Raw genomic sequence first — 55,808 nt, forward strand, 5'->3', positions numbered from 1 at the left:
GGATGCCCGCAAGGGCGTCGACGATGAGGTCGAGGCCGTGCTGTCGCGCCTCGACGCGGTGAAGCGGGACAAGCTGCTGATCCTCAACAAGATCGACCTGATCGCCCGCGAGCGGCTGCTCGATCTCGCGGCCAAGCTGAATGCCGCCGCGCCCTTCGCCGAGACCTTCATGATCTCGGCGCTGAATGGGAGCGGCGTGCAGGATCTCCGGCGGGCGCTCGCCGCCCGGATGCCGGCCGGTCCCTGGCTCTACCCGGAGGATCAGGTCTCGGACGCACCCCTGCGCATGCTCGCGGCCGAGATCACCCGGGAAAAGATCTACGACAGGTTGCACGAGGAGCTGCCCTATCGCTCCACGGTCGAGACCGATCAGTGGCAGGTCCGGCCCGACGGGTCGGTGCGGATCGAGCAGACGATCTTCGTCGAGCGCGACAGCCAGCGCTCGATCGTGCTCGGCAAGGGCGGCCAGACCATCAAGGCGATCGGGCAGGCGGCCCGCATCGGGATCGCCGAGGCGGCCGACGCCAAGGTGCACCTGTTCCTGCACGTGAAGGTGCGGGAGAACTGGGCCGACGACCCCGCCCGTTACCGCGAGATGGGCCTCGAATTCCCCCGCGGATGATCGCCGTTCCCGGCCGCGTCGATTGCGGAGGCTGGGCTTCCGGCGCCAGTGCGGTATAAGCCGGGGCGTTCCCCCGGATGATCCGAGTCGGGCGCGGGTCCTGCCCGCACCGCCGCGGAGTCGCGTTCCGTAGCCGACTCTCCAACTCCTGAACCCTTCATGCGACATGCCGTATACGGCTTGCCGCCGATGGATCTTGCCGAGATCCCCGGCGATGCCGTCCAGGTTTCCCCGTTGATTCCCGGTGCCGCGCGGCTCGAGGACCTGTCCGAGAACAGCCTCGAAGCCGCCACCGTCCTCGCTCCGCCCGGAACGGTAGAGCGGCGCTACGTGCTCGCGCAGGTGCTGCGGGCGCTGGGCCCGGGCGGGCGGATGATCGCCCTGGCGCCGAAGGACCGGGGCGGTGCCCGTCTGGCCAAGGAACTCGGAACCTTCGGCTGCGCCGCCGCCGACCAGCCGCGCCGCCATCACAGGATCTGCATGGCGGCGCGTCCGTCGGAGCCGGCGGGGATCGCCGAGGCGATCGACGAGGGCGGGCCGCGTCACGTCGACAACCTCGCCCTGTGCACGCAGCCCGGCATCTTCTCCTGGGACCGGCTCGATCCCGGCACGGCCCTGCTCCTGGGCAACCTGCCGGTTCTGAAGGGTCGCGGCGCCGATCTCGGCTGCGGCCTCGGGATCCTGGCCCGGGCGGTCCTCGCCTCGGAGGCGGTCACCGCGATGACGCTAGTGGAGATCGACCGCCGCGCCGTCGAGATGGCCCGCCGCAACGTCCCCGACCCGCGGGCGACGATCCTCTGGGCCGATATCCGGACGCCCGGGCAGGTGCCGGGCAACCTCGACTTCATCGTCACGAATCCACCCTTCCACGAGGGCGGATCGGAGGATCAGGCGCTCGGCCGGGCCTTCATCGCCCGGGCCGCCGACGCGCTGCGGCCCGGCGGCACCCTGTGGCTCGTGGCGAACACGCATCTGCCCTACGAGGTGCCGTTGCGCGCGGCATTCCGCTCCGTGTCGGTGGCGGTTCAGGAGGGCGGCTACCGGGTCTACGAGGCGCGCCGGTGAGCGCGAAGGCCGTGCGGCTGGACAAGCTGCTCGCCAATCTCGGCTACGGCTCGCGCCGGGAGATCCAGGGGCTCGCCCGGGCCGGCGCGATCCGCCTCGACGGGGCGGAACTCGACGATGCCGGCGCGCGGATCGCCCTCGAGCCGGATCTCCCCGCGCGCCTGACGATCGACGGCGAAGCCCTCGATCCGCTGCCGGGCCTGTGCCTGATGCTGCACAAGCCCCGCGGGGTGACCTGCTCGCACAAGGAAGCGGGTCCGCTGGTCTATGGGCTCCTGCCGGAGCGCTGGCGCCGCCGCGATCCGCCGCTCTCCACCGTGGGCCGCCTCGACAAGGAGACCTCCGGCCTGCTGCTGCTGACCGACGACGGGGCGCTGCTGCACCGGATCATCAGCCCGAAGGCCGAGGTGGCGAAGCGCTACCGCGTGACCCTCGACCGGCCGCTGACGGGGGGCGAAGCGGCGGTATTCGCGTCGGGCACGCTGCTGCTGGAGGGCGAGGAGCGGCCGCTGCTGCCGGTGGACCTCATCGCCGAGGATGCCACCCATTGCGCCGTGACGCTGACCGAAGGGCGCTACCATCAGGTCCGCCGGATGTTCGCCGCTCTGGGCAACCATGTCACGGCGCTGCATCGGGATCGGGTCGGAGGGCTGGACCTTCCGGCGGATCTCCCCGCGGGGGCTTATCGCGTGATGACGGCAGAGGATGTGGCGGCGGTGTTCGCCGGCGGGTGATCCGGCCTGCGCGCTTCTCAATGCAGAGCACGCGCGAGTGCTATGACGGCGCCGATGACAGCCAGCGTTAGGAACCCGATCAAGCCCGCCACCCAGCGTACGATCTCGGATCGTGTATCCGCCAACGCGGCGCGCAAGTCGGCTTTCGTGACAAGATCACCCTGCAACGCTTCCGCCATGGCATCGGTCAAGCCTTCCGCCTGTTCAGGAGAGAGCTTGGCCTTGTCCCGGAGGGTTCGGGCGAACTTCAGGGTGTCGAACGCGACCGCCGCCATAGCCTGATTATCAGGAGCCGAGCCCACGTGTTGCAAGCGGTTTGAACACGGGCATTGATTGAGGTTTGGTGCCGCTTCGCGGCCGAGTCTTATGCTGGGTCCCGGATCAGGTTCCGCTGTCGCTACACCTGTCCGGGAAAGGGTGGCGGTTCCTTTTGAGGCGCGACCCTTTCCCGGGCGCCTGGAGCGCCAGCGGAAGGCGGCCCGGGATCCAGCACAAGACTCGGCCGCGAAGCGGCTCGACATACCCTTCGACCCGCCAGCGCCGCTCCGCAAAGCCTTGCTTCCAACCCCACCCTCTGCTAAGCGCCCGCCCATCCCACACGCGGAGCCGGCCTCATGCCTGAATGAGGCGTTTCCGGTGGTCGTCCGAAATTTCGGGCGGCTGCATCCCTCCGCGGCGGATCCAACCGGAGAGCACAAAGATATGGCCGTCGATTTCTCTATGCGTCAGCTCCTCGAAGCGGGCGCCCATTTCGGTCACCAGTCGCACCGCTGGAACCCGAAGATGCAGCCGTACATCTTCGGAACGCGCAACAACATCCACATCATCGATCTCGCCCAGACCGTGCCGGCGCTGCACCAAGCGCTGCAGGCGGTGAGCGACACCGTCGCCAAGGGCGGCCGCGTGCTGTTCGTCGGCACCAAGCGCCAGGCGGCCGACACGATTGCCGACGCCGCTAAGCGCTCGGCCCAGTACTACGTCAACTCCCGCTGGCTGGGCGGCATGCTCACCAACTGGAAGACGATCTCGGGCTCGATCTCGCGCCTGCGCAAGGTCACCGAGACGCTGGAGACCGGCGGCCCGGGCCTGACCAAGAAGGAGCGCCTGATGCTCTCCCGCGAGAAGGAGAAGCTCGAGAAGGCGCTCGGCGGCATCAAGGACATGGGCGGCGTGCCCGACCTGCTGTTCGTGATCGACACCAACAAGGAGCAGCTGGCGATCAAGGAGGCGAACCGCCTCGGGATCCCGGTGGCCGCCATCGTCGACACCAACTGCAACCCGGACGGCATCAGCTACATCGTCCCGGCCAACGACGATGCCGGCCGCGCCATCGCGCTCTACTGCGACCTGATCGCCAAGGCCGCCATCGACGGCATCTCGCGGGCGCAGGGCTCGTCGGGCATGGATCTCGGCGCTTCCGAGGAGCCGATGGCCGAGGAGCTGCCGGCGAACGACGATCAGGCCGTCTCGGTCGAGTCCGATGCCCTCGACCCGGCCGACGTGGCGATGCTCGCCGAGACGACCGAACATTTCGAGCTGCTCGCCGCCCCGCGCGGTGCGCCGGACGACCTGACCAAGCTGAACGGCGCCGGCCCGCAGATCGTGCAGAAGCTCAACGACGCCGGCATCTACCACTACTGGCAGATCGCCGCGATGACCCCCGCGGACGTCGCCAAGATCGATGCCGACCTGAAGCTCAACGGCCGCATCGACCGCGATTCGTGGGTCTCGCAGGCCCGCGGCTTCGTCGAGGCTGCCGCGGCGGCGTGATCCATCGGGGCTTCGCGGCGGCACCGTCATCGGGCCGTCGCGGTTCCAGGCATACCGGGCCCGGCCGCTCACCCGCGCGCCGGGCCTCTCTCATCCAGACCGTACGAAAGGGACCGCCATGGCCAACATCACCGCCGCGATGGTGAAGGAGCTCCGGGAGAAGACCGGTGCCGGCATGATGGACTGCAAGGGCGCGCTCAACGAGACGCAGGGCGACATCGAGGCCGCGGTCGACTGGCTGCGCAAGAAGGGTCTGGCCAAGGCCGCCAAGAAGGCTGGCCGCGTCGCCGCCGAGGGTCTGGTCGCCGTCGAGTCCGCCGGCCACCACGCTGCGGTGGTCGAGGTGAACTCCGAGACCGACTTCGTCGCCCGCAACGACGCCTTCCAGGCCTTCGCCCGCGAGGCCGCCAAGATCGCGCTCAACACCGACGGCACGCTGGAGGGCCTCCAGGCCGCTCATTTCCCGGGCGCCACCGAGACCGTCTCGGAGAAGCTGCAGGCCCTGATCGCCACCATCGGCGAGAATATGAACCTGCGCCGCGTCGCCAAGCTCGAGGTCAAGAAGGGCGTCATCGCTTCCTATGTGCATAGCCAGGTCTCCGAGGGCCTCGGCAAGATCGGCGTGCTCGTCGCGCTCGAGTCCGAGGGCGACGTCGAGGCGCTGTCCACGCTCGGCCGCCAGATCGCCATGCACGTCGCGGCGACCAACCCGGTGGCGCTCGATGCCTCGGGCATCGATGCCGCCACGGTGGAGCGCGAGTCGAACATCCTGCGCGAGAAGAACGCCGGCAAGCCGGACCACGTGCTCGCCAAGATCATCGAGAGCGGCCTGAAGAGCTACTACAAGGAGGTCACCCTCCTGGATCAGCCCTTCGTGCATGATGGCTCGAAGACGGTGAGCCAAGTGCTCAAGGAGGCCGCCTCCAAGGTCGGCGGTCCGGTCACCCTGACGGCCTTCGTGCGCTACGCGCTGGGCGAGGGCATCGAGAAGGAAGACGGGCCGGACTTCGCCACCGAGGTCGCCCAGCAGGCCGGCCGGGCCTGACTTTTTTCGAACCGGTAGGTTCAAGGATGCAGAAATGCCCCGTCCGGCGCGAGCCGGGCGGGGTTTTTCCTTTGGATCGGGCCGTCTGCGAACGGCACGCGGTGGACGGCCGATCGCCCCTTGACCTCGGCACAACACTCGTCATCTTATAGGCAAGTTGCGTATAGGGTAAACGCAGGGTGGCGTGTGCGGTCACGATCGTCGTCGATGACGCCAATAGCGACGACCCGATCTTCTCGGTCGCAGTGCTGACGCCTTGGGGTTCGCTCGACGTGATGGCCGAGGTGACGCTCTCGGGGCGCTCCCTCGCGCTGGTTGGCATGCAGATCGGCGGCGATCCGATGAGGTCATGGGGGGCGGCCGTCCTTCGGGAAATCGCCCCGGGGGTTATGGAGGCGCTGGATGTCGACGAGATCCGCATTGTTGGCAGCGTTCGGACAACGGGTGCAAATCCGGGACGAGACCCCCGTCCGAGAAGGCTCCGCAGAGCGTCTCAGCCTCACGCGGCTCGCGGGGTCGGACCTCGACACGGTAGCGGCGGCCCGCGTCTTGGTCCGTAAGCATCTCCCGATGAAGGCCGCCTACGCCGTCCTGACGGAGCTCTTCGATACCGGAGAGGCTTACGTCGCGGTGCCCAAGGTCGAGAGCCTCGACCGGCTGATCGCCGAACTGAAGGACCTGGGCATCGAGGCCCGCAGGCACGGCCCGGGCGCGATCGCGGTGGCGCGTGTACGGGAGGCTCTGCACCTCTCGCAGGCCCAGTTTGCCCTGCGGTTCGGTTTGGAAGAAGCGACGGTCAAGAATTGGGAGCAGGGCAAGTCCAAGCCGAACGCGACCGCTATGGCTTTGATCTGGACCATCCATCGCCACCCGGAGGCCGTCGTCGACGCCCTTTCCACCCGGGGGTCTGCGCCTGAGGAGAGTGTGGCGCCCGCCGTTGTGACGTCGGCCCATGGGCGGCAAGGCTGAAGCGCAGAGCTGACCACTCGGGAAGGCTGCGATGGCGTGCCTCGTGTTGCGGCGCACACCGCATCTCGCGGATGCGCACTATCTTCGGTGCATGCCTTTGAAACCCATCTCCTACCTGATGATCGGCGCCTTCGCGTCCGGTCTTGTGATGACCGTCGTCGGCGCCGTCGGCGTCCTGGCGGGCAGCTGAGAACAGGCGCCGGCCGGCGGGTCCCCGTCAGGCCGGCGCCGCATCGATCCAGGCTCCGCCGTCCCAGATCCGGACCGCGACGGTGGCGCAGCCGTCTTCGACCGTGATGCGGTTATAGGCGTTGGGCTCGTTCCCGCGCAGGCGCGTCGAGGTCGCCGAGCCGGCCTGGACGGCCAGCAGCCGCCCCCGGCACCCGCGCATCACACCCTGATCGACCGTCTCGTCCCCGGGATCGTCGTCCTGGGCGGAGCGCGCGTAATGTCGGTGCAGATGTCCGGCGAGCGTCAGGCCGACGCCACAGCGGCGGAACGCCGCCAGCGCCAAGTCGGCGCGCCCGACGAGCCGGGCTTCCGCGTCCCAGGGCGGCGGCCGGAACGGGTGATGGCCCACGACGATCTTGAACAGGCGCTCGGGCATGGCTTCGAGGCGGGCCGCGGTCCGGGCGATCTGGCTGCGCCGGATCACGCCCTGCGACCAGTCCCGCTCCGGCGCCCAGCGCCGCACCGTGTTCAGGCAGACCACGCCGATCTCCGAATCCGCGAAGCACGGCTCGGTCTCCTGCGCGATGGCGTGCCGGTAGCGCGCGAAGGGCCGCGCGAAGCGCTGCACCAGATCGTAGGGCGAGATGTCGTGGTTGCCCGGAACGCCGATCCAGGGCGGCGACAGGCGGTTCAGGAAGGTGCGGGCCTGCGCGAATTCGGACGGGCGCGCCGCCATGGTGAAGTCGCCCGACGCGACGATCAGATCCGGCGCGTCCCGGTTCAACTCGTCCACCAGCGCCTCGACGACGGCCGGGTCGGTGCGGCCGAAATGGAGGTCGGAGATGTGGCTGATCCGCCTCATGCCTCCGGCGCCCCTTCCGCGAAGCGCTGGCCCGTCTCGGAGCGCGGCACGATCACGGTCAGCGCGTGCCGACGGATCCGGTAGTGCAGGGGCGTGGGGATCAGGAGAACCTCGCCGTCGTTCATCACCAGGAGCGCCCGCCGCCGCGACGCGATGCTGAGGTCGCCGACCGGCAGCCGCTCCACGTCGGGGAGCCGGCGCCAGTCGCCGAGGGCGAACCCGACAGCGAGGCGCAGGCTGCTCCACACCGAGAGGTTGGCCAGCACGTAGAGCGTGAGCTGGCCGGCATCGACCGGCGCCCGTATCAGCACCTGCCCCGGCTGCTCGATGTAATCGCCCACGACCACCGCCATCAGCTGCCCGCGCAGGCGCCGCGCCGTCCCGTCGATCAGGCCGGTCACCGTGAGCCGGGGATAGCGGCCGAGATGGCGCAGCAGGCCGAGCGCCCAGCGCAGCAGGGTGCGCACGGCCCGGCGGGCGCGGTGCGCCTCCCGGTGGCGGGCGACCCGGGCGGCCATCCCGAGCACCGAATTGATCACGAAGATCCGGCCGTTCACGTCGCCGACATCGATCCGGCGCGGCACGCCCTGCGCGAGGTTGGCGATGGCGCCGTCCAGGTCGAGGGGCAGGCCGAGATCCTTCGCCAGCAGGTTCATGGTTCCGAGGGGCAGGATGCCGAGCGGCGTCCCGTGCCCAACCAGGGCCGCGGCCGCGCAGGCGACCGTACCGTCGCCGCCGGCCACCACCACCGCGTCGATCCCCGGCTCGGCTACCGCGGCCGCGATGCGCGCGGGCAGGGAGGCCGCCCGGTCGGCCTCGCCCAGGGCCTCGATCCCCGCGGCAGCGATCCGCACGCGGATCATCTCCGGCGTCGCGCCGCCGACGCTGCCGGATTCGGTGTTGATCACCAGGGCGACGCGCATGGATGTCCCGAGCCAGGGCGGGTGTCCGGCATGGCTTTGCCAGGGCTGCACGTCGTTCGCGTGTCGGTCCTGTTTCGCCCGATGATCCCCGCCCGATCGTGCCGCGCCCCTCGACGCCACTCACACGGTTGACGTAGAAGCCTCCCGGCTCGCGCGAAGCGGGTCGGACGGGGATCGAGATGCCGGAGACGACGCCGTTTCGCCGTATCCTCGTGAAGCTTTCGGGTGAGGCGCTCGCCGCACCGGACGGCTACTGGCTGCACCCGCCGACGCTGGCGGCGCTCGCCGATGACATCGCCCGCACCATCGAGGCCGGGGCCGAGGTCGCCATCGTGGTGGGCGGCGGCAACATGATCCGCGGGGCCCGCATCTCCGCGGCCGGCTGGATCGACCGGGCCACCGGGGATTCGCTCGGCATGATGGCGACCGTGATGAACTCGCTCGCCATCGAGACGGCGCTGAACGCGGCCGGCGTCCAGGCGCGGACCATGTCGGCCGTGTCGATGCCGACGATCTGCGAGACCTATGCCCGTCAGCCGGCTTTGCACCACCTCGACAAGGGCCAGGTGGTGGTCCTCGCCGGCGGCACCGGCAACCCGTACTTCACGACCGACACCGCGGCGGTGCTGCGCGCCGCCGAGTTGCGCTGCGACGCCGTGCTGAAGGCGACGCAGGTCGACGGCGTCTATTCGGCCGATCCGAAGACGGATCCCACCGCCACCCGCTACGACCGCATCACCCACGACGAGGCGATCGCCCGCGACCTCAAGGTGATGGACACCGCCGCCTTCGCGCTCGCCCGGGAGAGCCGGCTCTCGATCATCGTCGGCTCGCTGCATGCGCCGAGCTCGATCGCCGCGATCCTGTCGGGCGAGGCGCCCTCGACGCTGGTGGCGCCGTAGCAGGCGCGCTGTCCCTCGTCGTCTCGCGCCCCGGATGGGCGTCCGCTGCGAACGGGCGTGCGGCGTTCACATGCGACGGATGCTTGCCGTCATGTGACGTGGGGCGATTGTCTGGGGTCGCCCGGAGACGGTTCTGCGGCACTTCCTTTCCCGGGCGCATGCAGCGCCAGCGGAATGCGACCCGGGACCCAGCGCAGGACTCCGCGAAGCTTCCGACTGAATCAATCTGTGCCGCTGGCGCGGCGCTTTTTGTGCTGGGTCCCGGATCAGGTTCCGCTTCGCTCCACCCGTCCGGGAAAGGGCCGCGCGTCACGAGACGCGGAGACGCTCAGCCCGGACCGCGCGATCGGATGATGGTTTGCGGCCCTGAAAAAATTCGTCCATTGAGGCCGCGACCGCCCGCGCCGGGCAGCAAGACCACGTCAGACGTCTCGGGACGACCCTCATGGCCACACCGGAATTCGACCTCACCGATATCAAGCGCCGGATGCAGGGCGCCGTCGCCTCGCTCTCGAAGGACCTCGGGTCCCTGCGCACCGGGCGCGCCACGCCGTCGCTCCTCGACCCGATCCAGGTCGACGCCTACGGCTCGATGATGCCCATGGCCCAGGTCGCCACCGTGAGCGTGCCGGAGCCGCGGCTGCTGTCGATCTCGGTCTGGGACCGCAGCATGGTGACCGCCGTCGAGAAGGCGATCCGCGAATCCGATCTCGGCCTCAACCCGCAGACCGAAGGCCAGACCATCCGGCTCCGGATTCCCGAGATGAACGAGCAGCGCCGCAAGGAGATGGTCAAGGTCGCCCACAAGTACACCGAGGAGGCGCGCGTCGCCGTGCGCCACGTCCGCCGGGACGGCCTCGACCATCTCAAGAAGCTCCTGAAGGACAGCGCCATCTCGGAGGACGACGAGAAGCGCCAGGCCGCCGACGTGCAGAAGGCGACCGATCAGACCATCGCCGAGATCGACGGCGTGCTGGCCTCCAAGGAGAAGGAGATCATGCAGGTTTGAGGCAGGGCACGGTCCGCGCGTGACCGCCGCCGCCGCACCGGCCGCGTCGTCCAAAACCCCTTCGAAGGGGCGGCGCGAGCTGTGGCTGCGCGTCGTCTCCGGCCTCGTGCTCGGGGCCGGCGTGGTGGCCGCGCTGGTCTATGGCGGCTGGCCGTTTGCCGGCGTCTGGCTCGCGGCCGGCATCATCGGCTTCGCCGAGTGGATGGTGATGAGCCGCACCGAGCCCCGCGAGGTGCTGATCGCGCTCGGCGCGGCAACGCTCGGCGCCCTGCTGCTCTGCCAGCGCGGCGGCGCCCCGGCGCCCGCCTGCCTCGCCGTCCTGATCCTCGGCGCCGCCGCCTGCGCCACGGTGGCGCGGACCGGCTGGGGCCGGATGCGCGCCTTCGTCGGCGTGCTCGGGGCCGGCGCCGTCGCGGCGGTGCCCGTGGCGCTGCGCGACGATCCCGCGATCGGGCTCGTCGGGCCGGCTTGGATGTTCGCGGTGGTCTGGTCCACCGACATCGCCGCCTATTTCGCCGGCCGGAAGATCGGCGGCCCGAAGCTGATGCCCCGGGTCTCGCCCAACAAGACGTGGTCCGGCGCGATCGGCGGCCTGATCGGCGCCGTCGCGGCCGGGACGCTCGTGCCGGTCATCGCCGATCTCGCCGGCATGACCTTGCCGAGTGCCGCCTCCCTGCCGGTGGTGGCGGGCGTGAGCGCGCTCGCCTCGGTCCTCAGCCAGGCGGGCGACCTGATCGAATCCGGCCTCAAGCGCCGCTACGGCGTGAAGGATTCGGGAAAGATCATCCCGGGCCATGGCGGCGTCATGGACCGGCTCGACGGTTTTTTTGCAGTGGCCGTGCTGGCGGCCGTCTATCTGGCCCTGCGCGGGGCTGGACTGACCGCGTGACGATGAGGGAGTTGAACCCGTGACCCAGATCGTCACCGTCTTCGGGGCCACCGGCTCGATCGGCCGCTCCACCGCCGACCTGCTGGCCCAGCATGCCGACCGCTTCCGCGTCGGCGCCCTCGTCGGCGGCAAGGATCCCGTCGCCCTGGCCCGGACGGCGCGCGAACTCGGCGCGTCCTTCGCGGCCCTTGCCGACGAAACCGCCGGCCCGGCGCTGGCCGAGGCCCTGTCGGGCTCCGGCATCCCCAACGGGGCGGGGGAGGGGGCCGTCATGGAGGCGGTCGCCCGGGACGCCGATATCGTGGTGGCGGCGGTGAGCGGGGCGGCGGGGCTCAAGTCGACCCACGCGGCTTTGCGCCTGGGCCGGACGGTGGCGCTCGCCAACAAGGAGAGCCTCGTCTGCGCCGGCGATGCCTTCATGCGTGATGCCCAGCGCTACGGCGCCACGATCCTGCCGATGGATTCCGAGCACGACGCGCTGAGCCAGGCGCTGGCCGGCCGGCCGCTGGCCGACGTGCGCACGATGATGATCACGGCCTCCGGCGGCCCGTTCCGCACCTGGACCCGCGAGCGGATCGCCGCCGCCTCCGCCACCGAGGCCGCCGCCCACCCGACCTGGTCGATGGGCATGAAGATCAACATCGATTCGGCGAGCCTGATGAACAAGGGCCTCGAACTGATCGAGGCGCACCACCTGTTCGGCATCGAGCCCGAGCGGCTGGACGTCGTGGTGCATCCGCAATCGGTGATCCACGGGATGGTCTACTGGCTCGACGGTGCGGTGACCGCGGAGCTGGCGCTGCCCGACATGCGCGTGCCGATCTCGCACTGCCTCGGCCTCGGCGACCGCCTGACCATCGAACGCGGGCGGCCTTTGGATCTCGTGAAGCTCGGTGCGCTCACCTTCGAGGCCGCGGATGAGGAGCGCTTCCCGTGCCTGCGGATCGCCCGGGCGGCGCTGGCCGCGGGCGGCGCGGCGCCGACCGTGATGAACGCCGCCAACGAGATCGCGGTGGCGGCCTTCATCGCCGGCCGGATCGGCTTCTACGGGATCAGCGATCTGGTCGAGCGGGCCTGCACGCACTTCGCCGGCCCATACCGGACCGCGCCGGCCGATGTCGACGAGGCGCTGGCCATCGACGCGCATGTCCGGGTCTGGAGCGCCGAGGCGCTGCCGGAGCTTCGGGCGGCCGGGTAGCACGTCCATTCAGGCGGCGCGTCAGCGCTCTGGACCATAGCCAGCCAAAAACACCCGCACGGCCTCGGCGGTCTGGAACTGCATCCGGGCTTCGTCCTTCTCGCCGCCCGCGGCGAACAGCATGCGCGTGAGAAGTCCGGCGAGACAGAGATGTAAAAAGTGCTGCGCCGCCAGGGTGGTGTCGGCGATGCGCAGCCGGCCGGCCTGCACCTGCACGTCGAGATAGGCTGCGAGTCGTGCCACGCCGCGCGCGGGTCCGGCGTCGTAATAGACCTGCCCGAACTGCGGGAACTTCTCGCAGACGCCGATCACCATGCGGTGCACCGAGATGTGCCGTGGCTGGGACATCTCGGCGAGGAAGCTCAGTCCCAGGCGCGTCAGGACGGCCGGGATGTCGGTATCGTTCGGGTCGAAGGTGAAGAGGGTCTCGGCGAGGCTGGCCTTTTCCTCGAGGATCAGAGCCTCGAACAACGCCTCCTTGCTTTCGAAGTAGACGTAGAGCGTCCCCTTCGAGACGCCGGACGCCCGGGCGATCTCGCCCATGCTGGCACCGTCGTAGCCGGCCGAGAGAAAGACCGTGCGAGCGCCGTCGAGGATCTGCCGCCGCTTGTCACCCTCGTGCGAAGCCTGTCCCCGCTCGAGTACTGCTCCCTGCGCCATCATCCCGCTCCACGTCCGCGACGCCGCTCCGCTTGACCGAACCGTTCGGTCAACGTAACTTGGGCCTAGTTCCGGCGCGCGTCAAGACGTGCCCGGCCCTGTTCTGACCGAACGGTTCGGTCATTGATCTTGAGGCGTTGGAATGTCTCTTCGCGATGATCTGGATCGGTCCAATACCGATCATGAGAGCGCGCTCGAGCACGCCCATGACGGGCGTGCGGAGCGTTCAGCGCCACATCCACACGTCGCCGCTTCAGCCGTCCCGGCAGAACCCGCATCCCCCGCGGTGGAGGCGACGCGCAAGCGTCCGCTCCGCCGAGCCGTCCTGCTCGCTGTCCTGGCCGTCGCGCTCGGCGGCGGAGGTTATGCCGGCTGGCAGTGGTGGACGGTCGGGCGGTTCTTCGTCTCGACCGACGACGCCTACGTCCAGGCCGATATCTCGGTGCTCGCCGCGAAGGTTCCGGGTTACCTCGAAGCGGTCCCGGTGGTGAACGGCGTCTCGGTGAAGAAGGGCGACGTGATCGCCAAGCTCGACGACGGCGATTACCGCCTCGCGCTCCAGGCCGCGCAGGACAAGCTCGCCACGCAGGAGAGCACCATCGCGCGGATCGCCCGGCAGGCCGAGGCCGCGCAGGCGCAGGTCGCCCAGGCCGCGGCGCAGCTCGACGCGACCCGCGCCGACGCGGTCCGCGCCCAGGCGGATTTCACCCGGTCGATGCAGATGCAGGCGGATTACGTCGCCAAGTCGCGCATCGACCAGACCCGGGCCGACCGCGACCGGACCGAGGCTTCGGTGAAGGCCATGGAGGCGGGCCTCGTGGCGGCCCGCGCCAATGTCGACGTCCTCAAGGCGCAGAAGCGCGAGGCGGAGAGCCTCGCGGCCGAGCTGCGCACCGCCGTCGACCGGGCCCGCCGGGACCTCGACTTCGCGGTGATCCGCGCCCCCTTCGACGGGGTGGTGGGCAACAAGGCCGTGGAGGCCGGCGCCTACGTGGCGCCCGGCACCCGGATCGCCGCGCTGGTGCCGCTCCAGAGCGTGCGGATCGACGCGAACTTCAAGGAGACCCAGGTCCAGCGCATGCGCCCCGGCCAGCCGGTGACGGTGACAGTGGACGCCTACCCGGATCGCGAGATCCAGGGCGTGGTGGAATCGTTCTCGCCGGCCTCCGGCTCGGTGTTCAGCCTGCTGCCCCCCGACAACGCCACGGGCAACTTCACCAAGATCGTCCAGCGCCTGCCCGTCCGCGTGCGGGTTCCCGAAGAGGTCGCCCGCGAGGGGCTGCTGCGGCCGGGCCTGTCGGCGGTGGTGCGGGTCGATACCCGTGGTGGCGCGGACCGTTCCGTGCTCGACCGGGCCGCGCGCGAGCGGCCGGTCAGCACCGCGAGCCGGTAAGACCCGCGATGGCCGCCACCGCCGCCCTCGCGCCCGGCGCACTGGCGCGCGCCGCCGAGCCGCCGCTCGATCGCCGCCGGATGGTGGCGTTCGTCTGCATGGTGTTCGGGATGTTCATGGCGATCCTGGACATCCAGATCGTCTCGGCCTCCCTCAATGAGATCCAGGCCGGCCTCTCGGCATCCGGTGACGAGATTCCCTGGGTCCAGACCAGCTACCTGATCGCCGAGGTCATCTCGATCCCGCTCTCCGGCACCCTGTCGCGGGTGCTCTCGACGCGGTGGATGTTCGCCATCTCGGCGGGCGGCTTCACCCTGATGAGCGTGATGTGCGCGACCTCCTCGTCGATCGGCGAGATGATCGTCTGGCGCGCCGCGCAGGGCTTCATCGGCGGCGGCATGATCCCGACCGTGTTCGCGGCGGCCTTCACGATCTTCCCGCCCTCGAAGCGGACCATCGTGTCGCCGATGATCGGCCTCGTGGCGACGCTGGCGCCGACCATCGGCCCGACGGTCGGCGGCTACCTCACCGACCTGCTGTCCTGGCACTGGCTGTTCCTGATCAACGTCGTGCCGGGCATTTTCGTGACGGTCTCGACCTGGATCCTGGTCGACTTCGACAAGCCGGACTACCGTCTTCTGCAATCCTTCGACTGGGCGGGCCTCGCCTTCATGGCGGGCTTCCTCGGCTGCCTCGAATACGTTCTGGAGGAGGGGCCGAACCACGATTGGCTGCAGGATGAGGCGGTGTTCGCCTGCGCTCTGATCTGCGGGGTCTCGGGGCTGCTGTTCTTCTGGCGGGTCTTCACGGCCAGGCAGCCGATCGTCGATCTGCGCGCCTTCGCGGACCGCAATTTCGCCAGCGGCTGCGTGGCGAGCTTCGTGCTCGGGATCGGGCTCTACGGGCTGACCTACATCTACCCGGTCTACCTCGCGCGCGTCCGCGGCTACTCGGCGCTGATGATCGGCGAGACGATGTTCGTCTCCGGACTGTTCATGTTCATCACTGCGCCGATCGCCGGCCGCCTGTCCGGCAAGGTCGATCCGCGCATCATGATGGGGATCGGCTTCGCGGGCTTCGCCTGCGGCACGTGGATCGTCACCGGCCTCACCAAGGATTGGGATTTTTCGGAGCTGCTGGTGCCGCAGATCCTGCGCGGCTGCTCGCTGATGCTGTGCATGATCCCGATCAACAACATCGCGCTCGGCACCCTGCCGCCGGCCCGGATGAAGAACGCCTCCGGCCTGTTCAACCTCACCCGCAACCTCGGCGGCGCGGTGGGGCTCGCGCTGATCAACACGGTGCTCAACGACCGGTGGGACCTGCACCTCGCCCGGCTGCACGAGCGGTTCAGCTGGACCAGCACCGCCGCCCTGGAGCGCCTCGACACGCTTCAGCGCGGCTTCGACTCCTTCGGCAGTGCGGCCCCCGACATGGCGCTCAGGGCCATGACCAACACGGTGCGGATCCAGGGGCTCGTCATGGCCTTCGAGGACGTGTTCCTCGCCCTGACGATCCTGTTCCTGGCGATGGCCTGCGCCGTGCCGCTGGTCCGGCGTCCGCGCGCGGCGGCCGGCGGCGGGGGCGGCCACTGACGGGGCGGTCCGTGCCCGCCGCGACGAGGCGCGATCCCGCACAGGAATGCGTTGGCGGTGCGCCCCACCGATCTGCTAGGATGTCGGGATGCGCCGGTCCCGGGGGGCCCGCGCGACGACGGCCAGGGATCGGCTTATGGACTTCCTCAACGCGATGGGCGGCACCGCGGGCGGCTTCTTCGGCGCCCTGATCCCGTTCCTGTTCGTGCTCACCGTGGTGGTGTTCGTGCACGAGATGGGCCACTTCCTGGTCGGGCGCTGGTGCGGCGTCGGCGTTCACGCCTTCTCCCTCGGCTTCGGGCCGGAACTCGTCGGCTTCAACGACCGCCGCGGCACCCGCTGGAAGCTCTGCGCCATCCCGCTCGGCGGCTACGTCAAGTTCCACGGCGACGTGAACGGGGCGAGCATGCCGGACCCCGAGGCCGTCGCCCGCATGAGCCCGCAGGAGCGGGCGATCAGCTTCCCGACCCAGCCCGTCGCCAAGCGCGCCGCGATCGTCGCCGCCGGCCCGGTGGCGAACTTCATCCTGGCGATCCTGCTGTTCGCCGGGGCGATCTGGCTCGGCGGCCGCTACGAATTGCCGGCCCGGGTCTCCTCGGTGGAGCCGAACAGCGTCGCCGCCCAGGCCGGCTTCCAGCCGGGCGACGTGATCACCGCCATCGACGGCGAGAAGATCGGCGATTTCAACGCGATGTACCGCACGGTGACGGGCAGCGCCGGCACGCCGCTGACCTTCACGGTCGAGCGCGACGACAAGCCGATCACCATCCAGGCGACGCCGGCTACCTTCGAGGAGAAGACCCCGTTCGGCCGCCACCGGATCGGCCGTCTGGGCATCCGCTCCCCCGCGGGGTCCGAGGCGCGGCTCGTGCGCTACGGGGCGCTCGATTCCCTGAACCTCGGCGTGAAGGAGACCTACTTCGTCGTCGAGCGCACCTTCTCGTATCTCGGCAAGCTCGCCACGGGACGGGAATCGGCCGACCAGCTCTCGGGCCCGATCGGCATCGCCCGCGTCTCCGGCGAGGTCGCCAAGACCGGCGGCGTCGGCGGCCTTGTCGGCCTGATCGCGCTGCTCTCGGTCTCGATCGGCCTCCTGAACCTGTTCCCGGTGCCGCTGCTCGATGGCGGCCATCTCCTGTTCTACGCCTTCGAGGTCGTCCGTGGCCGGCCGCTCAGCGAGCGCGCCCAGGAGATCGGGTTCCGGATCGGCCTCGCGCTGGTCCTGATGCTGATGCTGTTCGCCGCCTGGAACGATATCCTCAACCTCGGCGCGTCCTGGCGAAACACCTGATCCGGAGGAGTTGCGGTTCCTCCCCGGACGCCTTGAGCATCCTGTCCGCTCTCCACCGGAAAGGATGCCCGATTCCCGCCGCGATCCGGCCCCGAAGCCGCCCGATCGGCGCCCCGCAGACGGATCAGAATAGGGTTAACGCCGCGTTGAAAGTCGCGGCGCCACGGCGGAAAAAACGCGCGGCCACAGGCGTTTATGCGTCGTTCACTACATTTGGCGGTTTGCCCGCTTCGTGGCCGGATCGTTAAGTGGCGCGAAGGCCACGACCCCCCAAAATCCCCTGACGATGGCCGCCCGCGCGTTTGCTTGGCAGGGGAATCCCGCTAAGAGCTACGCTTGGACCGAAGCCACGCTTGGACCAGGTGACGGGACGGCCGATCAACGGTCGCCTGTGACGGGCTAACCCCCGCGACCAGAACAGAAACGGGCGATTGCATGATGTCGTTGACGGGGAAGCCCCGACGTAAGTCGGTGCGGAGAACCATCGTCCTAGTCACTGCCGGTCTGAGCCTCGTCCTGAGCGGGGCCGCTCAGGCGCAGCAGATCGTCGTCCAGGGCAACCAGCGCGTCGATGCCGACACGGTCCGGTCCTACGTGACCGGGACGGCGTCCGGATCCGCCGAGGAGGCCCGCCGCAACCTGCTGGCGAGCGGCATGTTCTCGGACGTGAAGGTCACCCAGGCGGGCGGGCGCACGGTGGTCACCGTCCGCGAGAACAACCTGATCAACCGGGTGGTGTTCGAGGGCAACAAGAAGATCGAGAAGGCGACCCTGGAAGGGGTGGTCGAGGCGAAGGCCCGCGGGCCCTACAGCGAGGCGATCGTCAACGCCGATCTCGCCCGCATCCGCGACGTCTACAAGCGGTTCGGCCGCGGCACCGCCAAGGTGACCTACCGCACCGTCGACCTGCCGAACGGCCGGGTCGACGTGATCTACCAGATCGACGAGGGCGACAAGACCGGCATCATCTCGATCAACTTCGTCGGCAACAACGCCTATTCGGACCGGACGTTGAAGGGGCTGATGAGCTCCTCGGAGATGAACTTCCTGTCGTTCATCAAGACCTCCGACGTCTACGATCCCGACCGCATCACCAACGACCTCGATCAGGTGCGCCGCTACTACCTGAAGAACGGCTACGCCGACTTCCAGGTGGTGAGCGCCGACGCCCGCTACGTCGAGGGCGAGACCTCGGGCTACGTCATCACCGTCACGGTGAACGAGGGCGAGCAGTACAAGGTCGGCGCGGTGCAGGTGGATTCCCGCCTGCCGGGCCTCAACACGACCCAGCTGACCGACGGCGTCGCCACCGCCGTGGGTGACGTCTACAATGCCGACGACGTCGAGAAGACGCTGAACAACGTCACCCGCGAGGTGAACCGCGCAGGCTACCCGTTCGCGCAGGTGCGTCCGACCGGCCAGCGCGATCCGGCGAGCCATCAGGTCTCCCTGGGCTTCGTGGTCGAGGACGGCCCACACGTCTACGTCGAGCGCATCAACATCCGCGGCAACACCCGCACCCGCGACTACGTCATCCGCCGCGAACTCGATATCGCCGAGGGCGACGCCTACAACCGCGTGCTGACCGACCGCGCCGAGCGGCGCCTGAACGGCCTGGGCTTCTTCAAGAAGGTCCGCTTCTCCAATGAGCCGGGCTCGGCGCCCGACCGCGTGGTCATCAACATCGACGTCGAGGATCAGCCCACGGGTTCGTTCTCGGTGGCGGGCGGCTACTCCACCCAGGACGGCATCATCGGCGAGGTCTCGGTCTCCGAGTCGAACTTCCTCGGGCGCGGCCAGTATGTCCGCCTCGCCGGCACTGGCGGCCAGTACTCGCGCGGAGTCGACTTCTCGTTCACCGAGCCGTACTTCCTCGGCTACCGGCTCGCCGCCGGCTTCGACGCCTTCTACAAGTACTCGGACCTGACCCGGTACTCGCGCTACGAGACCACGGTCTACGGCGGCCAGCTCCGCCTCGGCCTGCCGATCACCGAGGAGTTCGGCATCACGCTGCGCTACTCGCTGTACAACACCGAGCTGAAGGTGCCGAACACTCTCAAGCGGCCGTACAACGACTGCTCGATCCCGATCCCGGGCTACACCGCCACCTATGCGCCCGGCACGATCGACCCGAACACGGGCCGGAACATCGGCGGGCAGGCGCTCTACCCGAACTGCGCCTATGACGGCGAGGCCTCGATCGCCATCAAGGGCTCGCAGGGCAACACGCTGACCTCGCTGGCCGGCCTGACGCTCGCCTACTCGACGCTCGATGTGATCGGCGCGCCGCACAACGGCCTCTACGCCGAATTGAAGCCCGACGTGGCGGGTCTGGGCGGCGACTCGAAGTTCTTCCGCGTCACCGCCGATGCGCGCTACTACAAGGAGATCTTCGAGGACGTGATCGGCTTCGTCCGGTTCCAGGGCGGCCACATCGAGTCCATCGACGGCAAGCCGCTGCGGGTGACCGACGAGTTCTTCCTCGGTCCGTCGCTGGTCCGCGGCTTCGCGCCGAACGGCATCGGTCCGCGCGACGTCGGCATCGCCGACGCCCGCTCGAACGCGATCGGCGGCTCGACCTATGTCGGCGGCACCCTCGAGGTGCAGTTCCCGCTGCCCGGCGTCCCGCGCGATCTCGGCCTGAAGGGCGCGCTCTTCGCCGATGCCGGCACGCTGTTCGGCTACAACAGCCGGCGGACCTTCGACGTGAACGGCGACGGGTTCATCAACGGCACGTCGCCGCAGACCGGAAAGTGCAACTTCAACGCCTTCACGATCGGCGTCGAGCCGGAATGCGTGAACGTCCGGGACAGCGCCGCGATCCGCTCCTCGGTCGGCGCCTCCATCCTGTGGAACTCGCCGCTCGGCCCGATCCGCTTCGACTACGCCTACGCCCTGACGAAGGATGAAGGTGTCGCGGTCTACGTGCCGATCCTCGGCAAGTACGGCCATATCGGCAAGGACCAGACCCAGGCGTTCCGCTTCTCCGGCGGCTCGCGCTTCTGATCACGATCTCTGGCGCGGCGGCCATCGTCCCGGCCGCCGCGTTATCGGGCATGTCAGATCCCATCTTCTTCGCCGCCGCGGCGGACCTTACCCTCGCGGAGATCGCGGCGGTCGCCGGCGTGAGCCTTCCCGAGGGGGCCGACCCGCAGGCCAAGCTCGCCGGCGCGGCGTCCCTGGAAGGTGCCGGACCGCAGCACCTCGCCTACATGGACAACGCCCGCTACGGCGATGCCTTCGCGGCGACGCGGGCAGGGGCCTGCCTGGTCTCGCCGCGCTTCGCGGCGCGCTGCCCGTCCGGCACCATCGCCCTGGTCATCCGGGATCCGTACCGCGCCTACGCGACCCTGCTCGGACGCCTGCATCCGGACGCCCTGCGCCCCGGCTCGCAGTTCGGCGCCCGCGGTATCGCCCCCGGGGCCCATGTTCATTCGGACGCGCGGCTCGAGGCGGGCGTCGTCGTCGATCCGGGCGCGGTGATCGGCCCCGGCGCGGAGATCGGAAGCGGCACGGTGATCGGGCCGAACGCGGTGGTCGGTCCGGGCGTACGCATCGGGCGCGACTGCGCCATCGGGGCTGGCACGACGCTCAGCCACGCGCTCCTGGGAAACCGCGTCATCCTGCACCCCGGCGCGCGGCTCGGGCAGGACGGGTTCGGCTTCGCCATGGGCGCCACCCATCTCAAGGTCCCGCAGATCGGCCGCGTGATCGTCCAGGACGACGTGGAGATCGGCGCCAACACCACGATCGACCGGGGCGCCTCGCGCGACACGGTGATCGGGGAGGGGACCAAGATCGATAACCTCGTGCAGATCGCCCACAACGTCGTGATCGGGCGCCACTGCGTGATCGTGTCGGGCGTCGGCATCTCGGGTTCGACCACCCTGGAGGATTACGTGGTCCTCGGCGGGCAGGTCGGCGTCGTCGGGCATCTGCGGATCGGCCGCGGCGCGCAGATCGCCGGCTCGTCCAACGTCAACCGCGACGTCCCGCCGGGCAGCCGCTGGGGCGGGACGCCCGCCAAGCCGGTGCGCACCTGGTTCCGCGAACTCACCACCCTGGCCCGCCTCGCCGAGCGCTCGGGCAAGGCTGCGGCGGACGACGAGGGTTGAAGGCGGGGCGCTGGCGCGGGCTTCCCGGTGCCCGGATCGATCCGCGCCTCCGGAAGGTCTTGCGCTTCCGGCGATTTCTGCCGAAGAGGGCGCTCCCTTCGCCATCGGCGTCGGGATGTCAGGCCGCCGCCGGCGGCACGTCGAGGTGCGGGATCCGATGAGTGAGGCGGCGCGCGAGACAGGCGGCGAGCTGGGCATAGCCGATATCCAGACGCTGCTGGAGTTGCTGCCACACCGCTATCCGTTCCTCATGGTGGACCGGATCGTCGAGATCGACCGCGACGAATCCTGCATCGGCATCAAGAACGTCACGGCCAACGAGCCGCAATTCATGGGGCATTTTCCCGGCCTGCCGGTCTTCCCGGGCGTGTTGCTGATCGAGGGGATGGCCCAGACGGCTGGCGCGATCTGCTGCCGTCACATCCGCACAGACGAGCTGCGCACCAAGCAGGTGTTCTTCATGACCATCGACAAGTGCAAGTTCCGCAAGCCGGTCACGCCCGGCGATCAGGTGCGCTTCCACATGACGAAGATCAACCAGCGCCGGACCATGTGGTGGTTCCGCGGTGAGGCCCGGGTCGACGGTGCGCTGGTGGCCGAAGCCGAGATCGGCGCCATGCTGGTGACGGAGTGAGTGCGCCGGACATCCATGCGAGCGCCGTGATCGAGCCCGGCGCGGAGATCGGCGACGGGGCGCGGATCGGTCCCTTCTGTCATATCGGGCCCGAAATCGTGCTCGGGGCCGGGTGCGAACTCGTCAGCCACGTCGTCCTCGCGGGCCGAACCACGATCGGACCGCGCACGCGGATCTTCCCCTTCGCGTCGATCGGCCACCAGCCGCAGGACCTGAAGTACCGGGGCGAGGCTTCGACGCTCACGGTCGGGGCCGATTGCCTGATCCGCGAGGGCGTCACCATGAACCCGGGCACCAGCGGCGGCGGGCTGGAGACCGTGGTCGGTGATCACTGCACCTTCCTGGCGAACTCCCATGTCGGCCACGATTGCCGGGTGGGGGCGCACGTGATCTTCTCCAACAACGTCATGCTGGCCGGGCATTGCGCGGTCGGCGACTACGCGATCCTCGGGGGCGGGGCGGCCGTGATCCAGTTCGCGCGGGTCGGGGCGCACGCCTTCGTGGGCGGCCTCTCGGGACTGGAGAACGATTGCATCCCCTACGGCATGGTGCTGGGCAACCGGGCCACGCTGTCGGGGCTCAACATCATCGGCCTGCAGCGCCGCGGCTTCGCCCGGGAGGACATCCACGCCCTGCGGCGCGCCTATCGTCTGCTCTTCGCCCCCGAGGGCACGCTGATGGAGCGGGTCGAGGACGTGGCCGCGACCTTCGAGTCCCATGCCGCGGTGCGCGAGATCCTCGACTTCATCCGCGTCGGCGGCAAGCGCTCGATCTGCACGCCGCGCGAAGTCCCGACCCCGATCAGCGCCGCCTGACCGGCGCCCGTCATGGCCAAGGCCGACCCCCCGCCCGAGGGTACCCTCGTGCTGATCGCAGGGGCCGGGCGCCTGCCGGAACTCGTCGCCGACTCCCTGCGCCGGGCGCGCCGGCCGTTCCGCGTGATCGCGCTGCGCGGCTTCACGGGACAGACCCTGCGCGCCAGCGCCGACGCCACGGTCGACCTCCTCGACCTCGCCGCCACCCTGAAGCTGCTGCGCCAGTGGGGTCCGGCCATCGTGGTGCCGGCCGGGGGCGTGTCCCGACCGAGCCCGGCCGCGATCCTCAATGCCGGCGCGGCCCTGCGCAACCGCGAGGCGCTGCGCGCCATCGCGGGCGGGGGCGACGACCGCCTCCTGCGCGCCGCCCTGACGCTCGTCGAGGAGGAGGGGCACCGGATCCTCGGCGTCCACGAAGCCGCGCCGGACCTGCTCTGTCCGGAGGGGGTGATCGGGCGCCGTCAGCCGGATCCGAGTGCCGCCGCCTCGATCGCCGCCGGGCGCCGCGTGCTGGACGCGCTCTCGCCCTTCGACCTCGGACAGGCCGTGGTACTCGCCGGCGACCGGGTGCTCGCCGTCGAGGGACCGGAGGGGACCGACCGGATGCTCGCCCGGACGCGCGCCCTCGGGCGCCGGCCCTTCGGCTGGGGGCGGGCGCTGCCCGCGACCGTGCTGGTGAAGGCGCCGAAGATCGGACAGGATCGGCGCATCGACCTGCCGGCGATCGGTCCGCGCACGGTGCGCAATGCCGGCCGGGCCGGCTGCATCGGCATCGCCCTCGAAGCCGCGGGAACGCTGGTGATCGACCGGGCCGCCACCGCCGCGGAGGCCGACCGCCTCGGCCTGTTCGTGGTCGGCTACGCGAGCGCCCCGCGATGACCCGACCCCGCACCGTCTGGCTCGTGGCCGGCGAGGATTCCGGCGACCAGCTCGGCGCCAAGCTGATGCGGGCGCTGCGCGAGATGGCGCCGGACGCGACCTTCGGCGGCGTCGGCGGCGAGGCCATGACGGAGGCGGGGGCGGAGGCGGGGTTCGCCTCCCTGTTCCCCCTCGATGACGTGGCGGTGATGGGCTACCTGCCGGTGCTCGCCCGCGCCCGCACGCTGCTGCGGCGCATCCGCGAGACCGCTGGGGCCGCGGTGCGCGCCCGGCCGGACGTGCTGGTGATCATCGACAGCCCCGGCTTCACCCACGCGGTGGCGAAGCGCGTGCGCAAGGCCGCCCCCGGCATCCCGATCATCGACTACGTCTCGCCGAGCGTCTGGGCCTGGCGCCCGTGGCGCGCGAAGGGCATGCGCACCTTCATCGATCACGTCCTGGCGCTGCTGCCCTTCGAGCCCGATGCCCATCGGCGGCTCGGCGGGCCACCCTGCACCTATGTCGGGCATCCGCTGATCGAGCGCTTGGCCGAGCTGCGCCCGTCCGGTGCGGAGACTCACCGCCGGGAGACGGCGCCCCACAGCCTCGTCATCCTGCCGGGATCGCGCCGCTCCGAGATCGAGCGGCTCATGCCGGTCTTCGGGCAGGCGTTGGAGCAGGTCTTTTGCGCGCATCCGGTCGAGGCGGTGCTGCCGGCGGTGACGCGCCACCGGGCCCTGATCGAGCGCCTCGCGACGGCTTGGCCGGTGCCGGTCCGGATCGTCACCGGCGAGGCGCCGAAATACGCCGCCTTCCGCGGTGCCCGCGCGGCGCTCGCGGCCTCAGGCACGGTCACGCTTGAGCTGGCGCTGGCGGGCGTTCCCATGGTGGTGGCCTACAAGGTCTCGCGGGCCGAGGAGGTCATCGCCCGCCGGCTGATCCAGGTGCCGACCATCGTGCTGCCGAACCTCATCCTGGCCGAGAACGTCATGCCGGAATTCATCCAGGCGGCGTGCACGCCCGGGCGTCTCGCCGAGGCCCTGGCGCCCCTGCTGGCGGGGGGCGTGGCCCGCGAAGCCCAGTGCGCGGCGCTGGCGCGGATCGATGACCGGATGCGCCTGCCGGATGCGGATACGCCGAGCCGGGCCGCCGCGCGGATCGTCCTGCGGGCGGCGGAGCGACCGTCCGGATAGGCCGTGGTTCCAGCCCTTTCGAAATGTAGGGCCGTGATCCCCACGCATTCACGTCGTGCCGGTTGCGCACCGACCCTTTCCCGGGCGCCTGAAGCGCCAGCGGAATGCGACCCGGGATCCAGCACGAAACGTCGCGAAGCGTCGATCTGGATAAACCCGTGCCCGCTGTCGCGGCGCTTTTCGTGCTGGGTCCCGGAACAGGTTCCGCTGACGCTTCACCTGTCCGGGAAAGAGGGTGCGTGTCATGAGCCCAAAAGCGCCGAAGCCCAAGAGCGCCGAATCCCAAGAGTGCCGAATCCCAAGAGCGCCGAATCCCAAGAGCGCCGATCTTGGACTCCGCGCTTGACCAGACACCGGGAAAGGCCCGGCCGTGGACCCTACCCAGCGCGCCGGCTGCAGCGGGTGTACGTCACGGTCCCCCGGTTGCTCGACCAGGTCAGGCGATCGTCATCCACCGTCAGCCGGACCTGCGACGACCAGTGACGCCCGCGGTCGGTGCACTCGGCCGCGGTCACCCAGGAACCGCCGGACCGGCGCGTGTCGTGGAAGGTGCAGAGCGTGCGGCCGGCGCGCGCCTGATCCTGCGTGATCGTCGCGGGGATATAGCCCCGCCGCCGCGAGCGGTGCCCGCAGGCCGAAGGCGTCGGCCCCCAGACGCCGACATACAAGGCGCTCACGGGTGCCGGAGCGGTCCGGGAGAGGGGAGCCGGCGCCGATGGCTGAGCGGCCTGGACCTCCCGAGGCTGCACCGGGGGCGCGGCGACAGGTGAATCGAGGCCCACGACCCGGCTCGCCAGCGCTCGCTGCCCGGCGGCGGGCTCCGCGGGCGCGGCCGCCTCGGGTCGCTGGGGCCGGAACGGCATGTCTTCCGTCAGGTAGGCGGCGCTGTAGGCGAACAGCCCGATCCAGCCGGCGATCAGCAGGGCCGGCAGGACGTAGCGACGCCTGCGCTCGGAACGTGTTCCGCCGCCCGGATCCGCCAGCACCACTGCCCCCATCATAGTCCCTCCGTCGTTCGGTCAGCGACCGAAGATGCCCTTCAGGAACTGGGCCGTGCGGTTGCGCTTGCGCTTGCGCTCCAGCTCGGACGCGTCCTTGAGCCACGCGACCTGGACGACCCGCCGCTCGCCCTCGAACGGCTCGTGGCCGTGCCAGGAATTGTCGGCGCGCAGGAATGCGAACATCGTGCCCATGGTGGGCGGCACCTCGACCGCGAATGGTTCGTAGTTCTTCCCGTCGTAGAGCACCCGCAGGCGCCCGGCGGCCGGGGCCTCCCAGGCGTCGTTCATGTAGACGAGGAGCGTCAACACCTTCGACGGCCCGTCGGTGTGGATCGAGCCGTATTTCGGCTGGCTCTTGCGCATGATGGTGGTGAGCCGCGGGCAAGAGACGAGGTCGATCCCGAATTTTTCGCCCAGGATCCTCGAGAATTCGTCGCTCTCGAGTTCGTCGATCAGCGCCTTGAAGCGTCCCTTGAGGGCAACTTCGTCGACTGTGAGATAGCCGGGCTTGGCGATATCCGGGAAGTCGCGGCGGATCGCGTCAATGGCTTCGGGATTCAGGACGTTGCTGCCCAGCGTGTAGGCGTAGGGCTCCCGCGAGAGGGGCGCGGCGCGGACCGCCGAGATGTCGAGGATCGAAAGGGCGGACATCGTTGGATCCCTTGGCTCCAGGCTGAATCGGTCCAGGGCGAATCGGACGACACGCCGGGCGCGGGCCGCGCGTGCCGGAGGTCCGATCGGCGGGCTGGGCCGGCCAGACCGCGCAGGCCTCAGCCGTCCGTCGCAACCCGTCGCGGCGGTCCGAAAATCTCATAATCCGCCGATTGCGGCGGTCCGACGGCGAAAGGCGTCCGGTGGCGCATTCCGGTGACAGTCGTGGGCCGCCGGCCCGTGCAGGATAGTCGGATGCCCGCGGATTGTCGTCCTGGGCGCATGCTGGACCCGTGTCTGATGAGGCCGCTGGCCCTCACCCTGTTGTGCATACACCTCGTCGCGATCACGACCGGGGCGGAGGCCCTTGCGCAAACCCGGGCGCCGCGCGGCTCGATGACCGCCCGGATGACCTGCGCGGAGGCGATGGCCCTGGTCAAAGGCGAGCGGGACGTCGTGATCGCGGCCGGATCGGCACCGGAGCGGTTCGTCAGCGGCCCCGACCAGTGCAGCGGCTCGGAGATCGCCGAACTGCGCTTCGCACCGACCCGCGACAACCCGCAATGCCCGATCGGCTACCGGTGCCGCGAGCCGGGCTTCGAGGAGTGGAACTGGTAGGCGCGCTGGCGGCGTAAATCGCCGCATGTCCCGCAGGTAACCAAAGTTTCACGCGACAGCGCGGGGCACGTGCCCTTATCTCGCCATCGACCGGGGCCAAGGCCGCCGGCTTGCGCCCCCGCCGGGCGCGGTGGGACGGGAGAGACGCGTGGCAGCACTCAGGACCGGGCTCGGGATCCAGGCCGTGCTCACGGCCGTGGCCGCGCTGATCCTGCTGGCCCTGCCGGGCATCCCGAGCCCGCCGCTCTACGTGTCGCTCGCGGGCTTCGCGCTGGCCGGCATTCTGGTCGCGTCCAATAAAATCTCGGCCTACCTGAAGGTGTTCGTCTCGGTCTACGGCGTCGGCTACCTGCTGCTTGCCGGCTCGAAGACCGCCGCCGCCATGGGCCTGCTGCCGCCGGTGATCGCGGCGCTCCTGCCCCCGGCCTTCGCCGCCACCGGCGCGGTGGTGTTCGCCGCCATCGTGCTCGGCATCTCCTATCTCGAGCCGATCCAGGCGATTACCAACATCGCGGATCCGTATTTCGCCAACCGCGACAAGCCGACCAAGGAGATCGGCCTGTTCCGCTGGTTCGGCACCACTGAGGGGCGGATCGGCCGCAACCTCGTGGCGCTCTCGATCTTCGTGAACTTCGCCGACGTGGCGCTGACCCTGCGGTTCAACTTCTTCTACCGCGACATCTACAACGCCCTGCAGGAGTATGACGCGAACGCCTTCTGGTACCAGCTCCTCTGGGTGTTCGTGCCGCTGGCCACGCTGAACATCGCCATCGGCATGTTCGACCTGTTCGTGGATTCCTCGCTCCTGATCCGCTGGCGCACGTGGCTGACCCACAGCCTGTACGAGCGCTGGCTCGGCAACGGTACCCATTACCGGATCCCGTTCACCGACGAGGAGGCCGACAACCCGGATCAGCGCATCCAGGCCGACGTCAACAGCTTCATCGTGCAGACCACGACCCTGTCGATCCGGCTGCTCAGCCAGGCGGCGCAGCTCGTCTCGTTCATGGTGATCCTCTGGACCCTGTCGCGGGACTTCGTCGTGCCGTTTACCGACACGGTGATCCCGGGCTTCCTGGTCTGGCTGGTGATCGGCTACGCGGTGGTGGGCACGTGGCTCACCCACCTGATCGGCCGCCCGCTGATCGGGCTCGACTTCCGGCAGGAGCAGGTGGAGGCGAATTTCCGCTTCGCGCTGGCCCGCAACCGCATCTATTCCGAGCAGATCGCCCTGCTGCGCGGCGAGCGCGCGGAGGCTTCCCGGCTCTCGACGCTGTTCCACAGCGTGATCGACAACTACGTCGGTATCATCTTCCGGCGCATCAAGCTGATTGCCTTCACGTTCAGCTACCGCCAGGCGAGCGTGATCTTCCCGATGGTGCTCGCCGCGCCCTCCTTCTTCGCCAAGAAGATCACGCTGGGCGCCCTCCAGCAGACCTCGCAGGCCTTCGGGCAGGTGCAGAGTTCGCTGTCGTTCTTCGTGGATTCCTACACGACGCTCGCCGCCTACAAGGCCAACACCAACCGTCTCGGCTCCTTCCGGCGGGCCATGACCAAGGCCGAGGCGCTTGAGTCGGCGGGCTACGGGCTCGTCAAGGGCAACGACAGTACCGGGGACGTCACCGCGCGCGGCCTAGTCCTTGCCCTGCCGGACGGGCGCCCGATCGTGACCGCCGACGCGCTGACGCTGCCGCGGGGCGGGGCGACCCTGGTGACAGGGCCGTCCGGTTCGGGCAAGTCGACACTGTTCCGGGCGATCGCCGGGATCTGGCCATTCGGCAAGGGACGGGTCGACGTGCCGGCCGGACAGTCGGCCCTGCTGCTGCCGCAGAGGCCCTACATCCCGCTCGGCACCCTGCGCGGTGCGGTCGTCTATCCGAACACCACCGATCAATTCTCGGATGACGCCATCCGGGAGGCCTTGATCGCCGCCCAGCTCCCGCATCTCGCCGGTCACCTCGACGAGGTGGATACCTGGGAGCGGCGCCTGTCGGGGGGCGAGCAGCAGCGGCTCGCCATCGCACGGGTGCTGCTGGCCAAGCCCGAATGGCTGTTCCTCGACGAGGCGACCGCCTCGCTGGACGAGCCCTCCGAGGCGGCCCTCTACCGGACGTTGCGCGAGCGGCTGCCCGGGACGACGATCGTGTCGATCGGCCACCGCTCGACGCTGGAGGCGTTTCACGATCGGCGGATCGCGCTGGAGCCGGAGGGCGGGGTGTTCACCCCGCGGGAACGGAGGCAGCCGCTGCCGGCGGAGTAGGGCAGGCCCAATCCGCTTCTCCCCTTCCTCGCAGAGGGGGAGGGAGGGCCCGTACAGGTGACTTACGCCGCCCTGCGCAGCCCCGCGGCGGCCCGCGCCGCCTGCTCGATCGCTGCCGGATCCGGCGTGCCGGGCTTCACCACCCAGCTCCCGCCGACGCAGAGCACCGAGGGGATCGCCAGCCAGTCGGGCGCCGTCGCCTCGGTGATCCCGCCCGTGGGGCAGAACCGCACCGCGCCGAACACCGCTGCGTGCGCCTTCAGCGCCTTGATGCCGCCCGCGGCCTCGGCCGGAAAGAACTTGAACCGGTCGAGCCCATGATCCAGCCCGCGCATGATGTCGGCCGCCGAGGCGACGCCCGGCAGGTAGGGCACCCCGTTGGCCTTGGCGGCAGCGGTCAGCGGTTCGGTCAGCCCCGGCGAGACGATGAACTCGGCGCCGGCCGCCAGCGCCTTGTCGAGGTCGCGCGGGTTGAGCACCGTTCCGGCCCCGACCACCGCGCCCTGGACCCGGGTCATCTCTCGGATCACGTCGAGGGCGGCCGGCGTGCGCAGGGTGACCTCCAGGGCGGTCAGCCCGCCCTTCACCAGGGCCTCGGCGATGGGGCCGGCCTGGGCGACATCGTCGATCACCAGGACCGGAATGACGGGCACGGAGCGCATCAGCGCGTCGATGCTGGTCAGGTCGTTCATGGTCGGCAACTCCCGTACAGGCTTCAGAGGCCGGCGGCCGCGAGCATCGCGGAGGCGCCGCGCTCCGCCGTGTCAGCCCCATGGCGCATGAACGCGAACAGCTCGCGCCCGGTGCCCTGGCCGGACGGCGGTGCTTCGGCATCACGGCGGCCGGCGAATTCGGCAGCGTCCACCAGCACTTCGAGGAGACCCTCGGCGGCGCTGAGCCGGACGATGTCGCCGTCGCGGATCCGCCCGATCGGCCCGCCGCCCAGAGCCTCGGGACTCAGGTGGATCGCAGCCGGGACCTTTCCGGAGGCGCCCGACATCCGCCCGTCCGTCACCAGGGCGACCTTGTGGCCGCGGTCCTGCAGCACACCGAGCGGCGGCGTGAGCTTGTGGAGCTCCGGCATGCCGTTGGCCTTCGGGCCCTGGAACCGGACCACCACCACGACGTCCCGCTCCAGTTCGCCGGCCTTGAAGGCCTTCAGCACCTCGTCCTGGTCGGAAAACACCCGGGCCGGGGCCTCGATGGTCCGGCGCTGCTCCTCGACGGCGCTGGTCTTGAACGTCGCCCGGCCGAGATTGCCCTGCACAAGCCGCATGCCGCCGTCGGCCTGGAACGGATTGCCGGGGCGGCGCAGCATCGTGTCGTCGAGGCTCTTCGGCACGGCATCCTCGAAGACCAGCTCCTCGCCATCGAGCTTCGGATCGCGGGCGTGGTCCCGCAGGGACTGGCCGGCCACCGTCAGGATGTCGTCGTGCAGGAGCCCGGCATCGAGCAGCGCGGCCATCACGAAGCTCATCCCGCCCGCGGCGTGGAAGTGGTTCACGTCCCCCGCGCCGTTCGGGTAGACCCGCGCGATCAGCGGCACCGCGCTCGACAGCCGGTCGATGTCCTCCCAGTCGATCACGATGCCGGCGGCGCGGGCGATCGCCGGCAGGTGGATCGCGTGGTTGGTCGAGCCGCCCGTGGCGAGCAGGCCGACCGCGGCGTTCACGATCGCCTTCTCGTCGACGCACAGGCCGAGCGGCCGGTAGTCGTTGCCCGCACCGCCGATCTCGGTGAGCCGGTGGATCGCCGCCCGGGTCACGGCCTGCCGCAGCTTCGTGCCGGGATTGATGAAGGACGCGCCCGGCATGTGCAGGCCCATCATGTCCATCATCATCTGGTTGGAGTTGGCCGTACCGTAGAACGTGCAGGTGCCGGCGGAATGGTAGGAGGCGGACTCGGATTCGAGCAGTTCCGCCCGGCCGACCTTGCCCTCGGCATAGAGCTGGCGGATCCGCTGCTTCTCCTTGTTGGCGAGGCCGGAGGGCATCGGCCCGGCCGGGATCAGGATCGTCGGCAGGTGGCCGAAGCGGAGCGCGCCGATCAGAAGGCCGGGCACGATCTTGTCGCAGATGCCGAGCAAGGCCGCGCCGTCGAACATGCCGTGGCTCAAGCCCACCGCGGTGGAGAGCGCGATCGTGTCCCGGGAGAACAGCGACAGCTCCATGCCGCTCTGCCCCTGCGTGACGCCATCGCACATGGCCGGCGTGCCGCCCGCGACCTGCGCGGTGGCGCCGCGCTCACGGGCGAACAGCTTGATCTGCTCCGGATAGCGCCCGTAGGGCTGATGGGCCGAGAGCATGTCGTTGTAGGCGGTCACGATGCCGATGTTCATCGCGGTCCGCTCGTCGCGGATCGCCGCCTTGTCCTCGCCGGCGGCCGCGAAGCCGTGGGCGAGGTTGCCGCAGGCGAGCTTGCCGCGCCGGACCCCCGCCTCGCGCTCGCGGGCGATCAGGTCGCAATAGGCGCGCCGGGTCTCGCGGGAGCGCGAGACGACGCGCTCGGTGACCGCCGCGACCGCGGGGTGAAGCTCGGTCATGCTGGTTCCTCCAGGCTCGGTGCCGACGGGCGGGGCCGAGGCCGCGCCTCGACCCGGCACACGCATCCGTGGCACTGGCCGGTATCTAAGTGGTGCGCCGCGGGATGTAACCCGGCCGGCGCGCCACCCTCCCCCGCAGAGGGGGAGGGGGCCCGCGGAGGCGCTGCGCCGCGAACCGCCTCAATACTCCCAGAAGATGCGCTGCAGCTCCTTCGTGTCGCTGGTCTTGGTGAGCGCCACGGCCGCCAGGATCTTGGCCTTGGCGGGGTTCAGGTCGTGCGCCACGACCCAATCGTACGTGTCGTCCGGCTGCTCGGCGTTGCGCAGGACGAAGCCGTCCGGCACCCGCGAGGAGCGGATCACGATCGTGCCCTTGGATCGGATGTCCTTGAGCTTGTCGACGAGGTAGCCCGCCACCGAGCCGTTGCCGGTGCCGGCGTTGACGATCGCCTTGGCGCCCGCCTGAACCTCCGCGTCGTAGACGCCCGGGATCATGTTGCCCGAGCCGTACACGATGCCGACCAGCGGCAGGCTATCGATCTGGTCGATGTCGAACTCGGAGGTCGTGTTGTGGCGCTTCGACAGGGTGCGGAAGAAGTAGGTCTTGCCCTCGACCACCATGCCGAGCGGGCCCCACTGGCTGTAGAAGGCGCTCGGCACGATGTTGGTCCGCTTGTTCACGTCGCGGCCGCACTGGATGTAGTCGTTCATCGTGACGGTGACGCCCTTGCCGACCGCCTCCTTGCTCCCCGCCACCGTCACGGCGTCGAGCAGGTTGAGGGCGCCGTCGGCCGAGATCGCCGTGCCCGGCCGCATCGAGCCGACCACCACGATCGGCTTGTCGCTCTTCACCACGAGGTCGAGGAAGAAGGCGGTCTCCTCCAGGGTGTCGGTGCCGTGGGTGACGACCACGCCGTCGACGTCGTCCTGCTTCAGGAGCTGGGAGACGCGCTTGCCCAACTGGACGAGCTGGGCGTCGGTGAAGCTCTCCGAGGCGATCTGGAAGACCTGCTCGCCGCGCACGTTGGCGACATTGCTCATCTGCGGAACGGCCGCGATCAGCTTGTCGACCGGCACCTTGGCGGCGGTGTAGGTGGCACTGTTGGCGGCATCCGCGCCGGCGCCCGCGATGGTGCCGCCGGTGGCGAGGATCACCACGTTCGGCTTCCGGGCCGCGGCAGCCGTCCCGGCATCCGGCATCTCGCGGGCGCGTAGCGGGCTCGCCCCGCAGAGGCTGGCCAGGGCCAGCGCGAAGGCCGCTCCGCGCAGGGACGGGGCCGCGCCGCTTCGGCAGACAAACATGCGGTGATCCTCGAACGATGAAGAGGGTGGCGAGTCGGGGCTCGACGCGGCGATGGTAGCCGCCCGGATTTGTCAGGCAAGGATCGTGCAGGCCGCCGCCGCACAGCCGGCGCCGGATCGTTACGCAAGCTCGGGCGTTGTCAGGGGTTGCTGTCCGTTCGGAGGTGATCCCGATGCTGCATCTCGCCGGTCTGCTCGACGAGCTCGAGCGCAGCGAGCCCGCCCGGGCCGCCGTGGCGATCCTCGAAGGCTCGCTCTCCCGCCGGTCCCTCGAGGAGCAGGGCGCCTTCTGGCGTGCCGTGGACCTGTACTACGTGTCGCGCAAGGCGCCGCCGGAGGCGACGCAGGCGGTCGAGGTCGCCCCGGTGCTCGCTGTCGCCTCGTGATGCGCAGCGTGCGGGCTGTTCGCACGGTTTCGCAGGCGTGACGGCCCGCAGAGCGCTGCGCGCGCAGAGACGGTGTGGAGCGATCGGTCCCGTTCCGTCTCAGGCGCTCGCGGGAACGGCCGGCGGAAGCGTGCCGCCGCTCTCCGGCTCGCTGTCGGCGGCGTTGGCGCCGCGGGTCTCGGGCATGAGCGTGAGGTAGATCACGAACCCAAGGGCCGCGATGGCGGCGAGCGCCAGGAAGGCCGTGGAATATCCGGCCGACACGATGATCACGCCGGCGAGCGTTGCGCTCAGGGAGGCGCCGATCCCCTGGGCGGTGGCGACCGCGCCCTGCGCGGCGTTGAAGCGTCCCCCGCCGCGGGTCAGATCGGACACGACGATCGGGAACAGCGCGCCGTAGACGCCCGCGCCGATCCCGTCGAGGAGCTGGACGCCCACCAGCCAGAACGGGTTGTCCGACAGGGTGTAGAGCACGCCCCGCAGGGCCAGCACCCCGAAAGCCGCCAGGAAGATCGGCTTGCGGCCGATCACGTCGGCCTTGGCGCCCACGAAGATCGCCACCGGCACCATCACGCATTGCGCCGCCACGATGCACACCGCGATCAGCGAGGTCGCATGGTCCTTGCCCGACAGGTGCGTGAGGAGTTGACCCACCGAGGTCAGCATCGCCGCGTTGGCGAGGTGGAACACCGCGCAGAGCACCGCGAAGAGCAGCAGGGCCTTGTTCTGAAACAGGGTGGAGAGGCCGGAGGGCTGCTCCTGGGCTGCTTCCTCCTTTTCGGTCATGCCCCGGGCGAGGTCGTCGTCGATGGCGTCGGCTGGCACCATCAGCATGGCGCCGATGGAGCAGGCCGCCAGAAGCCCCATGAGCCAGAACACCACGATCGGTCCGAAGAAATAGGCGAGACCCCCCGCCACCGCGGCCGAAGCCGCATTGCCGGCGTGATTGAACCCCTCGTTGCGGCCGATCCGCTTGGCGAACATCTTTGGGCCGACGAGGCCGAGGGTGATGGCGGCGAGCGCGGGCGGGAAGATCGTGCCGGCCACATGCGCGAGCGACTGGGTCGCGGTCACGACGTAGAAGTTGGAGATGAACGGCAGGACGAGGCAGCTTGCCGTCACCGCGACGGCGCCCCCAATCACCACGGCGCGCTTGTGGTTGGTGGCGTCGATGAAGGCGCCCGCGGGCGTCTGCGCTACGAGACCCAGGATCCCCGCGATGGTCATGACGAGGCCCGTGGTGGCCTCGTTCCAGCCCTGGTCCGGGCCGCGCACGGCGATGAGGTAGATGGCGAGGTAGGGGCCGAGACCGTCGCGCACGTCGGCCAGGAAGAAGTTGAGGGCATCGAGGCCGCGCAGGGCCTTGGTCGAGGGGGTGGGAGTCCCCGCATCGGCGCCCGTCGCGCCTGTCCCGATGATGCTCATCCCGATCCGCCCCAATCAAACGGATGGGCCCGCCGCAAACCGGTCGGCCCGTCGCTCGCGGTGCTCGACGCCTCTGCGGATATTCGGTTCCTCGACAAAGACGATCGTGGCCGTGTCGGACGCGATTCCCTGGGACGGCCCGCGGTCAATCAGGGTCGAGGACCTTGGAAGCGTCAGGATTCCCGACATCGCATGCCGCATCGGCCGACAGATCGGCACCGGGCGCGCCGAGGCCGTAGCGCTCGATCTTGGCGTAGAGGAGCTGGCGCTGGATCCCCAGACGGCGGGCGGCCCGGGCCCTGTTGCCCTCGCTCGCGCGCAAGGCGGCGGCGATCATGGTCCGCTCCAGGCGGGCGACGGCACTCGGCAGATCACCGGAAAGCCATTCCGCCTGCACGGCATCCGCGGTCCGCCGGTCGGGCCTGTCCGTGGGCAGGTCAAGATCGTCGGCCGCGATCACGCCGCCGCGCCCCAGGACCGCGGTGCGCTCGACGACGTTGCGGAGTTCGCGGACATTGCCGGGCCAGTCATGGGCCAGCAGACGGGAGGCGGCCCCCCGGTCGAGGCGCTTGCCCGACCGGACGAGGAAGTGCTCGGCCAGCGGGACGATGTCGGCGAGGCGCTCGCGCAGGGGCGGCAGGGCGATCGGCACGACGTTGAGGCGGTAATACAGGTCGGCGCGGAACCGGCCCTCGGCGACGAGCCCCGGGAGGTCGCGATGGGTCGCCGCCACGAGGCGCACATCGACCCGGGCCGGGCTGCCGCCAAGGGGAGTCACCACGCAGTCCTGGATGACGCGGAGGATCTTGGCCTGCATGGACGCCGGCATGTCGCCGATCTCGTCGAGGAACAGCGTGCCGCCCTCGGCCCGGTGGAAGGCGCCGGCCCGGTCCGCCGCCGCCCCGCCGAACGCCCCCCGGACATGCCCGAACAACTCGCTCTCCAGCAGATCCCCCGGGATCGCCGCGCAGTTCACCGGAACGAACGGGCGCGCCCGACGCCGGGAAAAGGCGTGGAGTGCCCGCGCCACCTCCTCCTTGCCGGTGCCGGTCTCGCCCTGGATCAACACCGTCGAAGGGGTGTCGGCCACGAGGCCGATCGTCTTCTGGACCCGCCGCATGCCTTCGCTGGAGCCGACGAGGCCGGGATGGCCGGCCGGGACATCCGCGACGGCGCCCGCCGGCCGGACGGTCTTCAGCATCGCGTCGAGGGCGGCCGAGAGGTCTGCGCGGCCGATCGGCTTGGTGAGATGGTCGTGCGCCCCGAAGCGCATCGCCTCGATGGTGTTGGCCGGGCTCGCGAAGGCGGTCAGCACGGTGACCGGGGGTTGGTCCGGCAGGGCGCAGATCCGTTCCAGCGTCGCCATGCCGTCGAGGTCGCCGGGCATGCGCAGATCGAGCAGCACGGCCGTCACCGGGCTGTCCCGCAGCCGTGCCAGCGCCTCCGAGCCGGACGCCGCCGGCAGGGGCGTGTGGCCGAGGTCGGCCACGGTCTCGGCGAGACCCTCGCGCAGGGCCGGGTCGTCGTCGACGATCAGGATGGTTGCCATGGCAGATCCAGCAGGAAGGTGGTCTCCGGCGCGTCCGCGTCCAGCCTGACCTCGCCGCGATGGGCCAGCGCGATCTCGCGCACGATCGCGAGTCCCAGGCCGGTCCCGTCGGCGCGGCCCGTGACGAAGGGCTCGAACAGGCCCGCACGGATCGCGGGATCGATGCCGGGGCCGGTATCGCCGACCCGCAGACGCAAGCGGAGGGCGCCATCGACCGTGACCCGCTCGGCGCCGAGGCAGACCCGGCCCCCGGGCGGGGTGTTCTGGAGGGCGTTCAGCAGCAGGTTGTCCAACGCGCGGGCGATCTGCGCCCGGTCGATATGCGGATGGTCCGCCTCGGGCAGGCCGGCCGCCGCGATCACGACCCGCACGGCATGGCCGTTCGCAAGATCCTCGTGCAGGCCGGCGCACTCGGCCAGCAGCGGCGCCACCGCGGTCGGCGTCCGGCTGAGGGGACGCGCCTGCGTCAGGTTGAGCAGGTCGCGCAGCAGCGTATCGACCCGCGCGATCTGGCCCAGCACCGTGCGCAGGGCCGATGCCGCCCGGTCCGGATCGCCGCTGACCAGGGCGTTCTCGGCCTTGAGCCGCATCGCGGCGATCGGATTGCGGATCTCATGGGCGATGCTCGCCGCGAGCCGGCCGACGGCGGCCAGGCGCTCGGCGGCCACCACGCGGCCGCGGGCATCCCGCAGCCGCCCGCCCGCCGCATTGAGGGCATCGACCAGGCGGTCGAATTCTCGCTCGCCGGTGTAACTGAGGCGCGGCAGGTCCTCGCCGTCCGGTCGCGGCGCCGAGAGATCGGCCTCGAGCCGGGCGATCCGGTTGGAGAACCCGTAGAGGAACCAGCCGAGAAAGGCCGCGGAGCCCAGGACCGTGGCGGCCAGGAAGCCGAGTCCCGCCAGGAACCGCGTGTAGGTGGGACCGTCGTTGACGTGGGCGCGCCCCATGGTCCACGCGGTCAATCCCGGTTCCGGGCCGCGCAGGGGACAGGCTTGGAGCAGGAGCACCTGCGTGCGGCTCGGTCGGTTCAGCGCGACGGCGTGACCGACGCGCAGGGCCTGGGCGTTCACCGCGGCGATCGTGTCGCGCTCGGCGGCCGGGAGATCGGTCTTCGGCCCGGTCCCCTCGTAGGTGGGGTAGGCGTAGGCGACCGACCCGTCCTGGCTGCTCCAGATCCCACCCTCGATGCCCGGGCTGCCGCCAAGTGCGGCGTCGACGGCCCCGTTGAGGTCCGCTTCCGAGGCGGATCCGTGCAGGTCGACCAGGGCGGCGTAGCGGTCGATGATCTCGCGGCAGGCCCGCCCCACCGTGATGTCCGCCCGGGCCACCTGGACGCCGGTCGATTGCGCGTAGACCCCGAACATCAGGTAGGCGGTCGCGATCGCCGAGGCGAGCAACAGAATCCACAGGGCGAGGAGCCGGGCGCGCAGGCTGTAGGCCGTCACGGCGGCGCTCGGTCGAACACGGCTTTCGGTCCCTGCTTTGTCGCGCTATCCGATACCGAAGCGGTGCCCGCGCTTGTGGGGGAGTTTTTTGAGCAGACTAGCGTTGGCAGGCCAACGCGTCATCCGCTCAGGTCCTTGGTGTGTCGCAGGTTTCTGTCGCAAAACCGGTGACCACGTTTGCGAAACCCGCCTAGATCCGACCGGTCGCCACCAGCTTGCCGAGCAGGGCGTTCACGCGGGTCTGCCACCCGGGGCCAGTGCCACGCAGGTGTTCCACCGTCTTGGCGTCCAGGCGGATCTTGACCTCTACCTTCGGATGTTCCGCCTTCGGCCGCCCGCGCCGGGCCGGCGTGATCCCGGACATACAAGCCGCGTCCATCGACGAGTTGCCGTCATGACTGTCGGGATCAAGCTTGGCCATGCCGGAACCTCACCGCGTGCTTCTTTGCCGGATGCGGGCCGATGGCGCGGACCGCATCCGCGTGGGAGTCTTCGGTGAAGACCAACACCTTCAGGCGATCGCCTTCACGCTCCAACGCCGTATCCGGATCGAACCCTTCTTCGGCCAGCCGGGACAGGCCGTGCTCGGCGACATCAGGGCGGTCCTTGGCTGGGTCGAACGCGATGCCCGCGGATTTTCGTACACCCATTAAATCAGGTGCGCAACATCAGGGTCTGTCGGCCGAACTGGGCGCCGGCCTGGCGCAAGAGAGCGCGTCGCAACAAGGACTTGTGAGTATCATCCCTGAAGGCGATCTTTGGAATGGGGAAAGGATAACACAAGATTAAAGATCCGGAGCGTCGGTCCAGTTCCGATTTCCAGGTCGATGCTTTAAGGTGCCCGCCAAGACTGCGAGGCGGCGCGACTCGCTGCACGGACGGTTTCTTCCGGGCCATTTCCGATCGTCATGCGATCGGGAACGGCGCAAGCATGCTCCTGATGGAGACGGACCGTGTCCCACGCGCTGGTGAATCGAGAGGCGCTCGACGAACTCAGCGCGGTGATCGGACCGGAGAAGCTCGCGCGCATCGTCGACAGGTTCCTGCTCAGTCTCGCCAGCGCCGTCGAGGAGGGGGACCGCACCGCGGCCGATTATGGGCGGGAGGCGCACACGCTCGTGTCGATGTCGGGCATGCTCGGCTGCGACGCCCTATCCCGGGCCTGCCGCGCCGTCGAGGAAGCCGCGGCGGCGGGACACGACCTCACGGACTCCCTGGCCGCCCTGCGGATGCTGCGCGATCAAACGGTCGTGGCCCTTCAAGATTTGGGCGCCGTCATCCCCGCGACCGATCAGCCCGCGATCACCGCCTCGAGCGGCGCCTCGAAGGTCAGGACCGCCCCCTCCGGCGGGTAGGTCAGCAGCGCGGAGCCGCCGAAGCCGTGGACGAGGCTGCGGGCGATGAGGCGCGTGCCGAACCCGCTGCGGGTCGGCGGAGCCACGGGCGGGCCGCCGGTCTCCTCCCAGCGGAAGCGCAGCCGCGGGCCACCCTCCGCGTCGAGCACCGCCCAGGTGATGCCGACCGTGCCCCCGGCAACCGACAGGGCGCCGTACTTGGCCGCGTTGGTCCCGAGTTCGTGCAGCATCAGCGCCAGGGTCAGGCCGTGCCGCGGTCCAAGCGTCAGGTCGGCGCCTTCGACGCGGAAGCGGCCCGTCACGCCGTCGTCGTGCAGCGAGATCGCCCCCGCGACCAGACCGACCAGCGAAGCTCGGGCGAAGGATCCCTGGAGCAGGACGTCGTGGGCCTTGGCCAGCGCCAGCAGGCGCGCCGCCAGGGCCTCGCCGGCGGCTTCCAGCGAGACCGCATTGCGCATGGTCTGCGCCGCCACCGCCTGGACCAGGGCGATGGTGTTCTTCATCCGGTGCGCGAGTTCCTGCATCAGCAGGGTCTGGTGCGCCTCCGCGAGCTTCAGCTCGGTGATGTCGCGGGAGACCGTGAGGATGCGCTCCGGGCTGCCGGGCGTCGCGCCGATCGGCGTGACGGCCACGTCCCACCACCGAATCGCCGGGCCGGTCTCGACCTGCGCCTGGAACCGGCTCGGCCGGCCGAGGCGCGCCCGGTCCAGGGCGGCGACGGCGGCCTCGCGATCCTCCGGCCGGGTCCAAACCTCGATCCAGGGGCGGCCGATCGCCTCCGCCTCGTCCTGCACGCCGGACAAGGCCGGACCGTCCGCGGACGCGGTGATCAGGGATCCGTCGCGATCGAGCAATTCCAGATAATCGTTAGAGGCCGTCGGCAGCGCGGAGGGCCTGAGGCCTGCGAGCGGCGCCCGGATCTGCGGCGAGGCGGTCTGTGGCCGCTCGGCGGCGACGCGGCCGGCCTCGACGCGGCTCGCCGCCTCGATGATGCGGCCGAGGCGGCGGCTGCGCTGCCGCTCCCGGTCGGCCTGCGCGCTCGCCTGCGCCAGCAAGTCGCGCAGGCGGGCGTTCTCCGCTTCGAGCATGTCGAGGCGCCGCTCCGCCCCGTCGACCCGCGGCAACACGATGACCGCTTCCATCGCCCGCCCCCTCGTCACCCTGGCCGCGCGCCCGTGCGCGACGCAGCAGGTCCTCCGACGCGCAGGCGCGGCGACGCCGTATCGGGTCAGGAAAGCACCGGCGGCTTGAGCCGCTTCTGGCGACCGATCCCTGCCCGCAGCCGAGCGAATCGTTGGATGGCTCACGCTACCATGACGGCTGCGATAATCAAACGAGATCGGTATTCGCGGTGCAGCGAAAACTTATGTTTCGATCGGTTGCTGCGTTGAGAACAGCTACTTGTTTCGCATCAGCAGCACGAGCCAGCCGATGCCGAGGACAAAGATAATCAAGCCGATCGAGACGAAGACCGGCGTGCCGAGGTCAATCAGCCGCGGCGCGAGCTGCGTCGCGAAGGCCGCCACCACCAAGGCCACCGCCACCCGGGCGGCGGCGCGCTCGATGCCGCGGGTGACCTTGTCGAGCCCCTTCACCTCGATCTCGACCGTGACGCGGCCCTGCTTCAGGCGCACCAACATCAGGTGGATCAGCGTCGGCAGCTCCGAGGCCGCGCCGTAGAGGCCGACGCCCAGCGCCTCGGCCTTCTGCTTGAGAGCCGAGAGCGAGAACTGCGTCTGCATGCTGGCCCGCACCGTGGGGCCGGCCGCCGCGAACAGGTCGAAATCGGGGTCGAGGTGGCGCATCACGCCGTCGGCGGTCACCAGTCCCTTGAACAGGATGGCGAGGTCGGTCGGCATCGCGAGGTCGTTCTCCCGGGCCATGTTCATGAAGTCGGTGAGCACCAGCCCGAGGTTCAGCGGGATCGAAGAATGGCTCTCCACGAAGGACTGGGCCGAGACCTGGAGGCGGGTCAGGTCGGGGTTGCTGGTGCCGGTCCAGTCGAGCAGCACGGCCATCAGGCCGTCGGCGTCCTGCTTGAGCATGGCGCCGATCAGCACCAGGAGCTGCGAGCGGCGGCGCTGCGACAGGCGGCCGATGATGCCGAAATCGATGAAGCCGATCTTGTTGCCCGGCATCGCCAGCATGTTGCCGGGGTGCGGATCGGCGTGGAAGTGCCCCTCGATCAGCGCCATCTGCAGGAAGGCGTCGGTGCCCTTCTGGGCCAGCAGCTTCTTGTCGAGGCCGGCCGCGCGGAGCGCCGCGTCGTCGTTCGGCGGGATGCCGTGGATGAAGTCCTGCACCAGCACCCGCTCGGAACAGTATTCCCAGTGGATCTTCGGGAAGACGATGTCGTCGCGGCCTTCGAAGATCTGCGCCAGCAACTCGCAGTTGCGCGCCTCGTTGAGCAGGTCGAGCTCCCCGTTCAGCCCGTCGGCGAGGTGGCGCATCTGCTCCCGCGGCTGGTAGCGGGCCATGTCGGGCCATTCGTTCTCGACGATGCGGGCGCCGTGGGCCATCAGGCGCAGATCCGCCTCGATGATCTTGCGCAGGTTCGGCCGCAGCACCTTGACGATCACGTCCTCGCCCGAATGCAGCCGCGCCCGGTAAACCTGGGCGATCGACGCGGAGGCGATCGGGTTGGTGTCGAATTCGGCGAAGATCTCCGTGGGCGGGGCGCCGAGATCCTGTTCGAGCTGCGGCCCGATCTGCTCCCACGCGACCGGCACGACCTGGCTGTGCAGCTTCTGCAGCTCCTCGGTCCAGGCCGGCGACAGCAGGTCGGGCCGGCTCGCGAGCACCTGCCCGAACTTGATGAAGGTCGGGCCCAGCGCCTCGATCGCCCGGCGCAGCCGCTCCGGCTCCGACAGGCGGGTGACGTCGACCCGGGGCCGGCGGCGCGGCAGCAGGGGCAGGTAGCGCAGGCCGAGCCGGTCCACGACGCGGGTCACGCCGAAGCCGATTAGGATCGTCGCGATCTCCGACAGCCGCTGGCGGTCGCGGGCGGCAACGAAGGCTGTCTTCAGCATGGAGGGCGCGATCCGGTCGGACGGGATTGGGCGTCCGGACAGCACGAGCATAAGGACTTTTTTGCGGTCGCGAAGCGCGCGACGCGGCCACCCGTGCCGTTATCGGCCCGGCGCGGGATCAAGCCGATCCCGCGCCGGATCGCCTCAGGGGCTTGGTGCGGTTGCCGGAATTGGTGACGGGTCCGCGCTTCGCCGCGCGTCGCCGAACCGCGCGTTGACCACCAGCAGGGTCACGATCACCGCCGAGAAGGCGAGCGCGGCCAGGAAGTACAGGCCCGCCTCGAAGCTGCCGCTGCCCTCCCGGATCCAGCCGACGATCGAGGGCGCGACGAAGCCGCCGAGATTGCCGATGCAGTTGATCAGCGCGATGCCGCCCGCCGCCGCGCTGCCCGACAGGAACACCGAGGGCAGAGCCCAGAACGGCGCCTTGCCGCCGTAGAGGCCCAGGGCGGCCACCGCCATGAAGGCCACGGCCCAGAGTGAACCGGTGGCGAGCCCGGCGAGAGCCAGACCCACAGCCGTGAGCAGGAGCGCCCCCGCGAGCGTCAGGCGCCGGTCGTTGGTCCGGTCCGAGATCCAGCCGATGGTCAGGCCGCCCACCACCCCGAACACGTAGGGCACCGCGGTCATCAGCCCGGTCTGCATGTCCGAGAGGCCGGTGCTCTTGAGGATCTGCGGCAGGAAGAACGCGAGGCCGAGATTGGCGCCGGTGTTGGCGAAGTAGATGAACGACAGGGCGATCAAGCGCGGGTCGGCGAAGGCCTTGCGCAGGCTGGTGCCGTGGGCGGCCGCCACCGTGCGCTGCTCGGCGTCGATCACCGCCTGGAGGGCCGTCCGGTCGGCGGGCGCGAGCCACGCCGCGTCCTTCGGCCGGTCGGGGATCAGGGCCAGGAAGACGAAGCCGAACAGGGTGGTGGGGATCCCCTCCAGCAGGAACAGCCATTGCCAGCCCTTGAGGCCGAGGAGCCCATCGAGCTGCATGATCGAGGTCGAGAGCGGCGCGCCGATCGCGAGCGAAACAGGGATCCCGACCGCGAAGGCGCCGAAGATCCGCGCCCGGTAGGCCTTCGGGAACCAGTAGGTCAGGTAGAGGATCACGCCCGGGTAGAACCCGGCCTCGGCGGCCCCGAGCAGGAAACGCAGGACCAGGAAGCTCGTCGCGCCCTGCACGAACATCATGGAGGCCGAGAGCAGCCCCCAGGTGATCATGATCCGCGCGATCCAGCGCCGCGCGCCGACCTTCTCCAGGATCAGGTTGCTCGGCACCTCGAAGATGAAATAGCCGATGAAGAAGATCCCGGCGCCGAGGCCGAACACGGCCGGGCCGATGCCGAGGTCGGCGTTCATCCGCAGGGCCGCGAAGCCGACGTTGATCCGGTCGACATAGGCCATGACGTAGCCGATGAAGAGCAGCGGCATCAGCCGGAAGAAGACCTGCCGGACGATCCGGTCCTGTTCGTTCGGGGCCATGGTTTCCTCTCCGGATTTTTTTGGATATCGCGGCTTGGTGTCCGGGACTTGCCCGTTCCGGTCAGAAGGCCGGTTCCAGCCCGCTCGCCCGGTAGGCCGCGGCGGCCTCCGGCGTCGTCAGCCCGGCGAGGAAGCGCGCTGCACCCACCCGGTCGGTCGCGCCCCGCAGGATCGCGGCCGCGAAGGTCGTGACCTCCTGGACCGGCTCGGGGAAGGGGCCGACCACCTCGATCCCCGGCACGACCATCAGCTCGCTGATCTGCTGGACCGCGAGGTCGGCCTCGCCGGAGACGAGCTTTTCCGCCGTGAAGCCCTGCGGGATGATGGTGGCCTTGGCGTTCACCGCCTCGGCGAGGCCCAGCCGCGGCAGCAGGCCTGCGAAGTAGATCCCGCTGGCGCCGGTGCGCGAATAGGCCACCGAGCGGGCCGCCGTGAGCGTGCGCTTCAGCGCCTCGACGGTGCTGATGTCCGGATGGGGCGTGCCGGCCTTTACGGCGAGGCCGTAGCGCGAGCGCACCGCATCGACCCGGGTCTCCGGCTCGACCCGGCCCTCCGCGATCAGGCGCTCCATCGCGTCCGACAGGACCAGCACCGCATCCCCGGTCTCGCCGGCTTCGAGCGCCTTCATGATGACGGTGGTGGGCGCCCAGTGGATCGCCGCCCGGCCGCCCGCCGCCTCGAAGGCCGGGATGACATGCGCATCGAAGGCGCCGCGCACCACGAGGGCGCATTTCAGTTGGGTCGCGGCTTGGACGTCGGTCATGTCGTGTTCCACCACTCAATCCATGAACTGGCCGACTCGACGATCCGCCAAGTCGGATTTGGAAGCGTCGAAGTCCCCCCGCGGTTTTCCCGCCCCCGCAGAGGGGGGAGGGAGGGCGCGTCGGCTTCGGATCAGTCTTTGCCCGAGGCCGCACGCGAGTAATCGAGCCCCGTGAACCCGCCGCCCTGGTAGCGCTCCACCACCGGGTTGCCGCTGGTCTTGCCCTCCAGCGCCGCGGCGTAGGGATCGGCGCTGTCGTGAGGCACCCAGCCGATCGTCGCGCGCCCGTCACGGCCCCACCACGTCATGCGGCTGTTCTTGGAGGCGCCCCAGATCACGACCGTCCCGTCGGGGCCGAGGGTCGGCGCCAGGGTCGCCCGCATCACGAGGCGGGTGAGATCGCCGTAGGACAACCACGTGGCCAGCATCCGCGCGTCGGTGGGCTCCGGGAAGCACGAGCCGATCCGCAGGAAGGCGCTCTCGACGCCGTGCTTGTCGCGGTACAGGCCGCCCATCAGCTCTCCATAGGCCTTGGACAAGCCGTAATAGCCATCGGGCTTCAGGGCGCAGGAATCGTCCAGCACCTCACTGCGCTCGTGGAAGCCGATGGTGTGGTTCGAGGACGCGAACACCATCCGAGCGCCTTCCCGGCGGGCCGCCTCGTAGGCATGGTAGAGGCCGCGGATATTGGGGCCGATCACTGTCTCGAACGGGTGCTCCACCGAGATCCCGCCGAAGTGCAGGATCGTGCCGCAGCCCTCCGCCAGACGCAGGATCGCGGGACCGTCCTCGAGGTCGGCGGGTTGGAAGCGCGCGTTGTCCGGCAGGGGATCGGGGAAGGGAACGCGGTCGGTGAGCCGGAGCGTCCAGCCGGCCTCAGCGAGCGCGCGGGTCAGCACGCGTCCAAGGGCGCCCGAGGCGCCGGTCAGCAGGACGGGTCGTTGCGGGACGGTCTCGGCGCTCATGGATGCTGCTCCGGGATCAGGCGGCCTTGGCCGCATCGAGGGGGGCGGCCGATTCGGGCAGGCGGGGCCGCCGCACGAAGATCGCCATGGCGACGACGCCGGCCGCAGCGATCAGGGCGGCGATCACGAAGGCGCTCGCGTAGCCGCCGAGATACTGCACGGCGAGGCCGGTGGCGGTCGGCCCGATGATCCCCGAGATGTTGCTCAGGAGGTGGATGAAGCCGCTCACCCCGCCGACGCGCGCCTCGGGCACCAGCTCGTGGATCGTCGCCCAGCACGACTGCACGGAACTCGTCAGCATCAGCACGGCCAGCGCGATCAGCGAGACCGCAACGGTGGCGTTCGGCGCGGCGTTGACGGCGATCAGCGCGACGCCCGCGATGGCGAGCGGCACGATCGTGGTGAGCTTCCGGGCGGCGAGCTTGTCGCCCATGCGCTTGTAGAGGTGGTCGGCGACGATGCCGCCGCCGACATAGCCGACGAAGCCGCAGGCCCAGGGGATCGAGGCCACGAGCGCCATCTGCTGCACCGGCATGTGCAGGGCGTCGGTGAGGTAGCTCGGGAGCCACGAGAGGAAGATGTACAGCGTGTAGTTCACAGCGAACATGCCGAGTCCCAGCGACAGGGTGCTGGGCAGGAACAGGTATTCCTTGAGCGAGCGGGCGTGATCGGACGGCGCGAGGTGCGTGACGGCCCGGCTGCGCTGGATCAGGGCGATCTCGTCCGGGCCGACCCGGGGATTGTCCTGGGGCCGGTCGGTCATCAGGAGGCGCCACACCACCACCCAGAGCAGGCCGACTGCGCCGATCGCCACGAACGCCACCCGCCAGCCGTACTGGATCGCCAGCAGGCCGACCACGGGGGCCGCGACGGCGCTGCCCACCGTCTGGCCCGAGAAGGTGAAGCCGATGGTCCGGGCGGTCTCCTCGCGGGGGAACCACGTGGTGAGGGTGCGGTTCGTGGTCGAGTTCATCGGCCCCTCGGCGAAGCCGAACAGGGCGCGGACCACAAACATCTGGGCGAAGCCGGTGACCGCGCCGGTGAGCATGCACAGGACCGACCACGCGGCGGCGGCCCAGCTGTAGACGCTGCGTGGACCGTAGCGGTCGGCGAGCTGGCCGCCCACGAAGGCGAACAGGGCGTAGCCGAAGAAGAACGTCGAGAAGATCACCCCGAGTTCGGCGGGCGACAGGTTGAGATCCTGCTTGACGAAGGGCGCCGCCACGCCGAGCGCGGCGCGGTCCATGTAGTTGATGATTCCGGCTACGAACAGCAGGAACGCGATCAGGAACCTGTAGCGCTTGGCGAACATGGGGTTTCCTCCGGGGATTTCATCTTTTTATTGTCGTTTGTTGATCTGCATCATTCCCATCCTCTCCCTCATCCTGAGGTGCCGCGGAGCGGCCTCGAAGGAGGGCTCCGGGGATCCGCGTGGCTGGCTGGAGGGCTCCTTCGGGGCCTCCGCTGCGCTCCGGCACCTCAGGATGAGGTGAGGGTGGGTTCGGCGTGGGTCGCTGGTCTCGATCCGTCGAAACCCGTGACCGCGAAAGGGACTTCAACCTCTTACAGAAACGCGATCGTGCAGGGGCTGAGGCTCGGGCGGCTGCCCGTCTTGGTCAGGTCTCCGCTGTCGGGATCGATGGCGAATTCCACGAGGCTGTCGCCCTGCTCGTTGGCGACGAGGAGGTGCCGCCCATCCGGCGCCAGCACCATGAAGCGCGGGTCGCGCCCGCCCGCGGGCATCCAGCCGGCGGGATCGAGCCGTCCGGCCTCGTCCACGCGGAAGCGCGCGATCCCATCTTGGCCCCGGTTCGACGCGTAGACGAACCGTCCGTCCGGCGTGACCACGATGGCCGCGGCCGTGCTGGCGCCGAAGAAGTCCGGCGGCAGGGTCGGGGCGAGGTGGAGCGGCGTCAGCGTCCCGGCCTGCGCGTCCCAGCGGCAGGTCGCGACGCTCGAGTCCAGCTCGTTGACCAGGAAGGCGAGGGGCGCCCGCGGGTGGAACGCGATGTGGCGCGGCCCGGCGCCAGGCCGCATCGCGGTCTCCGAAACGATCTCCAGGCGTTCGCCATCGACCGCCAAGACGAAGACGCGATCGAGACCCTTGTCGGGCACGAGGACGTGCCGCCCATCCGGCGACAGGACGACGTGATGCGGGTGTGCGCAGGCCTGCTCGGTCCGGTGCGGACCCGGATTGCCCGGCAGCGGCAGGACGTGGCTTGCCGGCTCGAGGCCCCCGTCGGGGCGGACCGGCAGCAGCGCGACCGAGCCGCTGGCATAATTGGCCACGATCAGGAAGCGCCCGGTCGGGTCAAGGGCCTGATGCACGCTGTTGGTGCCGCCCGTGGTGGCGCTGCCGAGGGGCCGCAGGGTGCCGTCGGGGGCTGCCGCGTAGGCGCTCGCCTCCTCGCCATCGCCCTGCACCGTGTAGAGCGCCGCGCGTCCCGGATCCGCCACCAGGAAGGACGGGTTGGTGAGGCCCTCGGCCCGGCCGAGATGCGTCCAGCCCTCCAGGCCGCCTCCGGTCCGGTACACGTCGATGCCCCGGCCGCGCGCCCGGCGCCGCTCGGTGGTGAAGCAGCCGACGAAGACGAGGCCGACGGGGGCGGGGTCAGGCATGCGGCGCTCCGGCTCAGGTCCGCCGAGGCACGCGGCGCAGGAAATCGGGGTTCAGCTCGGACAGGCGGTTGATCCCGGCCAAGGCCATGTCGCGGTTGAGCTCCTCCTTGAGGATCCGCATGGCGTGCTCGACGCCCGCCGCCCCGCCGAGCGCCGCGCCGAACATGAACGGCCGGCCGAGCAGGACGAAGTCGGCGCCGAGCGCCAGGGCCTTCATCACGTCGGTGCCCCGGCGGATCCCGCTGTCGACGATGATCTTCAGCCCGCCCTTCCGCGCGGCGATCTCCGGCAGCACGTCGAGGGGCGCGACGGCGTAATCGAGCTGGCGCCCGCCATGGGTGGAGAGGATCACGCCATCGGCGCCGCATTCCCGGGCGATCTCGACATCCTCGGGGGCGAGCAGCCCCTTCACGAGGAGGTTGCCGGTCCAGCGCTTGCGGATCGCCTCCAGATTCTTCCACGAGAGCTGGTCGCGGGCGATGGTGTTGCGCACCGCCCCCTGGGACATCATCGGCGGGCCGCGCTCGGCCTCGGTGTTCTCGAAATGCGGCGCGCCGTGCTTGAGGAAGGTGCGGGCGACGGTGCCGATGAGCCAGCGCGGGTGCGTCGCGCTCTGCCACGCGACCTTGGGCGTGACCTTGATCGGCATGGAGAAGCCGCTGCGGATGTTGTGCTCCCGGTTGCCCAGCGTCGGCGTGTCGGCGGTGACCACGAAGGTCCGGTAGCCGGTGGCGGCGACGCGATCGAGCAGGCGGTCGATCCGGTTCTGGTCACCCGGCAGGTAGCCCTGGAACCACGCCTGCGGGTTCTGGGCGAAGACGTCCTCCAGCTTGATCAGGGAAGACGCGCTCAGACACATCGGCAGGTTCATGCGCCGCGCCGCCTCGGCCAGCACGAGGTCGCCCCGGTAGGCAATGAAGGCGGCGCCGCCGAGCGGGCCGATCCCGAAGGGGGCCGCGTAGGTGTGGCCGAACAGCGTGGTGGCGGTGTCCCGCGCCGAGGTGTCCCGCATCAGCCGCGGCACGAGGGCGTAGTCGGCGTAGGCGCCGCGGCTCTGCGCCAGGGCGGACCCGGTCTCGACGCCGCCGGAGACGTACTGGAAGATCATCGGCGGTAGAAGTTTCCGGGCGTGCCGCTCGAAATCGTCGAGCGCCAGCAGGTCGCGGAACCGGTAGGGCGTGACCGCATCGCTGCGCTTGAGACTGGTGACGAGCGCCTGCGGCGCGGCGATGCCTGCCGCCGTGGCGTCGGCCCCGCCGACCGTCGGCGCCTCACGCTCGGGCGCTGCCGATCCGGAGGCCGGGTGGTCGAGCGTCGCCATCGGTTCCTCCCTGCGATCCGTCACGCGGGACGGTTTTTGAAAGCGCTTTCAGATAGCCAGCCGGCCGGAGGAGTGTCAATATACTGCCGGGCGAACTCGGGTAGCGGGATAGGGAAACGGTGCTGGACCTGCCGGACGACATCCTCGAATTGCCGGGGCGCAGCCCGGTGGCACGGGACGTGGCCCGCCGCGCCGGCGTCTCCACCGCGACGGTCTCCCGGGTGCTGAACGGCTCCGCCGGGGTCCGGGCCGACAAGCGCGATGCGGTGATGCGCGCCGCGCAGGATCTCGGCTTCGTCGCCAACGGCGCCGCCCGGGCGCTCTCGACGCGCCGGTTCATGGCGGTGGGCGCGGTCGTCCCCAACATCGAGAACGAGGCCTTCGTGCGCGTCCTGTCGAGCGTCCAGGACCGGCTGCGGCAGGCGGGCTACACGCTGATCGCCGCCAATGCCGGCTACGACCTGGAGGACGAACTGCGCGAGGCGACGTTTTTGCTGGAGCGGGGCGTCGACGGGCTGATGCTGGTCGGCGACATCCATCACCCGGATCTCCATGCCCGGATCGCCCGATCCGGTATCCCGATGGTGCAGACCTTCAGCCTGTCGCAGGAGCATCCCTGCGTCGGGTTCGACAACGCCGCCTCGGCGGCCCGGGCCGCCAACTACCTGATGGATCTCGGCCATCGCCGGATCGGCGTGATCTCCGGGCTGCGCAAGGACAACGACCGCGGCGGCGCCCGGGTGACCGGCATCGCCCAGGCGCTCGCCGCCCGCGGGCTGCGGCTCGCCCCCGAGCATGACATCGAGATCTCCTATGGGATCGGCGGCGGGCGGGACGGGTTCCGCCAGATGCTGGCCGGGGGCGTGCCGCCCACCGCCGTCATCTGCGGCACCGACCAGATCGCCTTCGGGGCGATGATCGAGGCGCGCGCCCGTGGGCTGTCGGTGCCGGGCGATTTGTCGGTGATCGGCCACAACGATTCCGATTTTTCGCCGTTCCTCGATCCGCCGCTGACGACGATCCGCATCCACTCGGCCGAGATCGGCCACGCCGCCGGGGACCATCTGATCGCCCGGATCCAGGGGCGCCCGGCGGTGCGCCTGACCGAGATCGACGCCGAGCTGATCCTGCGCGCCAGCACGGCGCCACCGCGACGTGATGCCGGATGACCTGCGCTATTGTGCCACCATTCTGAAATCGCTTACAAAGCGATCTCCCCTCCGAACCCGATCCGGACACCAGCATGGCCCCCCGCATCGTCCTCCTGCACGCGACGCCGGTCGCCATGGCGCCGATCCAGGCAGCCTTCGCCGAGCGCTGGCCCGAGGCCGAGACGGTGAACCTTCTCGACGACGGCCTCTCCCTCGACCGTGCGAAGGAGCCCGGCGCGATCTCGGAGAGCATGATCGAGCGCTTCGTGCGGTTCGGCCGCTACGGCCACGACATGGGCGCGGACGGCATCCTGATCACCTGCTCGGCCTTCGGGCCGGCCATCGACCGGCTGATCGAGACGGTGCCGGTCCCGGTGCTCAAGCCCAACGAGGCGATGTTCCGCGCCGCGATCGCGCAAGGGCAGCGCATCGGCATGCTGGCGACCTTCGGCCCGTCCGTGGGCACGATGACCGACGAGTTCGAGGAGTTCGTCGGTCAGGCCGGGCGACCTGCGACTCTGCGGACGATCCTGGTGGACGACGCGATGGCGCGCCTGCGGGCGGGCGATGCCGAGACCCACAACCGGCTGATCGCCGAGCGGGCGCCGGACCTCGCGGATTGCGACGCGATCATGCTGGCGCATTTCTCTACCTCCCGGGCCGCCGACGCGGTGCGGAAGGCGGTGTCCGTCCCGGTCCTGACCGCCCCCCACGCGGCGGTCGACCGGATGCGCACGATGATCGAGACCGGCCGGAGCGCCTGACCCATGAAGCTCGGTGCCTTCCAAGACCGCCTCAGCGGCCATTGCGGCTTCCTGTTTACGGAATTGCCGCTCTCCGAGCGCTTCGCGGCCGCCGCCAAGGCCGGATTCCGAGCGGTCGAACATCCGAACCTATTCGCAAACCCGGCCCGGGATGTAGCCGGCTGGCTTGAACGGGCGGGCGTACCGCTGGTGCAGACCGGCTTCCCGGCGGGCGACGCCTCCAGGGGCGAGAAGGGCTTTGCGGCTCTGCCCGACAAGGTGGCGTATTACCGATCCACCATCGAGCCGACTTTGGATTACGTCGCGCAGCTCGGCTGCCGCATGGTCCACCCGATGGCGGGCGTCCGGCCGGCCGGGATCGAGCCGGCGCGCCTCTGGGACACCTATCTCGACAACCTCGCCTTCGCGGCCGATGCCGCGAAGGCGCGGGGCATGACGGTGATCGTCGAGCCGATCGGCCCGGGCTCGATCGCCGACTACGTGATCGACGATCCGCTGGTGGCGGTGGATGCGATCCGGGCGATCGGTCGCGACAACGTCAAGCTGTTGTTCGACGCCTATCACTGCGTCTGCCTGGGCCACGATCCGGCGGCGCTGATCCGTGAGCACGCGCCGCTGATCGCCCACGTCCAGATCGCCGACGACCCCGGACGGCACGAGCCGGGGACCGGCACCATCGCGTTCGATCCGATCTTCGTGGCGCTGGAAGACGTCGGTTATGCCGGCTTCGTCGGCTGCGAGTATCACCCGGCGGCCGGTACCGAGGCGGGGCTTGGATGGATGCGAGCGGCGACATAGCGGCCGGTCGGGATCGGGCATCCAACCCTCCACCCAGGATGAGGGGGGGGGTGAAATCACCCCCGGACGACAGGCACCGTCTGAAGCTCAGCCCAGCAGCCGCGCCCGCCGCTCCAGCACCGCCGGCCAGACTTCCGGGTTGACCAGTCGCGGTGGGGTCTGGCCCTTCAGCAGGCCGATGATCTGCGCGGCGCCCCAGGCGGCCACGTTGCGGCGGGCCTCGTGGGTGACGCCGGCTGTATGGTAGGTCGCCACCACGGTGTCGCGCTGGAGCAGGCTCGATTCCAGGGGCGGCGGCTCCGGCGCCCAGACGTCGAGACCCGCCCCCGCGAGATGTCCCGAGGCCAGCGCCGCGGCGAGCGCTGCCTCGTCATGGATGCCACCCCGGGCCGTGGTGATGAACAAAGCCCCCGGCTTCATCGCCGCGAAGGCATCGGCGTCGAAGCTGCCGCGGGTGGTGTCGTCCAGCGGGCAGTGCAGGGACACGATGTCGGATTCAGCGAGCAGCTGTGCCCGATCCACCGGCTCCGCGCCGCGGGCCCGGATCGCCTCGGCCGAGAGGAGCGGGTCGTAGGCCAGGACCCGCATGTCGAAGCCGCGGGCGAGCTTGGCCACAGCGCGACCCGTATGCCCGATCCCGACGAGCCCCAAGGTCGAGCCGCCGATCTCGTGGCCCATCAGCGATTCCCGCGAGAAGCCCCGCCGGGTCCGCAGCAGCCGGTCCGACACGCAGATCTTGCGCGAGACGGCCAGCATCAGCCCGATCGCCAGCTCCGCGACCGATTGCGCGTTGCCGCCCACCTGATTGACCACCGCGACCCCGGCCCGGGTGCAGGCGGCGGCGTCGACCGTGTCGAAGCCGGCCCCGGCCGACGAGACGACCAGCAGGTTCGGGCAGTCCGCCAGCAGGGCGTCGGTGACGTGCCAGCGGCGCGGCAGCTCGTCTCGCGACGGCGAGACGTGGAACACGTGCGCTTCCCGCAGCAGGTCTTGGAGCGCACGTTCGGGACCCTGCAAGTCGCCGACCTGCAGATCGATGTCGGGCTCGGCCCTCAGGCGCTCGTCGAAGACCGGATTGATCCAGACGTTGAACCGGCAGACGCGCTTGAGGGCCGCCATCGGGTCAGCCCTTCACCACCGCGTCGATCGCGTCGATGACGTGATCGATGTTGTGGCTGTTGACCGCCGCCACGCAGATCCGGCCGGTCTCCAACGCGTAGACCTCGTGCTCCTCGCGCAGGCGGGTGGCCTCCGCGGGGCCGAGGCCCGTGTAGGAGAACATGCCCTTCTGCGCCTTGATGGCATCGAAGCCGCGCTCGGGGTGGCGCTGCTGCAGGCTGTCGGCCATCCGCTCGCGCATGGCGCGGATTCGGTCGCGCATCTCGGCGAGTTCCCGCTCCCAGTCGGCCCGCAGCTCCGGATCGGTCAGCACGATCTCGACGATGGCGGCGCCGTGGGTGTGCGGGTTCGAGTAGCTTGCCCGGACGAGGCGCTTGGCGAAGGCTTCGACCTTCGCTTTCGCGGCCGGATTCTCGGCCACGACGGTGAGCGCGCCGACGCGCTCCCCGTAGAGCGAGAACGACTTCGAGAACGACGACGCGACCAGGAATTCCTGACCCGACTCGGCGAACAGGCGCACCGGCTCGGCATCGGCGTCGAGGCCGTTGCCGAACCCCTGGTAGGCGATGTCGAGGAACGGGATCAGGCCGCGCTCGGCCATCAGGGGCACGAGGTCGCGCCACTCGTCGAGGCTGAGATCGGCCCCGGTCGGGTTGTGGCAGCAGGCGTGCAGCACCACGATCGAGCCCTTCGGCAGATCCTGGAGACTGGCCTTCATGGCCGGGTAGTCGGCGCCGCCGGTCTCGGCCGAGAAGTAGGGATAGTCGACCACCGCGAAGCCGGCCTGGGTGAACAGGGCCTTGTGGTTCTCCCAGCTCGGGTTACTCACCGCCACCTTGGCGGTCGGGTAGAGCTTCGCCAGCACGTCCGCGCCGGTCTTCAGGGCGCCGGTGCCGCCGATGCTCTGGAGCGTCGCGACCCGGTTCTGCGACAAGATCGGCGCGCCCTTGCCGAACAGCAGTTCCTGCACCGCGTCGCGGAACGGCTTGGTGCCCTCGATCGGCCGATAGGTTTTTGGCAGGCCCTTCGCGATCCAGCGCGTCTCGGCGGTCTGCACGGCCCGCAGGCGCGGCACCTTGCCGTCCGCATCCGTGTACACGCCGACAACGAGGTTGAGCTTCTTCGGGCTCGGATCTGCGTTGAAGGCCTCGAACAGGCGCATGATCGGGTCGAGCGGCGCGTCCTGGATGCCGGCGAACAGCGAGGTCATGATCGTCAATCGTCCCAGAGGGTCTCGGTCGGCGGCGCGGGGCGCATGCCGGTACGCCCGGCAAGGGGCCGGGCCGCCGCCCTTATTCCGCACATCGCGCCCGCCCGCCAGCACTTCCGCGCGCGACCGCGATCCCAACCCGCCCACGCAGCGCATGACGAACGGTCTATCGAAAACGACCGGCCGGTCCCCGACGCGGCTCTTTCGGAAGCCGAGCCACGGGCCGTAGAGTGCTCTGATGAACAGACGCCTCGCCTTGATCCTCGCGGGTCTTCTCGCCGCGACGCAAGCTGCCGCGCAGGCGCCGGTGCGGATCGGCCTTTCGGCCCCGTTGACCGGACCGGACGCCGCCTTCGGCCAGGGGCTCCGGCAAGGGGCCGAGCAGGCGGTGGCCGATCTCAACCGCGCGGCCGGGGGGCGTCCGAGGCTGGCGCTGGTGCCCGCCGACGATGCCGGGGATGCCAAGCAGGCGGTTGCGGTCGCGCGGAAGCTGACCGCGGACGGGGTGCGTCTCATGGTGGGACCGCTCGATTCCGGCGCGGTCGCGGCCGCGTCGCCCGTCTACGAGGATGCCGGCGCCGTGGTGGTGACGCCGGGCGCGACCTACACGCCGCTCACCGGCCGCGGCCTCTGGAACCTGTTCCGGCTGGTGCCCAGCGACGCGCAGCAGGGCCGGGCGGCCGGTGCCTATCTCGCCAAGACCTTCGCCGGGCGCCGCGTCGGCATCCTCAACGACCGCTCGACCTTCGGCCGCGGCCTCGCCGACGCGGTGGCGGCGCAGCTCAAGGAGACGGGTGCGCCGGAGGTGCTGTTCGACAGCTTCCCCCGCGGCACGCGCGACCTCTCGGATCTCGTCGCCCGGCTGAAGGCGGCGCGGGTCGAGGCGGTCTATTTCGGCGGTCTCGCCCCGGAGGCCGCTACCCTGCTCCACGCGATGCGGCAGGCCGGGCTCGGCGCCACGCTGGTGGCCGGCGACGGGATCCTCGATCCGGGCTTCGCGACGGCGGCCGGCCCGGCGGGGGAGGGTACCGTCATGACGCTCACGCCCGATTCGCCGCGCCTGCCCGATCCCCGGGGCGGCAAGCCTGTCGCGCGCAGTCCCGAGGCGGAGAGCGTGGCGGCGGGCGCCTACGCGGCGGTGGAACTGCTCTACCAAGCGGCCGAGCGTGCCCGCGCGGCCGACCCGAAAACCGGCCGGATCGCCGATGGCCGCAAGGTGGCCGAGGCGCTGCGGAGCGGGCCGCCGATCCGTACTGTGCTTGGGCTAATCGGCTTCGATGCGAGGGGAGATCGCACCGGTGGGCCCATCGTTCTGCGGGTGTGGCGCCGGACGCCGGATGGCCGCCTCGATT

At 70.1% G+C, this 55,808-nt stretch carries 52 protein-coding genes (2 of these 52 only partly in view); 28 read left to right on the plus strand and 24 right to left on the minus strand.

Going from position 1 to position 55,808, the window contains the following annotated elements; all coding sequences use genetic code 11:
• From era to MKK75_RS34215, 3 genes are all read left to right on the plus strand, one after another.
• Positions 1–622 carry the 3' portion of a GTPase Era gene (era, locus tag MKK75_RS34205; RefSeq protein ID WP_244046920.1) on the plus strand. The gene continues 350 nt to the left of window position 1, outside the view, so only the last 622 of its 972 coding nucleotides appear in the window; its start codon lies beyond the left edge, outside the window; the stop codon is at positions 620–622.
• Between the two features lie 159 nt (positions 623–781).
• Positions 782–1,687 carry a class I SAM-dependent methyltransferase gene (locus tag MKK75_RS34210; RefSeq protein WP_244046921.1) on the plus strand — a complete coding sequence of 302 codons (906 nt, stop codon included), beginning with the start codon at positions 782–784 and terminating at the stop codon, positions 1,685–1,687.
• Positions 1,684–2,421: a pseudouridine synthase gene (locus MKK75_RS34215; protein ID WP_244046922.1), complete on the plus strand. Its 738-nt coding sequence runs from the start codon at positions 1,684–1,686 to the stop codon at positions 2,419–2,421. The genes MKK75_RS34210 and MKK75_RS34215 overlap by 4 nt, the downstream gene beginning before the upstream one ends.
• 17 nt (positions 2,422–2,438) lie before the next feature.
• On the opposite strand, the gene MKK75_RS34220 is transcribed toward MKK75_RS34215, so the two are convergent.
• Complete coding sequence (locus MKK75_RS34220) at positions 2,439–2,696, minus strand: CCDC90 family protein (protein WP_244046923.1); 258 nt, start codon at positions 2,694–2,696, stop codon at positions 2,439–2,441.
• 427 nt (positions 2,697–3,123) lie between these two features.
• Here MKK75_RS34220 and MKK75_RS34225 point away from each other — a divergent pair, with 427 nt between their 5' ends.
• The 4 genes from MKK75_RS34225 to MKK75_RS34240 all read left to right on the plus strand — a co-directional run bounded on the left by MKK75_RS34225 (position 3,124) and on the right by MKK75_RS34240 (position 6,395).
• Positions 3,124–4,191, plus strand: a complete 1,068-nt coding sequence (locus MKK75_RS34225) for a 30S ribosomal protein S2 (protein ID WP_244046924.1) — start codon at positions 3,124–3,126, stop codon at positions 4,189–4,191.
• 118 nt (positions 4,192–4,309) lie between these two features.
• On the plus strand, positions 4,310–5,236 hold the full coding sequence (gene tsf / locus MKK75_RS34230; RefSeq protein WP_244046925.1) for a translation elongation factor Ts: 927 nt from the start codon (positions 4,310–4,312) through the stop codon (positions 5,234–5,236).
• A gap of 402 nt (positions 5,237–5,638) precedes the next feature.
• Complete coding sequence (locus tag MKK75_RS34235; RefSeq protein WP_244046926.1) at positions 5,639–6,205, plus strand: type II toxin-antitoxin system MqsA family antitoxin; 567 nt, start codon at positions 5,639–5,641, stop codon at positions 6,203–6,205.
• Positions 6,206–6,236: 31 nt separating this feature from the next.
• Positions 6,237–6,395, plus strand: a complete 159-nt coding sequence (locus MKK75_RS34240) for a hypothetical protein (protein WP_244046927.1) — start codon at positions 6,237–6,239, stop codon at positions 6,393–6,395.
• A 27-nt stretch (positions 6,396–6,422) separates the two neighbouring features.
• On the opposite strand, the gene MKK75_RS34245 is transcribed toward MKK75_RS34240, so the two are convergent.
• The gene (locus MKK75_RS34245; protein ID WP_244046928.1) at positions 6,423–7,238 is read right to left on the minus strand and encodes a metallophosphoesterase family protein; all 816 of its coding nucleotides are present in this window, start codon (positions 7,236–7,238) and stop codon (positions 6,423–6,425) included.
• Entirely contained in the window at positions 7,235–8,161 is a 927-nt protein-coding gene (locus tag MKK75_RS34250) for a diacylglycerol/lipid kinase family protein (protein WP_244046929.1), read from the minus strand. Before MKK75_RS34250 ends, MKK75_RS34245 begins: the two co-directional genes overlap by 4 nt.
• Positions 8,162–8,340: 179 nt before the next feature.
• Between MKK75_RS34250 and pyrH the strand changes: the two genes are divergently transcribed.
• From pyrH to dxr, 4 genes are all read left to right on the plus strand, one after another.
• Positions 8,341–9,063: a UMP kinase gene (gene pyrH / locus MKK75_RS34255; protein ID WP_244046930.1), complete on the plus strand. Its 723-nt coding sequence runs from the start codon at positions 8,341–8,343 to the stop codon at positions 9,061–9,063.
• Positions 9,064–9,508: 445 nt separating this feature from the next.
• Positions 9,509–10,072, plus strand: a complete 564-nt coding sequence (gene frr, locus MKK75_RS34260; protein ID WP_244046931.1) for a ribosome recycling factor — start codon at positions 9,509–9,511, stop codon at positions 10,070–10,072.
• A 19-nt stretch (positions 10,073–10,091) separates the two neighbouring features.
• Positions 10,092–10,961 (plus strand): phosphatidate cytidylyltransferase, encoded by an 870-nt coding sequence (locus MKK75_RS34265; protein ID WP_244046932.1) that lies wholly within the window; start codon positions 10,092–10,094, stop codon positions 10,959–10,961.
• Positions 10,962–10,980: 19 nt separating this feature from the next.
• Positions 10,981–12,159, plus strand: a complete 1,179-nt coding sequence (gene dxr, locus MKK75_RS34270; RefSeq protein ID WP_244046933.1) for a 1-deoxy-D-xylulose-5-phosphate reductoisomerase — start codon at positions 10,981–10,983, stop codon at positions 12,157–12,159.
• A gap of 21 nt (positions 12,160–12,180) precedes the next feature.
• Here dxr and MKK75_RS34275 read toward each other — a convergent pair whose 3' ends face one another.
• Positions 12,181–12,819, minus strand: coding sequence for a TetR/AcrR family transcriptional regulator (locus MKK75_RS34275; protein WP_244046991.1), 639 nt, complete (start codon positions 12,817–12,819; stop codon positions 12,181–12,183).
• A gap of 142 nt (positions 12,820–12,961) precedes the next feature.
• On the opposite strand from MKK75_RS34275, the gene MKK75_RS34280 reads away from it, so the two are divergent.
• From MKK75_RS34280 to lpxB, 9 genes are all read left to right on the plus strand, one after another.
• Positions 12,962–14,212, plus strand: a complete 1,251-nt coding sequence (locus tag MKK75_RS34280; protein ID WP_244046934.1) for an HlyD family secretion protein — start codon at positions 12,962–12,964, stop codon at positions 14,210–14,212.
• An 8-nt stretch (positions 14,213–14,220) separates the two neighbouring features.
• Positions 14,221–15,807, plus strand: coding sequence for a DHA2 family efflux MFS transporter permease subunit (locus MKK75_RS34285; protein ID WP_244046935.1), 1,587 nt, complete (start codon positions 14,221–14,223; stop codon positions 15,805–15,807).
• A gap of 136 nt (positions 15,808–15,943) precedes the next feature.
• Entirely contained in the window at positions 15,944–17,098 is a 1,155-nt protein-coding gene (rseP, locus tag MKK75_RS34290; RefSeq protein ID WP_244046936.1) for an RIP metalloprotease RseP, read from the plus strand.
• Positions 17,099–17,533: 435 nt separating this feature from the next.
• Entirely contained in the window at positions 17,534–20,104 is a 2,571-nt protein-coding gene (gene bamA, locus MKK75_RS34295; RefSeq protein ID WP_244046937.1) for an outer membrane protein assembly factor BamA, read from the plus strand.
• Between the two features lie 50 nt (positions 20,105–20,154).
• The gene (lpxD, locus tag MKK75_RS34300) at positions 20,155–21,213 is read left to right on the plus strand and encodes a UDP-3-O-(3-hydroxymyristoyl)glucosamine N-acyltransferase (protein ID WP_244046938.1); all 1,059 of its coding nucleotides are present in this window, start codon (positions 20,155–20,157) and stop codon (positions 21,211–21,213) included.
• Between the two features lie 157 nt (positions 21,214–21,370).
• Positions 21,371–21,847 (plus strand): 3-hydroxyacyl-ACP dehydratase FabZ, encoded by a 477-nt coding sequence (gene fabZ, locus MKK75_RS34305; protein ID WP_244046939.1) that lies wholly within the window; start codon positions 21,371–21,373, stop codon positions 21,845–21,847.
• Complete coding sequence (gene lpxA, locus MKK75_RS34310) at positions 21,844–22,662, plus strand: acyl-ACP--UDP-N-acetylglucosamine O-acyltransferase (protein ID WP_244046940.1); 819 nt, start codon at positions 21,844–21,846, stop codon at positions 22,660–22,662. The genes fabZ and lpxA overlap by 4 nt, the downstream gene beginning before the upstream one ends.
• A 12-nt stretch (positions 22,663–22,674) precedes the next feature.
• Complete coding sequence (locus MKK75_RS34315; RefSeq protein ID WP_244046941.1) at positions 22,675–23,541, plus strand: LpxI family protein; 867 nt, start codon at positions 22,675–22,677, stop codon at positions 23,539–23,541.
• A complete protein-coding gene (lpxB, locus tag MKK75_RS34320; protein ID WP_244046942.1) occupies positions 23,538–24,713 on the plus strand; it encodes a lipid-A-disaccharide synthase in 1,176 nt (391 codons plus the stop codon). The genes MKK75_RS34315 and lpxB overlap by 4 nt, the downstream gene beginning before the upstream one ends.
• A 377-nt stretch (positions 24,714–25,090) precedes the next feature.
• Here the strand turns inward: lpxB and MKK75_RS34325 are convergent, their stop codons facing one another.
• Positions 25,091–25,714, minus strand: a complete 624-nt coding sequence (locus tag MKK75_RS34325) for a peptidase inhibitor family I36 protein (protein WP_244046943.1) — start codon at positions 25,712–25,714, stop codon at positions 25,091–25,093.
• Positions 25,715–25,732: 18 nt separating this feature from the next.
• On the minus strand, positions 25,733–26,365 hold the full coding sequence (locus tag MKK75_RS34330; protein WP_244046944.1) for a 2OG-Fe(II) oxygenase: 633 nt from the start codon (positions 26,363–26,365) through the stop codon (positions 25,733–25,735).
• 300 nt (positions 26,366–26,665) lie between these two features.
• Between MKK75_RS34330 and MKK75_RS34335 the strand changes: the two genes are divergently transcribed.
• Together MKK75_RS34335 and MKK75_RS34340 are read left to right on the plus strand one after the other, a co-directional pair.
• Positions 26,666–26,983, plus strand: coding sequence for a hypothetical protein (locus MKK75_RS34335; RefSeq protein WP_244046945.1), 318 nt, complete (start codon positions 26,666–26,668; stop codon positions 26,981–26,983).
• 148 nt (positions 26,984–27,131) lie between these two features.
• Positions 27,132–29,243: an ABC transporter ATP-binding protein/permease gene (locus MKK75_RS34340; protein WP_244046946.1), complete on the plus strand. Its 2,112-nt coding sequence runs from the start codon at positions 27,132–27,134 to the stop codon at positions 29,241–29,243.
• Between the two features lie 62 nt (positions 29,244–29,305).
• Here the strand turns inward: MKK75_RS34340 and eda are convergent, their stop codons facing one another.
• From eda to MKK75_RS34355, 3 genes are all read right to left on the minus strand, one after another.
• Entirely contained in the window at positions 29,306–29,935 is a 630-nt protein-coding gene (gene eda, locus MKK75_RS34345) for a bifunctional 4-hydroxy-2-oxoglutarate aldolase/2-dehydro-3-deoxy-phosphogluconate aldolase (protein WP_244046947.1), read from the minus strand.
• Positions 29,936–29,958: 23 nt separating this feature from the next.
• Positions 29,959–31,785 carry a phosphogluconate dehydratase gene (gene edd / locus MKK75_RS34350; protein WP_244046948.1) on the minus strand — a complete coding sequence of 609 codons (1,827 nt, stop codon included), beginning with the start codon at positions 31,783–31,785 and terminating at the stop codon, positions 29,959–29,961.
• 180 nt (positions 31,786–31,965) lie between these two features.
• Complete coding sequence (locus MKK75_RS34355; RefSeq protein WP_244046949.1) at positions 31,966–33,087, minus strand: asparaginase; 1,122 nt, start codon at positions 33,085–33,087, stop codon at positions 31,966–31,968.
• Positions 33,088–33,260: 173 nt separating this feature from the next.
• Between MKK75_RS34355 and MKK75_RS34360 the strand changes: the two genes are divergently transcribed.
• Positions 33,261–33,473 (plus strand): hypothetical protein, encoded by a 213-nt coding sequence (locus MKK75_RS34360; protein ID WP_244046950.1) that lies wholly within the window; start codon positions 33,261–33,263, stop codon positions 33,471–33,473.
• Between the two features lie 99 nt (positions 33,474–33,572).
• Here MKK75_RS34360 and MKK75_RS34365 read toward each other — a convergent pair whose 3' ends face one another.
• The 5 genes from MKK75_RS34365 to MKK75_RS34385 form a co-directional block, all read right to left on the minus strand.
• Positions 33,573–34,898, minus strand: coding sequence for an MFS transporter (locus MKK75_RS34365; protein WP_244046951.1), 1,326 nt, complete (start codon positions 34,896–34,898; stop codon positions 33,573–33,575).
• Between the two features lie 145 nt (positions 34,899–35,043).
• A complete protein-coding gene (locus MKK75_RS34370; protein WP_244046952.1) occupies positions 35,044–36,447 on the minus strand; it encodes a sigma-54-dependent transcriptional regulator in 1,404 nt (467 codons plus the stop codon).
• Positions 36,432–37,892, minus strand: coding sequence for a sensor histidine kinase (locus MKK75_RS34375; protein ID WP_244046953.1), 1,461 nt, complete (start codon positions 37,890–37,892; stop codon positions 36,432–36,434). The genes MKK75_RS34370 and MKK75_RS34375 overlap by 16 nt, the downstream gene beginning before the upstream one ends.
• 190 nt (positions 37,893–38,082) lie before the next feature.
• Complete coding sequence (locus MKK75_RS34380) at positions 38,083–38,313, minus strand: BrnA antitoxin family protein (RefSeq protein WP_244046954.1); 231 nt, start codon at positions 38,311–38,313, stop codon at positions 38,083–38,085.
• A complete protein-coding gene (locus tag MKK75_RS34385) occupies positions 38,300–38,542 on the minus strand; it encodes a hypothetical protein (protein WP_244046955.1) in 243 nt (80 codons plus the stop codon). Before MKK75_RS34385 ends, MKK75_RS34380 begins: the two co-directional genes overlap by 14 nt.
• 303 nt (positions 38,543–38,845) lie before the next feature.
• On the opposite strand from MKK75_RS34385, the gene MKK75_RS34390 reads away from it, so the two are divergent.
• Positions 38,846–39,247, plus strand: a complete 402-nt coding sequence (locus MKK75_RS34390) for an Hpt domain-containing protein (RefSeq protein WP_244046956.1) — start codon at positions 38,846–38,848, stop codon at positions 39,245–39,247.
• Here MKK75_RS34390 and MKK75_RS34395 read toward each other — a convergent pair.
• The 8 genes from MKK75_RS34395 to MKK75_RS34430 all read right to left on the minus strand — a co-directional run bounded on the left by MKK75_RS34395 (position 39,184) and on the right by MKK75_RS34430 (position 49,414).
• Positions 39,184–40,389: a sensor histidine kinase gene (locus MKK75_RS34395; protein WP_244046957.1), complete on the minus strand. Its 1,206-nt coding sequence runs from the start codon at positions 40,387–40,389 to the stop codon at positions 39,184–39,186. The genes MKK75_RS34390 and MKK75_RS34395 overlap by 64 nt on opposite strands.
• A gap of 255 nt (positions 40,390–40,644) precedes the next feature.
• Positions 40,645–42,276, minus strand: a complete 1,632-nt coding sequence (locus MKK75_RS34400) for an ABC1 kinase family protein (RefSeq protein WP_244046958.1) — start codon at positions 42,274–42,276, stop codon at positions 40,645–40,647.
• Between the two features lie 144 nt (positions 42,277–42,420).
• A complete protein-coding gene (locus MKK75_RS34405) occupies positions 42,421–43,746 on the minus strand; it encodes an MFS transporter (protein WP_244046959.1) in 1,326 nt (441 codons plus the stop codon).
• Between the two features lie 61 nt (positions 43,747–43,807).
• Positions 43,808–44,509, minus strand: a complete 702-nt coding sequence (locus MKK75_RS34410; protein WP_244046960.1) for a molybdate ABC transporter substrate-binding protein — start codon at positions 44,507–44,509, stop codon at positions 43,808–43,810.
• A 131-nt stretch (positions 44,510–44,640) separates the two neighbouring features.
• On the minus strand, positions 44,641–45,474 hold the full coding sequence (locus tag MKK75_RS34415) for an NAD-dependent epimerase/dehydratase family protein (protein WP_244046961.1): 834 nt from the start codon (positions 45,472–45,474) through the stop codon (positions 44,641–44,643).
• Positions 45,475–45,490: 16 nt separating this feature from the next.
• Entirely contained in the window at positions 45,491–46,786 is a 1,296-nt protein-coding gene (locus tag MKK75_RS34420) for an MFS transporter (protein ID WP_244046962.1), read from the minus strand.
• A 251-nt stretch (positions 46,787–47,037) separates the two neighbouring features.
• Complete coding sequence (locus MKK75_RS34425; RefSeq protein ID WP_244046963.1) at positions 47,038–48,093, minus strand: lactonase family protein; 1,056 nt, start codon at positions 48,091–48,093, stop codon at positions 47,038–47,040.
• 13 nt (positions 48,094–48,106) lie between these two features.
• Positions 48,107–49,414 carry an alpha-hydroxy acid oxidase gene (locus MKK75_RS34430; RefSeq protein WP_244046964.1) on the minus strand — a complete coding sequence of 436 codons (1,308 nt, stop codon included), beginning with the start codon at positions 49,412–49,414 and terminating at the stop codon, positions 48,107–48,109.
• A gap of 119 nt (positions 49,415–49,533) precedes the next feature.
• Between MKK75_RS34430 and MKK75_RS34435 the strand changes: the two genes are divergently transcribed.
• From MKK75_RS34435 to MKK75_RS34445, 3 genes are all read left to right on the plus strand, one after another.
• A complete protein-coding gene (locus tag MKK75_RS34435) occupies positions 49,534–50,583 on the plus strand; it encodes a LacI family DNA-binding transcriptional regulator (protein ID WP_244046965.1) in 1,050 nt (349 codons plus the stop codon).
• Between the two features lie 74 nt (positions 50,584–50,657).
• Positions 50,658–51,329: an aspartate/glutamate racemase family protein gene (locus MKK75_RS34440; protein ID WP_244046966.1), complete on the plus strand. Its 672-nt coding sequence runs from the start codon at positions 50,658–50,660 to the stop codon at positions 51,327–51,329.
• A gap of 3 nt (positions 51,330–51,332) precedes the next feature.
• Positions 51,333–52,127, plus strand: a complete 795-nt coding sequence (locus tag MKK75_RS34445) for a hydroxypyruvate isomerase family protein (RefSeq protein WP_244046967.1) — start codon at positions 51,333–51,335, stop codon at positions 52,125–52,127.
• 87 nt (positions 52,128–52,214) lie between these two features.
• On the opposite strand, the gene MKK75_RS34450 is transcribed toward MKK75_RS34445, so the two are convergent.
• Complete coding sequence (locus tag MKK75_RS34450; RefSeq protein WP_244046968.1) at positions 52,215–53,246, minus strand: hydroxyacid dehydrogenase; 1,032 nt, start codon at positions 53,244–53,246, stop codon at positions 52,215–52,217.
• A 4-nt stretch (positions 53,247–53,250) separates the two neighbouring features.
• Positions 53,251–54,456 carry an amino acid aminotransferase gene (locus tag MKK75_RS34455; RefSeq protein WP_244046969.1) on the minus strand — a complete coding sequence of 402 codons (1,206 nt, stop codon included), beginning with the start codon at positions 54,454–54,456 and terminating at the stop codon, positions 53,251–53,253.
• A gap of 238 nt (positions 54,457–54,694) precedes the next feature.
• On the opposite strand from MKK75_RS34455, the gene MKK75_RS34460 reads away from it, so the two are divergent.
• Positions 54,695–55,808, plus strand: partial view of a branched-chain amino acid ABC transporter substrate-binding protein gene (locus MKK75_RS34460; protein ID WP_244046970.1) — the 5' portion only. It continues 29 nt past the right edge of the window; 1,114 of the gene's 1,143 nt are visible here — the first part of the coding sequence; its start codon is at positions 54,695–54,697; the stop codon falls past the right edge of the window.

The sequence above is a fragment of the Methylobacterium sp. J-030 genome (assembly GCF_022829545.1).
Taxonomy (GTDB): Bacteria; Pseudomonadota; Alphaproteobacteria; order Rhizobiales; family Beijerinckiaceae; genus Methylobacterium.

Excerpts from the sequence above, each read along its gene's own strand:
- tsf (WP_244046925.1), top strand. The coding sequence starts at position 4,310 with ATGGCCAACATCACCGCCGCGATGGTGAAGGAGCTCCGGGAGAAGACC.
- MKK75_RS34360 (WP_244046950.1), top strand. The coding sequence starts at position 33,261 with ATGCTGCATCTCGCCGGTCTGCTCGACGAGCTCGAGCGCAGCGAGCCC.
- MKK75_RS34400 (WP_244046958.1), bottom strand. The coding sequence starts at position 42,276 with ATGCTGAAGACAGCCTTCGTTGCCGCCCGCGACCGCCAGCGGCTGTCG.
- MKK75_RS34405 (WP_244046959.1), bottom strand. The coding sequence starts at position 43,746 with ATGGCCCCGAACGAACAGGACCGGATCGTCCGGCAGGTCTTCTTCCGG.
- MKK75_RS34325 (WP_244046943.1), bottom strand. The coding sequence starts at position 25,714 with ATGATGGGGGCAGTGGTGCTGGCGGATCCGGGCGGCGGAACACGTTCC.
- MKK75_RS34410 (WP_244046960.1), bottom strand. The coding sequence starts at position 44,509 with ATGACCGACGTCCAAGCCGCGACCCAACTGAAATGCGCCCTCGTGGTG.
- lpxB (WP_244046942.1), top strand. The coding sequence starts at position 23,538 with ATGACCCGACCCCGCACCGTCTGGCTCGTGGCCGGCGAGGATTCCGGC.
- MKK75_RS34380 (WP_244046954.1), bottom strand. The coding sequence starts at position 38,313 with ATGGCCAAGCTTGATCCCGACAGTCATGACGGCAACTCGTCGATGGAC.
- MKK75_RS34240 (WP_244046927.1), top strand. The coding sequence starts at position 6,237 with ATGGCGTGCCTCGTGTTGCGGCGCACACCGCATCTCGCGGATGCGCAC.
- MKK75_RS34285 (WP_244046935.1), top strand. The coding sequence starts at position 14,221 with ATGGCCGCCACCGCCGCCCTCGCGCCCGGCGCACTGGCGCGCGCCGCC.
- MKK75_RS34415 (WP_244046961.1), bottom strand. The coding sequence starts at position 45,474 with ATGAGCGCCGAGACCGTCCCGCAACGACCCGTCCTGCTGACCGGCGCC.
- pyrH (WP_244046930.1), top strand. The coding sequence starts at position 8,341 with ATGCCGGAGACGACGCCGTTTCGCCGTATCCTCGTGAAGCTTTCGGGT.
- lpxD (WP_244046938.1), top strand. The coding sequence starts at position 20,155 with ATGTCAGATCCCATCTTCTTCGCCGCCGCGGCGGACCTTACCCTCGCG.
- MKK75_RS34280 (WP_244046934.1), top strand. The coding sequence starts at position 12,962 with ATGTCTCTTCGCGATGATCTGGATCGGTCCAATACCGATCATGAGAGC.
- MKK75_RS34220 (WP_244046923.1), bottom strand. The coding sequence starts at position 2,696 with ATGGCGGCGGTCGCGTTCGACACCCTGAAGTTCGCCCGAACCCTCCGG.
- MKK75_RS34235 (WP_244046926.1), top strand. The coding sequence starts at position 5,639 with ATGTCGACGAGATCCGCATTGTTGGCAGCGTTCGGACAACGGGTGCAA.
- MKK75_RS34250 (WP_244046929.1), bottom strand. The coding sequence starts at position 8,161 with ATGCGCGTCGCCCTGGTGATCAACACCGAATCCGGCAGCGTCGGCGGC.
- MKK75_RS34395 (WP_244046957.1), bottom strand. The coding sequence starts at position 40,389 with ATGGAAGCGGTCATCGTGTTGCCGCGGGTCGACGGGGCGGAGCGGCGC.
- MKK75_RS34430 (WP_244046964.1), bottom strand. The coding sequence starts at position 49,414 with ATGGCGACGCTCGACCACCCGGCCTCCGGATCGGCAGCGCCCGAGCGT.
- frr (WP_244046931.1), top strand. The coding sequence starts at position 9,509 with ATGGCCACACCGGAATTCGACCTCACCGATATCAAGCGCCGGATGCAG.
- eda (WP_244046947.1), bottom strand. The coding sequence starts at position 29,935 with ATGAACGACCTGACCAGCATCGACGCGCTGATGCGCTCCGTGCCCGTC.
- MKK75_RS34425 (WP_244046963.1), bottom strand. The coding sequence starts at position 48,093 with ATGCCTGACCCCGCCCCCGTCGGCCTCGTCTTCGTCGGCTGCTTCACC.
- edd (WP_244046948.1), bottom strand. The coding sequence starts at position 31,785 with ATGACCGAGCTTCACCCCGCGGTCGCGGCGGTCACCGAGCGCGTCGTC.
- MKK75_RS34370 (WP_244046952.1), bottom strand. The coding sequence starts at position 36,447 with ATGGCAACCATCCTGATCGTCGACGACGACCCGGCCCTGCGCGAGGGT.
- MKK75_RS34245 (WP_244046928.1), bottom strand. The coding sequence starts at position 7,238 with ATGAGGCGGATCAGCCACATCTCCGACCTCCATTTCGGCCGCACCGAC.
- MKK75_RS34385 (WP_244046955.1), bottom strand. The coding sequence starts at position 38,542 with ATGGGTGTACGAAAATCCGCGGGCATCGCGTTCGACCCAGCCAAGGAC.
- MKK75_RS34420 (WP_244046962.1), bottom strand. The coding sequence starts at position 46,786 with ATGTTCGCCAAGCGCTACAGGTTCCTGATCGCGTTCCTGCTGTTCGTA.
- MKK75_RS34275 (WP_244046991.1), bottom strand. The coding sequence starts at position 12,819 with ATGGCGCAGGGAGCAGTACTCGAGCGGGGACAGGCTTCGCACGAGGGT.
- bamA (WP_244046937.1), top strand. The coding sequence starts at position 17,534 with ATGATGTCGTTGACGGGGAAGCCCCGACGTAAGTCGGTGCGGAGAACC.
- MKK75_RS34315 (WP_244046941.1), top strand. The coding sequence starts at position 22,675 with ATGGCCAAGGCCGACCCCCCGCCCGAGGGTACCCTCGTGCTGATCGCA.
- MKK75_RS34330 (WP_244046944.1), bottom strand. The coding sequence starts at position 26,365 with ATGTCCGCCCTTTCGATCCTCGACATCTCGGCGGTCCGCGCCGCGCCC.
- MKK75_RS34210 (WP_244046921.1), top strand. The coding sequence starts at position 782 with ATGCGACATGCCGTATACGGCTTGCCGCCGATGGATCTTGCCGAGATC.
- MKK75_RS34335 (WP_244046945.1), top strand. The coding sequence starts at position 26,666 with ATGAGGCCGCTGGCCCTCACCCTGTTGTGCATACACCTCGTCGCGATC.
- MKK75_RS34365 (WP_244046951.1), bottom strand. The coding sequence starts at position 34,898 with ATGAGCATCATCGGGACAGGCGCGACGGGCGCCGATGCGGGGACTCCC.
- MKK75_RS34225 (WP_244046924.1), top strand. The coding sequence starts at position 3,124 with ATGGCCGTCGATTTCTCTATGCGTCAGCTCCTCGAAGCGGGCGCCCAT.
- MKK75_RS34455 (WP_244046969.1), bottom strand. The coding sequence starts at position 54,456 with ATGACCTCGCTGTTCGCCGGCATCCAGGACGCGCCGCTCGACCCGATC.
- fabZ (WP_244046939.1), top strand. The coding sequence starts at position 21,371 with ATGAGTGAGGCGGCGCGCGAGACAGGCGGCGAGCTGGGCATAGCCGAT.
- MKK75_RS34445 (WP_244046967.1), top strand. The coding sequence starts at position 51,333 with ATGAAGCTCGGTGCCTTCCAAGACCGCCTCAGCGGCCATTGCGGCTTC.
- rseP (WP_244046936.1), top strand. The coding sequence starts at position 15,944 with ATGGACTTCCTCAACGCGATGGGCGGCACCGCGGGCGGCTTCTTCGGC.
- MKK75_RS34355 (WP_244046949.1), bottom strand. The coding sequence starts at position 33,087 with ATGTTTGTCTGCCGAAGCGGCGCGGCCCCGTCCCTGCGCGGAGCGGCC.
- MKK75_RS34440 (WP_244046966.1), top strand. The coding sequence starts at position 50,658 with ATGGCCCCCCGCATCGTCCTCCTGCACGCGACGCCGGTCGCCATGGCG.
- MKK75_RS34450 (WP_244046968.1), bottom strand. The coding sequence starts at position 53,246 with ATGGCGGCCCTCAAGCGCGTCTGCCGGTTCAACGTCTGGATCAATCCG.